Annotated in this window: 54 protein-coding genes; 33 read left to right on the forward strand and 21 right to left on the reverse strand. The window is 63.0% G+C overall.

What is annotated here, in order from left to right; genetic code table 11:
* Positions 1–70 precede the first annotated feature (70 nt).
* A protein-coding gene (locus tag PVZ80_RS15060) for an IS3 family transposase (protein WP_202946906.1) occupies positions 71–1,293 on the forward strand; the annotation gives its coding sequence in 2 pieces (ribosomal slippage) (positions 71–416 and positions 416–1,293; 1,224 coding nt in all).
* A 49-nt stretch (positions 1,294–1,342) separates the two neighbouring features.
* A complete protein-coding gene (locus tag PVZ80_RS15065) occupies positions 1,343–2,380 on the forward strand; it encodes a YagK/YfjJ domain-containing protein (protein WP_273864132.1) in 1,038 nt (345 codons plus the stop codon).
* A 1-nt stretch (position 2,381) separates the two neighbouring features.
* On the opposite strand, the gene PVZ80_RS15070 is transcribed toward PVZ80_RS15065, so the two are convergent.
* From PVZ80_RS15070 to PVZ80_RS15080, 3 genes are all read right to left on the reverse strand, one after another.
* Complete coding sequence (locus PVZ80_RS15070) at positions 2,382–3,038, reverse strand: hypothetical protein (RefSeq protein WP_273864133.1); 657 nt, start codon at positions 3,036–3,038, stop codon at positions 2,382–2,384.
* Between the two features lie 39 nt (positions 3,039–3,077).
* A complete protein-coding gene (locus PVZ80_RS15075; RefSeq protein WP_273864134.1) occupies positions 3,078–4,292 on the reverse strand; it encodes a tyrosine-type recombinase/integrase in 1,215 nt (404 codons plus the stop codon).
* A gap of 205 nt (positions 4,293–4,497) precedes the next feature.
* A complete protein-coding gene (locus PVZ80_RS15080) occupies positions 4,498–4,779 on the reverse strand; it encodes a fructose-bisphosphate aldolase (RefSeq protein ID WP_135006448.1) in 282 nt (93 codons plus the stop codon).
* Between the two features lie 574 nt (positions 4,780–5,353).
* Here PVZ80_RS15080 and PVZ80_RS15085 point away from each other — a divergent pair.
* Positions 5,354–6,331, forward strand: a complete 978-nt coding sequence (locus PVZ80_RS15085) for a hypothetical protein (protein ID WP_273864135.1) — start codon at positions 5,354–5,356, stop codon at positions 6,329–6,331.
* On the forward strand, positions 6,331–7,017 hold the full coding sequence (locus PVZ80_RS15090; protein ID WP_273864136.1) for a hypothetical protein: 687 nt from the start codon (positions 6,331–6,333) through the stop codon (positions 7,015–7,017). Before PVZ80_RS15085 ends, PVZ80_RS15090 begins: the two co-directional genes overlap by 1 nt.
* A 109-nt stretch (positions 7,018–7,126) precedes the next feature.
* On the opposite strand, the gene PVZ80_RS15095 is transcribed toward PVZ80_RS15090, so the two are convergent.
* From PVZ80_RS15095 to PVZ80_RS15140, 10 genes are all read right to left on the reverse strand, one after another.
* Entirely contained in the window at positions 7,127–7,597 is a 471-nt protein-coding gene (locus PVZ80_RS15095) for a GNAT family N-acetyltransferase (protein WP_273864137.1), read from the reverse strand.
* A gap of 64 nt (positions 7,598–7,661) precedes the next feature.
* Positions 7,662–8,081, reverse strand: coding sequence for a DUF6691 family protein (locus tag PVZ80_RS15100; RefSeq protein ID WP_273864138.1), 420 nt, complete (start codon positions 8,079–8,081; stop codon positions 7,662–7,664).
* Between the two features lie 2 nt (positions 8,082–8,083).
* Entirely contained in the window at positions 8,084–8,518 is a 435-nt protein-coding gene (locus PVZ80_RS15105) for a YeeE/YedE family protein (RefSeq protein ID WP_009048441.1), read from the reverse strand.
* A gap of 206 nt (positions 8,519–8,724) precedes the next feature.
* Positions 8,725–9,378, reverse strand: coding sequence for a DUF2931 family protein (locus PVZ80_RS15110; protein WP_273864139.1), 654 nt, complete (start codon positions 9,376–9,378; stop codon positions 8,725–8,727).
* Between the two features lie 75 nt (positions 9,379–9,453).
* Complete coding sequence (locus PVZ80_RS15115; protein WP_273864140.1) at positions 9,454–10,107, reverse strand: DUF2931 family protein; 654 nt, start codon at positions 10,105–10,107, stop codon at positions 9,454–9,456.
* Positions 10,108–10,162: 55 nt separating this feature from the next.
* Complete coding sequence (locus PVZ80_RS15120) at positions 10,163–10,816, reverse strand: DUF2931 family protein (protein ID WP_273864141.1); 654 nt, start codon at positions 10,814–10,816, stop codon at positions 10,163–10,165.
* The gene (locus PVZ80_RS15125) at positions 10,816–12,405 is read right to left on the reverse strand and encodes a phospholipase effector Tle1 domain-containing protein (protein WP_273864142.1); all 1,590 of its coding nucleotides are present in this window, start codon (positions 12,403–12,405) and stop codon (positions 10,816–10,818) included. Before PVZ80_RS15125 ends, PVZ80_RS15120 begins: the two co-directional genes overlap by 1 nt.
* 206 nt (positions 12,406–12,611) lie before the next feature.
* A complete protein-coding gene (locus PVZ80_RS15130) occupies positions 12,612–13,436 on the reverse strand; it encodes a sulfite exporter TauE/SafE family protein (protein WP_103331714.1) in 825 nt (274 codons plus the stop codon).
* Positions 13,433–14,710 carry an NAD(P)/FAD-dependent oxidoreductase gene (locus tag PVZ80_RS15135; protein ID WP_124339980.1) on the reverse strand — a complete coding sequence of 426 codons (1,278 nt, stop codon included), beginning with the start codon at positions 14,708–14,710 and terminating at the stop codon, positions 13,433–13,435. The genes PVZ80_RS15130 and PVZ80_RS15135 overlap by 4 nt, the downstream gene beginning before the upstream one ends.
* 34 nt (positions 14,711–14,744) lie before the next feature.
* A complete protein-coding gene (locus PVZ80_RS15140; protein WP_016701766.1) occupies positions 14,745–15,629 on the reverse strand; it encodes an MBL fold metallo-hydrolase in 885 nt (294 codons plus the stop codon).
* 240 nt (positions 15,630–15,869) lie between these two features.
* Between PVZ80_RS15140 and PVZ80_RS15145 the strand changes: the two genes are divergently transcribed.
* Positions 15,870–17,192: a sigma-54 interaction domain-containing protein gene (locus PVZ80_RS15145; RefSeq protein WP_273864143.1), complete on the forward strand. Its 1,323-nt coding sequence runs from the start codon at positions 15,870–15,872 to the stop codon at positions 17,190–17,192.
* A gap of 894 nt (positions 17,193–18,086) precedes the next feature.
* Here PVZ80_RS15145 and PVZ80_RS15150 read toward each other — a convergent pair.
* Positions 18,087–18,620 (reverse strand): GNAT family N-acetyltransferase, encoded by a 534-nt coding sequence (locus tag PVZ80_RS15150; protein WP_101282242.1) that lies wholly within the window; start codon positions 18,618–18,620, stop codon positions 18,087–18,089.
* 189 nt (positions 18,621–18,809) lie between these two features.
* Here PVZ80_RS15150 and PVZ80_RS15155 point away from each other — a divergent pair, with 189 nt between their 5' ends.
* The 3 genes from PVZ80_RS15155 to PVZ80_RS15165 all read left to right on the forward strand — a co-directional run bounded on the left by PVZ80_RS15155 (position 18,810) and on the right by PVZ80_RS15165 (position 20,970).
* On the forward strand, positions 18,810–20,309 hold the full coding sequence (locus PVZ80_RS15155) for a helix-turn-helix transcriptional regulator (protein ID WP_273864144.1): 1,500 nt from the start codon (positions 18,810–18,812) through the stop codon (positions 20,307–20,309).
* Between the two features lie 149 nt (positions 20,310–20,458).
* Positions 20,459–20,710, forward strand: coding sequence for a CsbD family protein (locus PVZ80_RS15160; protein ID WP_273864145.1), 252 nt, complete (start codon positions 20,459–20,461; stop codon positions 20,708–20,710).
* Between the two features lie 11 nt (positions 20,711–20,721).
* Complete coding sequence (locus PVZ80_RS15165; RefSeq protein WP_009048452.1) at positions 20,722–20,970, forward strand: DUF1652 domain-containing protein; 249 nt, start codon at positions 20,722–20,724, stop codon at positions 20,968–20,970.
* 141 nt (positions 20,971–21,111) lie between these two features.
* Here PVZ80_RS15165 and PVZ80_RS15170 read toward each other — a convergent pair whose 3' ends face one another.
* Positions 21,112–22,506 carry a sensor histidine kinase gene (locus PVZ80_RS15170; protein WP_009048453.1) on the reverse strand — a complete coding sequence of 465 codons (1,395 nt, stop codon included), beginning with the start codon at positions 22,504–22,506 and terminating at the stop codon, positions 21,112–21,114.
* Positions 22,484–23,167 carry a response regulator transcription factor gene (locus tag PVZ80_RS15175; protein WP_007930717.1) on the reverse strand — a complete coding sequence of 228 codons (684 nt, stop codon included), beginning with the start codon at positions 23,165–23,167 and terminating at the stop codon, positions 22,484–22,486. Before PVZ80_RS15175 ends, PVZ80_RS15170 begins: the two co-directional genes overlap by 23 nt.
* Before the next feature lie 184 nt (positions 23,168–23,351).
* Between PVZ80_RS15175 and PVZ80_RS15180 the strand changes: the two genes are divergently transcribed.
* The 5 genes from PVZ80_RS15180 to hcnC all read left to right on the forward strand — a co-directional run bounded on the left by PVZ80_RS15180 (position 23,352) and on the right by hcnC (position 27,497).
* Complete coding sequence (locus tag PVZ80_RS15180) at positions 23,352–23,690, forward strand: hypothetical protein (RefSeq protein WP_273864146.1); 339 nt, start codon at positions 23,352–23,354, stop codon at positions 23,688–23,690.
* A gap of 89 nt (positions 23,691–23,779) precedes the next feature.
* Complete coding sequence (locus PVZ80_RS15185; protein ID WP_038631749.1) at positions 23,780–24,319, forward strand: hypothetical protein; 540 nt, start codon at positions 23,780–23,782, stop codon at positions 24,317–24,319.
* Between the two features lie 205 nt (positions 24,320–24,524).
* On the forward strand, positions 24,525–24,842 hold the full coding sequence (hcnA, locus tag PVZ80_RS15190; protein ID WP_041986661.1) for a cyanide-forming glycine dehydrogenase subunit HcnA: 318 nt from the start codon (positions 24,525–24,527) through the stop codon (positions 24,840–24,842).
* The gene (hcnB, locus tag PVZ80_RS15195; protein WP_273864147.1) at positions 24,839–26,248 is read left to right on the forward strand and encodes a cyanide-forming glycine dehydrogenase subunit HcnB; all 1,410 of its coding nucleotides are present in this window, start codon (positions 24,839–24,841) and stop codon (positions 26,246–26,248) included. The genes hcnA and hcnB overlap by 4 nt, the downstream gene beginning before the upstream one ends.
* Positions 26,241–27,497: a cyanide-forming glycine dehydrogenase subunit HcnC gene (gene hcnC, locus PVZ80_RS15200; RefSeq protein WP_038579841.1), complete on the forward strand. Its 1,257-nt coding sequence runs from the start codon at positions 26,241–26,243 to the stop codon at positions 27,495–27,497. Before hcnB ends, hcnC begins: the two co-directional genes overlap by 8 nt.
* A gap of 164 nt (positions 27,498–27,661) precedes the next feature.
* On the opposite strand, the gene PVZ80_RS15205 is transcribed toward hcnC, so the two are convergent.
* Both PVZ80_RS15205 and PVZ80_RS15210 read right to left on the reverse strand, forming a co-directional pair.
* A complete protein-coding gene (locus PVZ80_RS15205) occupies positions 27,662–28,267 on the reverse strand; it encodes a glutathione S-transferase (RefSeq protein WP_103331706.1) in 606 nt (201 codons plus the stop codon).
* Between the two features lie 384 nt (positions 28,268–28,651).
* Positions 28,652–29,119, reverse strand: coding sequence for an NUDIX hydrolase (locus PVZ80_RS15210; protein ID WP_009048460.1), 468 nt, complete (start codon positions 29,117–29,119; stop codon positions 28,652–28,654).
* A 272-nt stretch (positions 29,120–29,391) separates the two neighbouring features.
* Between PVZ80_RS15210 and PVZ80_RS15215 the strand changes: the two genes are divergently transcribed.
* A complete protein-coding gene (locus PVZ80_RS15215; RefSeq protein WP_198918674.1) occupies positions 29,392–30,258 on the forward strand; it encodes a patatin-like phospholipase family protein in 867 nt (288 codons plus the stop codon).
* Between the two features lie 3 nt (positions 30,259–30,261).
* Here the strand turns inward: PVZ80_RS15215 and PVZ80_RS15220 are convergent, their stop codons facing one another.
* Positions 30,262–31,182: a MurR/RpiR family transcriptional regulator gene (locus tag PVZ80_RS15220; protein ID WP_198918675.1), complete on the reverse strand. Its 921-nt coding sequence runs from the start codon at positions 31,180–31,182 to the stop codon at positions 30,262–30,264.
* A gap of 321 nt (positions 31,183–31,503) precedes the next feature.
* On the opposite strand from PVZ80_RS15220, the gene PVZ80_RS15225 reads away from it, so the two are divergent.
* From PVZ80_RS15225 to PVZ80_RS15300, 16 genes are all read left to right on the forward strand, one after another.
* Entirely contained in the window at positions 31,504–33,441 is a 1,938-nt protein-coding gene (locus tag PVZ80_RS15225) for a bifunctional 5-dehydro-2-deoxygluconokinase/5-dehydro-2-deoxyphosphogluconate aldolase (protein ID WP_273864148.1), read from the forward strand.
* Between the two features lie 257 nt (positions 33,442–33,698).
* Complete coding sequence (iolE, locus tag PVZ80_RS15230) at positions 33,699–34,592, forward strand: myo-inosose-2 dehydratase (protein WP_273864149.1); 894 nt, start codon at positions 33,699–33,701, stop codon at positions 34,590–34,592.
* Positions 34,589–35,398 (forward strand): 5-deoxy-glucuronate isomerase, encoded by an 810-nt coding sequence (iolB, locus tag PVZ80_RS15235; RefSeq protein ID WP_273864150.1) that lies wholly within the window; start codon positions 34,589–34,591, stop codon positions 35,396–35,398. Before iolE ends, iolB begins: the two co-directional genes overlap by 4 nt.
* A 30-nt stretch (positions 35,399–35,428) precedes the next feature.
* Positions 35,429–36,928, forward strand: a complete 1,500-nt coding sequence (locus tag PVZ80_RS15240) for a CoA-acylating methylmalonate-semialdehyde dehydrogenase (protein WP_273864151.1) — start codon at positions 35,429–35,431, stop codon at positions 36,926–36,928.
* A 35-nt stretch (positions 36,929–36,963) separates the two neighbouring features.
* Positions 36,964–37,785, forward strand: a complete 822-nt coding sequence (locus tag PVZ80_RS15245) for a TIM barrel protein (protein WP_124354877.1) — start codon at positions 36,964–36,966, stop codon at positions 37,783–37,785.
* A gap of 143 nt (positions 37,786–37,928) precedes the next feature.
* Complete coding sequence (gene iolD, locus PVZ80_RS15250) at positions 37,929–39,863, forward strand: 3D-(3,5/4)-trihydroxycyclohexane-1,2-dione acylhydrolase (decyclizing) (RefSeq protein ID WP_273864152.1); 1,935 nt, start codon at positions 37,929–37,931, stop codon at positions 39,861–39,863.
* Positions 39,864–39,897: 34 nt separating this feature from the next.
* Positions 39,898–40,908, forward strand: coding sequence for a Gfo/Idh/MocA family protein (locus PVZ80_RS15255; protein WP_028682671.1), 1,011 nt, complete (start codon positions 39,898–39,900; stop codon positions 40,906–40,908).
* 274 nt (positions 40,909–41,182) lie between these two features.
* Positions 41,183–42,043 (forward strand): sugar phosphate isomerase/epimerase family protein, encoded by an 861-nt coding sequence (locus PVZ80_RS15260; RefSeq protein WP_016701788.1) that lies wholly within the window; start codon positions 41,183–41,185, stop codon positions 42,041–42,043.
* 274 nt (positions 42,044–42,317) lie between these two features.
* On the forward strand, positions 42,318–43,376 hold the full coding sequence (locus PVZ80_RS15265; protein ID WP_009048471.1) for a Gfo/Idh/MocA family protein: 1,059 nt from the start codon (positions 42,318–42,320) through the stop codon (positions 43,374–43,376).
* A gap of 130 nt (positions 43,377–43,506) precedes the next feature.
* Complete coding sequence (locus PVZ80_RS15270; RefSeq protein WP_273864153.1) at positions 43,507–43,692, forward strand: hypothetical protein; 186 nt, start codon at positions 43,507–43,509, stop codon at positions 43,690–43,692.
* A gap of 54 nt (positions 43,693–43,746) precedes the next feature.
* Positions 43,747–44,673, forward strand: coding sequence for a sugar ABC transporter substrate-binding protein (locus tag PVZ80_RS15275; protein ID WP_009048473.1), 927 nt, complete (start codon positions 43,747–43,749; stop codon positions 44,671–44,673).
* A 98-nt stretch (positions 44,674–44,771) separates the two neighbouring features.
* Positions 44,772–46,337 carry a sugar ABC transporter ATP-binding protein gene (locus PVZ80_RS15280; RefSeq protein ID WP_009048474.1) on the forward strand — a complete coding sequence of 522 codons (1,566 nt, stop codon included), beginning with the start codon at positions 44,772–44,774 and terminating at the stop codon, positions 46,335–46,337.
* A 70-nt stretch (positions 46,338–46,407) separates the two neighbouring features.
* Complete coding sequence (locus tag PVZ80_RS15285) at positions 46,408–47,430, forward strand: ABC transporter permease (RefSeq protein ID WP_007923642.1); 1,023 nt, start codon at positions 46,408–46,410, stop codon at positions 47,428–47,430.
* A 442-nt stretch (positions 47,431–47,872) separates the two neighbouring features.
* Positions 47,873–48,277: a TraR/DksA family transcriptional regulator gene (locus PVZ80_RS15290; RefSeq protein ID WP_007923643.1), complete on the forward strand. Its 405-nt coding sequence runs from the start codon at positions 47,873–47,875 to the stop codon at positions 48,275–48,277.
* A gap of 604 nt (positions 48,278–48,881) precedes the next feature.
* Positions 48,882–50,120, forward strand: a complete 1,239-nt coding sequence (locus tag PVZ80_RS15295; RefSeq protein ID WP_443201012.1) for a methyl-accepting chemotaxis protein — start codon at positions 48,882–48,884, stop codon at positions 50,118–50,120.
* A gap of 130 nt (positions 50,121–50,250) precedes the next feature.
* Positions 50,251–50,469 carry a hypothetical protein gene (locus PVZ80_RS15300; protein WP_009048476.1) on the forward strand — a complete coding sequence of 73 codons (219 nt, stop codon included), beginning with the start codon at positions 50,251–50,253 and terminating at the stop codon, positions 50,467–50,469.
* 20 nt (positions 50,470–50,489) lie between these two features.
* Here PVZ80_RS15300 and PVZ80_RS15305 read toward each other — a convergent pair whose 3' ends face one another.
* The gene (locus PVZ80_RS15305) at positions 50,490–50,882 is read right to left on the reverse strand and encodes a hypothetical protein (protein ID WP_016701792.1); all 393 of its coding nucleotides are present in this window, start codon (positions 50,880–50,882) and stop codon (positions 50,490–50,492) included.
* A gap of 66 nt (positions 50,883–50,948) precedes the next feature.
* Positions 50,949–51,179 (reverse strand): hypothetical protein, encoded by a 231-nt coding sequence (locus PVZ80_RS15310; RefSeq protein WP_016701793.1) that lies wholly within the window; start codon positions 51,177–51,179, stop codon positions 50,949–50,951.
* Positions 51,180–51,724: 545 nt separating this feature from the next.
* Here PVZ80_RS15310 and PVZ80_RS15315 point away from each other — a divergent pair.
* The 3 genes from PVZ80_RS15315 (at position 51,725) to PVZ80_RS15325 (ending at position 53,503) form a co-directional block, all read left to right on the forward strand.
* Positions 51,725–52,174: a hypothetical protein gene (locus tag PVZ80_RS15315; protein WP_031286381.1), complete on the forward strand. Its 450-nt coding sequence runs from the start codon at positions 51,725–51,727 to the stop codon at positions 52,172–52,174.
* Positions 52,171–52,368 carry a hypothetical protein gene (locus PVZ80_RS15320; protein ID WP_009048479.1) on the forward strand — a complete coding sequence of 66 codons (198 nt, stop codon included), beginning with the start codon at positions 52,171–52,173 and terminating at the stop codon, positions 52,366–52,368. Before PVZ80_RS15315 ends, PVZ80_RS15320 begins: the two co-directional genes overlap by 4 nt.
* A 118-nt stretch (positions 52,369–52,486) precedes the next feature.
* Positions 52,487–53,503 (forward strand): ABC transporter substrate-binding protein, encoded by a 1,017-nt coding sequence (locus tag PVZ80_RS15325; RefSeq protein WP_063429943.1) that lies wholly within the window; start codon positions 52,487–52,489, stop codon positions 53,501–53,503.
* Positions 53,504–53,543 lie beyond the last annotated feature (40 nt).

Below are 53,543 nucleotides of genomic sequence, written 5' to 3' on the forward strand. Positions count from 1 at the left end.
TGAACGAGCCCCTTGAAACACAGGACACCGTTTCCCCCTTACCATAAGGGATAGGCAAACGACTGTGTTTATGACTACCAGCAAAGACAAAAGCATCGAAGTGCTCGGCCAGGAGCGGCGTCGCCGTTGGAGCGTCGAGGAGAAATTAACCATGGTGCGCGAGAGCCTGGAGCCTGGGCAAAGCGTCTCGGTGGTGGCCCGGCGCAACGGCATCAATCCCAACCAACTGTTCCACTGGCGCAAGCTCTACCAGGACGGCAGCCTTTCGGCAGTCAGTGCCGGTGAAGCGGTGGTGCCTGCTTCCGAGCTGGCCGATGCCCTCAAGCAGATCCGCGAACTGCAACGGATGCTGGGCAAGAAGACCATGGAGGCTGAAATCCTCAAGGAAGCGGTGGAGATCGCCCGCTCGCGAAAATGGATTGCGCACTCACCCTTGTTGCCGGGGGACGACCAGTGAAAGCGGTCAGTGAGAGTCTCGGTGTGGCGCGCTCGCAATTGACGGCTCGGCTCAAACAGCCCACTCCGGGGGCGCAGCCGCGTCGTCGCCGGACGCTCAACGATGCGGCCCTGGTCGAGCGGATCAAGCAGGCCGTCGGCGCATTGCCCAGCTATGGCTATCGCCGGGTCTGGGGCCTTTTGCGTCGACAGCATGAGCAGCAGGCCCAGCCACCGATCAACGTGAAGCGGGTATACCGCGTCATGCGAGACCACGACCTGTTGCTGGAGCGCCGGCGCAAGCAGCCGGGGGTGGCGCGGCGTCATGAAGGTCGCGTCGCGGTGGACACGAGCAACACCCGCTGGTGTTCGGATGGCTTCGAGTTTCGCTGCGAGGACGGCGAAAAACTGCGTGTAACCTTCGCTCTGGATTGCTGCGACCGTGAGGCCATCAGTTGGGTGGCCAGCCCAAATGGCTACAGTGGCGACGATGTTCGAGATGTGATGCTGGAAGCTATCGAGCAACGCTTTGGTGACCAGCTACCGACATCGCCGGTGCAATGGCTGAGCGATAACGGCTCGGCCTATACCGCTGAACAGACCCGGGGCTTTGCCCGGCAGATCGGCCTGCTGCCCCTGACAACTCCGGTGTGCAGCCCGCAGAGCAACGGCATGGCGGAGAGCTTCGTGAAGACTATGAAGCGTGACTACATCCGTCACATGCCCAAGCCCGATCGAGCGACGGCCCTGCGTAACCTGGCCATCGCCTTCGAGCATTACAACGAGGAACATCCGCACAGCGCACTGAACTACCGCTCACCTCGGGAGTTCAGGCGCCTGGCTGAGGCATCAACTTAACGGGGTGCCGGTGTCCGGTTTGATAGGGGCAAGTCCACATGAGTCGTACATGCACGCTGACATCAACGGCGAGACGGTTGAGCAGTATACCGATCAAGCGTTGTTGGCGAGTGATATTCGTTCAATTGTCGGTGTGATGGCGCGCCTGAAGGTCTTTGAGAAAGGGTTGTTTCTTCCTCGTACAACCGCAATGTCTAAACAGAAGAAGGTCAGAATGCTGGAGCAGGACTGTCTAGGCTTGCTAAATGTGGACTTTGGGATGATCAAGGAGGTTTATCCCTGTCATGAGTTTAATCCGCTGCTGAAAGTCTTTATGAAGCACTTTGTCGGGGTAGAGCTAAGGACGGATGTGTATAAGGTCGAGTTGCTTCAATCTGATGAGTTGTCCCTGCTCCATGACTTGACCGAAAAGGTTAAGCAGGAAATCCGTGGGGTGGAGTTTCAAAAGGTTTTGAAAGGTTTTAGCCGGCCTGCTAATAAGAATTATAAAAGTCTGGTTGAGTATAACGAAGCGTTGTTCGTGCGTTATGCCAGGATGCTAGTGATTCGTGTCGATTTCACCTATAGGAGCCAGTACTGTGTTCCTCGCGGAGATGTGGCCATAACCCATGCCGAAGCCAAAAGACATCGTAAAGCCTTACTGAAATATCTCAGGAGTTCTAAGTCGCCGGGTGTCGTAGGGTATGCGTGGAAACTGGAATATGGCCTTGATAAATCCTACCACTATCACTTTTTGTTGTTTTTGAATGGAGTCGATCATCGGGAAGATATCGTCATCGCCAAGATTCTGGGGGAATACTGGGTGGACACAGTGACTGAAGGGAAAGGGATTTATTACAACTGCAACAAAAACAAGGCGGCGTTTGAAAAGAAAGGGATCTTAGGGGTTGGCATGATCAGTCATCATCAAACCAGTCTGAGGGCGGGGTTAAGCCTTGTTGCGGCATATCTGACTAAACCGGATTACTTTATCCGAATGATCGCACCTGACGGAGGCAGGTGCTTCGGGAAAGGAGGAAAGGCATCTCCCAAGGAAACAAAGCGAGGTAGGCCCAGAAAGCAGCCTGAGGCACTACCAAGTGATTAGCTTAATCATTGCCTAGGAATGCAGCCCTGCATGCAGAGCCGTCTTTCTTCATCCAATCTGTCATGAGGTTGGCAAGGTGTGAAGGGGTAAGATGCATGCTCGCACTTTTATTTAATTTTATGGCTTCATCGTAAAGGTAGTTCGCAGCGTCTCGCTCTTTCTTCCAACCCCCTTCCGGTCGATGCGAACTGATTAAAGCCGCCATTTTGTTCTGATTCTCTTGGCTGTTCTTTGATCGCCCGCGAGCTCCTTCATTAATTCGGGGCTGGACCAGTCCACTTGCATATCCCTCGAAGTAGCTGGCGTGACAGATAAGCTTGAAAGCGCTAGCCATTAAATTTTGACGGTATTCGGCTTCGGACAGCAGGAGATAGGTGAGAGCGATTAAGGTGTTCTTTCGTTCATGGGTGATTTGCGAAGATGAGTTACTTATCACCCATTGAGATGTCTTCTGGTCTTTGTGTTTGTCTCCAGTTTGTATTTCAGTTGTTATGGTGCTTTTAATGTGGTCGTAGTCGTCGTGAAGGGCGTAAGTCACCAAGTATTTCAAAGAATCTTCTATTCGAAGTCTTTCGTTCTTCCAGTTTGTGCGTAGTGCCTCTGTTAGACACTCTAATTCATGCAGGGCTTCAGCTTGAGGTTGCGGCAAGTTGGTCATTTCGATTCCTTCGGCATGCAGGCTTGATAACCTAAACACTCAGACTTCGAGATTGTTATTGAGCGTTGGTTTGAGAAAAGTCGCCCAGTCCTTCATGAGCAGTCGGCGTTTATCGAGAAAGTCCGAACGCGAATAAGCCCCTTCAGTCTGGTCGCGTTCATCATGCGCCAGAGCCATCTCGCAAACCTCACGAGGGTAGTGGGTACATTCCCCAGCCCAGTCTCTAAATGATGAACGAAAGCCGTGTCGTGTGATGTGTTCGTATTTCATGCCGTGTAGGAGCGTTCGTATGGCGTTTGCGTGCATGACCCCTGACTTGCCCTGGCCTGGAAATAGAAACGGGCTATCACTTCGCTCAAAGCTCTTCACCAGCGTCACGACTTCTTCAGCAAGTGGAATTACGAATGCTACCCGCATCTTCATCCGCTCGTCTGGCAGCGACCAAGTACCAGCTTCCAAATCAAACTCGTCCCAACGAGCGAACCTCACCATGTGAGCGCGGGCGCTGGTCATGATCAGCAATTGAGCTGCAAGGGAGGCCGGTGCCGTGTTTGTACTGAGCTTTGTCATCAGAGCTGGCACGTCCTGCCACCGCAAGGCTTCGAAGTGCTCGCGTTTGCGAGCCTTCTTCTTTTCAGCACGACTTAGCAGATTCTCTAAGTGACCACGCCACCGTGCAGGGTTCTCACCTTCTCGCAGGTTGTGTGACTTGGCTGCATCCAGAACTTGTTCAATCTGGCCACGTACCTCGTCAGCGGTTCTGGTTTTGGTGGCCCAAATGGGTTGCAGCACCTTGAGCACCTGAGGCGTACCTATCTCATCGGCAGACAACTTGCCGATATGGTCAAACGCATACAGCTCCAGCTTGCGCAGCCAGCCTTTGCGCCATTTCTCTGACCAGGTGCCCCCGTGGGCATCACAGTATTCTTTCGCGAGCGTCTCGAACTTCAGCTGTTTAGCCTCGCTGGATCGCTGTGCTTCGCGTTGGGCTGCGCGTTCGATGTCGCGAACGGCTAACGGATCTACACCGTCGCTCACTTGAGTGCGTTTGGCGCTGGCGGCGAGCCTGGCCTTTTTCAGAGTCACTTCAGGGAATGAGCCCAAGCCCATCTCTCTACGGCGACCTGCCAGTTGGAAGCGAAGTGTCCAGGATTTACTCCCGCTAGGTTTGATTTCCAACCGTAGCCCATCCCCATCTTCATAGGTGCCGGGTTCGGTCAGGTTTTCGACTTGTTTCGGATTCAGCTTACCCATTGGATTTCCCCTGTCGTCCCTTTTGTCCCCCCACCTGTCCCCCCACTTCATCGTCGGATGAAGTCAAATGGCGTTGAACGCCATCGGACAGAGGAATGCCTGAAACCCCTGGAATAGCTAAGCTATCAGGTGGATTCTCGGATGGGGTAGGATTATTTTGGACAATTAAAAAGCCGGCTTGTGGCCGGCTTTCTTTGACTGTGGATCACGCACTAAAGGCGCGCGTTTCAATCACCGCCAACACATCCCGCACATCCTGCAGCAACAACCGGGCGGTATTGGTCACGGTGCCAATGTCCTTTTCGCTGGAGTCTCGCAACGTAGTGCAGGCCATCAAATTCAGGTAATCGAGAGTGGTGAGCAAACGCTCGCTGGCGCATGCATGTAGATCTGCTAAAGGCGCGTGGCTATCGATAAACAGCACCGGCCCATCGCTAGCAATTGGGGTCAGAGGAATAAAGCGTTCAGATGCATCTTGAGTTTTCATGGTGTCGTCCTTTTCAAGAATGAAAAAGTTGCCACCTGATTGCTGCGAATCAATTGGGTGGCAGCTGTACGCGGGTTCGCAGACCGAGGAAAAGAAGAAACCCGGCAGACCCGAAGGTCTCCCACGCACAGCCGCCATGAAGCGAAACGCAGGCGAAGTTTGCCTGAGTTGTCATTGGCGGTGTAGTTCGACTTTTCTGTAGGGCTGCGAAACCCTGTCGCTGACCGGAATCAGCAGACGTGAAAACTATAGGTGTGAGGCGGATTCGGGACAACGGCAGGGCTGTAGGAAAGGTCTCGATTGTGGGTAGGGCGAGGCTGAGTCGTTGATCCTTGTCGCAAGCGAGGTGGTCACTACTGGATCAGTTACCGCAGGTCTAGACCTTGGGGGAGCGTCCGTCATTCAGCCACTGAGGCATATCTGAAGAATCGTGGTGTGCCGGTTTGGGGCCGCTGCGCGCCCCATCGCAGCCTCGCGGGCTCGGCAGCGGCTACAGGGCCGCAGCAATACTCTCTAATCCCCCAATCAACTTTGCTATCCTGCGCGCCTTTTACCCATTGCAAGGAGCGCAGGCATGACCCAGTCCGTTGGTGGCGGGAGGCGAGTAGGGGCAGGGACGCGGGGTGGTGTGTCTCGCCTGGGGCATTTTCTATTCCGGTTGGCGCCGGCGCTGTTTGTGGGTATGGCGCTGAGTGTGCCCACGGCCAACGCCAACCCCATCACCACCTACTGCGGCACGCTCGGCGATACGCCGGTGGAGCTGGCGCTTACCTATGACTCGCAATATGGCGGCGGGATGTCCGGCTATTGGTTTAGCGGGGCCGAGCGGTTGCCGATGCCTTTGGAGCTCACGCCGTTTCGTCAGGGCGGGGGGCTGTTGATCAATATCATGGATAACCCGACCTTGCCGGCGGCGGCTGTGTCGTTGCAGCCCTTTGCCGAGGGGGCCGAGGCGTTGCAGGGGGCCTTTGTCGATTTGCGCACGGGCGTGCAGCAGCCGTTGCAGTTGCAGCGGGTGATGCGTTTTGGCGGAAGTCAGCGCGAGGCCTTTGACGGTGAGTTGTTGCAGCCGGCGGCCGACAAGCAGTTCTATTTCAGTGTGCATGCCGTGCGCAATGCCGGGGAGGACACGGGGCGGGTGGACAACATCCGGGTGCTGAGCCGGGCCACCGGCGAGGTGGTGCAGGAGGTGGGCGGGCAGTGGTGCCTGGCTCCGACCGGGACCCGTACCTTGACCTTCGAGCATTTCGATGCCGATTCAAGCATCGATTTCCAGGTGCAGAGCTACAGCTTGAACGGCCCGTACGGCGGTGTGCTGTGCGCGCCGACCCAGTATTACCTGTACCACCCACAGACCCAGGCGTATCTGCGCCATCCGCAGCTGGAGCAGTTCGCCGCGGAAGGCACTGTGCGCTTTGCCGCGGGCGGGCAGATGGAGTTCAGCCAGCAGGACTTTATCAACTTCAGTGCGGGCACCCGGCGTTGGGATTATTACCGTGTGATCAGCCCTGACCGGCTGGAATTCATTCAGTCTGGCGAGGAGCGTTTCTGATGCGGGTGGTTGATTTTTTTCGCGGGCTGGCGGCGTTGTGGCTGGTGTCGTGGCTAGTGCCGGCGCAAGCGGCCCATGGGGTGTACCAGGGCACCTTGGGCAAGCAGGCCATTGTGCTGACACTGGGCAGCCAGAATGCGTTGTACCAGGGGACCTATGCCTACCAGCGCTATCGCACGCCGATCCGCCTCAAGCCGACCTTCAGCTTCAGCAACAAGGTGCTGGCCATGGACGAGCTGGACGAGCAGGGCCTGCCGGTGGCGCGCTTGCAGTTCAACGACCTGATGGTCAGCCGCCAGAGCGAGCAGGTGCGCGGCAGCTGGACCAGCTATCGCACCGGCAAGACCTTGCCCATCGCCCTGAAGCTGGTGGCCCTGGTGAACTCGGACTACTCGTGGCCGCAGCCGAACACCACGCTGTTGCAGAGTGCGTCCACCAAGCGTTGGTATTTCCAGGTGCCGATGCAGGGCAATGACCAGCGGATAACGGCGATCGAGGTGGTGGACAAGGCCAGCGGCAAACCGCTGCAGACCCTGACGCTGATGGCGCCGGGTTGTCTGTATCAAGGGGTGGATATGTTGCAGGTGCAGGCGGAGGGGGAGAGCCTGCGGATCAGTTTGAGCGACTGCAAGGTGCCGGGGTTTCAGTGGGATGAGGGGAGTGGGCGGTTTGAGGCTTTGCCCTGAGTCGGGTTTGGTTTTGTAGGTTGGTCTTGGTGGTTATTCAGACAGGCCGTGTTTGCAGGTTTGGCGACTGCTGCGCAGTCGGGCGCAGCCTCGCGTTGCTCGGCAGCGGCTACAGGTTGTGCGTTGTCTGATCTAGCTCGCGTTGCATGATCAGGGTGCGTTCCTCGCCATGGTATTGCTCGCGCAGGGTACGAAAGCCCAGGTTGGCGTAGAAGCCTTCGGCGGTGATCGAGGAGGGCACGGTCAGCTGAGTGATGCCGGCGCTCAGGGCCTGGTGTTCGAGTTTGGCCATCAGTTGGCGGCCGACGCCCTGGCCTTGCCTTTCCGGGGCGACGAAGACCGAGCGCACCACCTGGCCGTCGAGGCTGGCGGTGCCGACGATTTCGCCGGCCGCCTGGGCCACCCAGACCTGGCGTTTGCTCAATAACTGGCGCACGGCGGGCGGGCTGAAGTTTTGCCGCACCTGGGCGATCACGGCGGCTGGGTAGTCCTGGGCGTTGCTGGTCTGCAGGGCGGCGATGATCAGGCGGCTGATGGCGTCGGCGTCCTGCTCGTTGGCGGGGCGGATTTCACAGTCCATGTGGGGGCATCCTTCGATCGGTAGACCCGGACACTAACCTTGGCGGGTCTGGTTCGCCAAGGGCTCAGTGCGTGCGGCGCGCTTCCAGCCACTGAAACAGCAGCATGCCCGCCAGCATGGCCAGGACAAATACCCAAGCCTGCCAATGGAGCGTGAACAGCAGGGTCAGCCCCGGCCCCGGGCAGATGCCGGCGATGCCCCAGCCGATGCCGAACAGCAGGCTGCCACCGATCAGGCGGCGGTCGATATCGCGATGGGTGGGCAATTGCATGGTCGCGCCGAGCAGGGCATTGGGCTGTTTGATGGCCCAGTGGAACGGCCACCAGGCAGCGCCGATGGCGCCGAACATCACCAGCGCCAGGGACGGGTCCCACTGGCCCGCCAGGTCCAGAAAGTTCAGGACCTTGGTCGGGTTGGTCATGCCCGACAGCAGCAGGCCGAGGCCAAACAACAGACCGGCGATAAAGGCTGTGACTTTGCGCATGTTCATAGCCCCATCCCGTGGCGCAACAGCCAGACGGTGATAAAGCCGGTCAGCATAAAACTCAGGGTGGCGACCAATGAGCGCGGCGACCATCGGGAGATGCCACAGACCCCATGGCCACTGGTGCAGCCCGCGCTGTAGCGCGTACCCAGGCCCACCAACAGCCCGGCGCCGATCAGGCCGGCGATGCCGCTTTGGAACTCGATTGTCGGCAACACCTGGAACAGCCCCCAGAACAACGGCGCCAGCAGCAGGCCCGAGAGGAACAGGGCCTTTTCGCTCCAGCCTTCGCTGCCTGGTTGCAACAGACTGCCCAGCAAGCCACTGATCCCGGCGATGCGCCCGTTGGCCATCACAAATATGCCGGCGGCCAGGCCAATCAGCGCGCCACCGGCGAGGGCGCTCCAGGGGGTGAAGTGCAGCCAGTCGATGTTCATGGGGAAGGGGACCTTGTGCAGGGGAAGGGTGAGTGGAGTTTAGTCTTTGGGGGGGTGGTGTGATATGTGCGAGGTGGCTAGAGGGGAGTGGTGCTGTCAGGTGGGGAGTTGTCTGCGAGAGCAGCGGTATGTTGCAGAGCATCAGCGTACCCAGTAGGGCGATGAGTACTCTCATTACCAAGGCGTCCCTCTACCAGAAGGGGAGCCTACCAACTGCCATAGGGAATGCCATATTTCTCTATGTACCGCTTGGAGTTCTCGGACTGGGGGTAATAGTGCCCATTTGATTTACCCAGGTGCGGTCCCAGCGGTTCAATCTCCGCCTGGGCGCGGGCGACTTTGATCGGATGACGGCATTCATCCCTTACCCACACTTGAACAATGCCGCCCGGCGCCAGCCCCAGATTGACCGAGGCCATGTAGCTGGCGGTTTGCTGTGGCGTTTCCGGGCAACGACGGGCTGTGGTCTTGCGCATGATCTGTCGGGCCTCTTCCGGGATATCGATCCATACCCGATAGGCTTGTGGTTCAACCACTGATTGCCAGCGCACATAAATACGCTTAGGCAGATCGGCCCCCACCACTGACCAGCCATCGCCTCCAACACCATCCCAGCCCCTGGCCCATTCCTTCTTTAAACCGGGGTCACCACCTGCAGCGGAGCCGCGCCCGGTATGTTTGAAGAGTTGGCTATTGATATCTTCAACGGCAGTGTCCTCGACCCAGACCTTCATGTAGTACGGCTGGGTGAAGCCGAGCTGCCACCAAGGTGCCTTTGGATCATCTTTTCCTGAAAGTGGGTCGGTGGCTTGGCAGCCACTTAACAGTAATGTTCCCAACAGGGCGACGAATAGTCTCATTACCAAAGCGTCCAGTCAGGTAGGTGAGGGGACGTGATTATTAAGCAGCGCGCTTCGATACCAGAAGGGTTCTGCCTACCAACTGCCATAGGGGATGCCGTATTTCTCTATGTACCGCTTGGAGTTCTCGGACAAGGGGTAATAGTGCCCATTTGATTTACCCAGGTGTGGTCCCAGTGGTTCAATTTCAGCTTGGACGCGGGTGACTTTGATTGGGTGATGACATTCATCTCTTACCCAGACCTGGACAATGCCTCCCGGCGCCAGCCCTAGATTGACTGAGGCCATATAGCTGGCGGTTTGCTGTGGCGTTTCCGGGCACCGACGGGCCGTGGTCTTGCGCATGATCTGTCGGGCCTCTTCCGGGATATCGATCCATACCCGATAGGTTTGCGGTTCAACCACCGATTGCCAGCGAACGAAAATGCGTTTGGGCAGGTCGGCACCGATCACCGATTTGCCATCACCACCAACTTCGCTCCAGCCTCTGGCCCATTCCTTTTGGTAACCGAGGTTGCCGCCTGATGCAGTTCCACCACCGGTGCGTCGAAATAGCATTCCGTTGATATCTTCTACTGCGCTGTCTTCGACCCAGACTTTCATGTAGTAGGGTTCGGTAAAGCCAAGCTCCCACCAGGGGTTTTTGGGGTCGTTTTTCCCAGAAAGTGGATCGCTGGCCAGGCAGCCAGTTAGCAGTAGTGCGCCCAGCAAGACGGTGAATGCTCTCATTACCAAAGCGTTCAGTCGGGTAGGTATAGGGGGGCACGTAATAAAGGAGCTCTGCCTACCAACTGCCATAGGGAATGCCGTACTTCTCGATATAGCGCTTGGAGTTCTCGGACAGGGGGTAATAGTGCCCGTTTGATTTACCCTGGTGTGGTCCCAGCGGTTCAATCTCAGCTTGGACGCGGGCGACTTTGATCGGATGACGGCATTCGTCTCTTACCCAAACCTGAACAATTCCACCTGGCGCAAGCCCCAGATTGACCGAGGCCATGTAGCTGGCGGTTTGTTTTGGAGTTTTTGGGCAACGACGGTCGGTCGCTCTGCGCATGATCTGTCGAGCCTCTTCCGGGATGTCGATCCATACCCGATAGGCTTGCGGTTCAACCACCGATTGCCAGCGCACGAAAATGCGTTTGGGCAGGTCGGCACCGATTACGGATTTGCCACCAACACCGACTCCTGTCCATCCCCTTGCAGACTCCCGGTTGTCCTCAGGTTGTCCGCCTGCTGCAGTTCCGCCGCCGGTGCGGCGAAACAGTTTTCCGTTGATATCTTCTACCGCGCTGTCTTCAACCCAGACTTTCATGTAGTTGGGCTCGGTGAAACCAAGATCCCACCAGGGATTTTTGGGGTCGTTTTTTCCGGATAGCGGATCAGTGGCCTGACAGCCAGTCAGCAGCAGTGCGCCCAGCAGGGCGATGAACATTCTCATTACCAAAGCGTCCAGTCAGGTACGTGAGGGTGTTGCGCACGCACGGCATCCACCGTGGGGGCGTTGATATAGACGACTTTAAGGCTGCCACCATCCTGTTTGCCAAGCGGGTGGTTCCAGTGGGCCGAAAGATGGATATAACGCAGCTTGAGCATGGTCTCCTCAGCTGGAGTCGTACTGTAGTCACCGGCGACAAATCTGTCACAAAGGGCTTGCAGCTCTTGCGGTATGGCGTAGTCCGGGTCTTGTTCGTCGATGGTGTTGAAGCGTACGCCGTTCTCCTTGGCCAACTCATACATCACACGCAGATACACCCTCGATAGTCTGTTGCTCATCGGGCGCTTGATCTGCACGCCCACATACACTCGTTTTTGTCGTAAGCCGAGACGGTCCTGCGGATCTTGCGGTAGAACCATCGGCACCGGTGTGACGATTTCCAGCCATTGTGCGGGCCAGCCCTTGGCCAGCCAGCGCGATTTTGCCTGTACCGCGTCTCGGTAAATCGAGGTCTGGGTTACATCAGTATCGAGTGGCACCTCCAGCGCCTGCATTGGGCTGATCAGTACACACTCCTGTACCTCATCCAGATAACCGCCGCCGATATCCGAGTGCGCGCCGGGTAGGGTGATCTCCGTGTGGTCGGGTTTGACCCGGCTCAGGGCAAAGTTGACCCGGTACTCGTCGCGTGCGACCAGTTGGACGACTGAGCGAAAGTAGCGGCGGTCGAGGTGCAGCTTGATGCCTGGGGCAATGGCGCTGCGCACGTTGCCCAGATTACTCACGCCGGCAACCGACGGTACTGTGTCGAACAGGCCGATAAAGCCCATGTCGACATCGCGGCCATACTGCCGGTTGAAGCGGGGGCTGAGTGCATTGGAGTGGTCGTGCAGAATCAGTTCAAGCGGACCCAGCCAGCGTACGACTTCATTGGCAAAATGCCGGGCCGCTGCGGCTCCCCGGCTAAAGCCGAAAGCATCGAAGGTCAACGAGGATATTTCACTGTCGGGATATTGCTCGAAGAAAAATGCAATACGTTCCTTGATCTCACGGAATGCCTTCTGCACACATCCTGCGACTCCTGTGTCGCCACGCCCCGTACCTGAGGTTATCAGGCTGTCTTTTTTGCCCGTCTGCGTACCGATACCCTCGAGATAAATTGCAAAGGAGGCTCGCTTTTGCAGATCCATGCCTTCGGGTTCTTGGGCGGAAAAGTACAAATCACTCAACCGCTTAACATTACTCACATCATTCCCATAACTACTCTCCGGATCCCTCATATACGGCTTGCAACTACCATCGATATCTCTGGCTTCAATGGCATGCTGCGCCCCGCAAATCTGGCCCATGGCCGAGTTGCTGGCGTTGTTGCCGGTGCCGTCGAAGAACACACCGATGCGCAGCGCCACCTGGACCTTTTCAGGCGGTGGCGCAGGTTCCTTGGCGTATTTCTCATATTGGGCCCAGAGCTGTTCGCCGTAGCTGGGCTGTTCGGTCTCGGCGGCGCGTTCAGCGGGGCGCTGGTTGGGACGCTGGTTGGGATTGGCGGGCCGTAGAAGGCTGGGCATTGGCCCGGGTCCGTTGCTGGCCATGAGTGGTCCTGGTTCAGGCGAAAGGGGCGCTGGAAACCGTACCGGGAATGGCGGGGCAAGGATTTAGGAGGAATCTGCAAGAGGCTGGGCAGGTGCTGATTTGGTTGTAGGGGCGATTGATTGCCGGGATGTTTTTGTTGCCTGGGCGGGCGCTATCGCGAGCAAGCTTCGCTCCTACAGAAGAGCGTTTGCTCGCGATTGCGGGTTCAACGCCAGGCGCCGAGTGCTCCGAGGCTGAGCATCACCGCCGCCAGCATCCCCACCAAGGCAAACAACTGCTGCAGCCGCGGCCCTGCCAGGTAACGGGCGACCTGCCGACCGGCAATCAGCCCCAGCACCGCGCCGCCGGCGAAGGGCGCGCCCACCGCCCAGTGCATCACGCCGCTGAGGCTGGCGGTGATCACGCTGCCGGTGGACACCAGGGCGATCACCGCCAGGGAGGTGGCGACGATGCTTTTGCTGTCGAGGTTGGTGTAGCGGGTCAGCGCCGGGATGATCACGAAGCCGCCGCCGACCCCGAGCAGGCCGGAGAGCAGCCCGGAGAGCATGCCGGTGAAGGTCAGGGCGCGAGCGCAGGGCAGGGTCCAGCGTAGCCGGCCTTGCAGCGGGTTGAGCACGCAGGGGCGGAACTCGGCGCGGGGCGCGGGTTGGCCGTGGCGCAGTTCGCGGGTGGCCTTGAGCAGGATGCGTCCGCAGGCGTACAGCAGCACCGCGGAAAACAGCAGGGCCAGCGGCAGGTTCGGCAGGCGGTGGGCCAGCCACAAACCCAGGGGCGCCATAAGGATGCCGATGGCGGCGACGAAGCCGGCGGCGCGGTAACGCACGATGCCTTCGCGTAGCCCCAGCACCGCGCCCACGGCGGCCGCCAGGCCCACCGCGAGCAGGCCGATGGGCGCGGCCTCGACCATGCTCAGGCCGAGGCCGAACACCAGCAGTGGCACCGCGAGAATCCCACCGCCGGCCCCGGTCAATGCCAGGATCGCCCCGATCAGCGCGCCGAGCCCGGCGCCCAACAAGCTGTACTCACTCATGATTCCGGCAGGTCCGTCACCAGGCTGGGCCGCGCCAGCCACTCATGGCCCTTGAGCATGCCGCGCCAGTACAGCGGCGGCAGGATGCGCTCCTTCAACCACCAGGCGCGGCGGGTCGGCTGACGCCCGTCCAGCAGCCAGGCCGGAAAGCTCGGCGCGACCTTGCCGCCGTAGGTGAATTCGGCGAGGACGATCTTGCCGCGCTCCACGGTCAGCGGGCAGGAGCCGTAACCGTCGTACTGCGCCCGGGTCGGCAGGCGCTTGAGGTTCACCAGCACGTTGGTGGCCACCACCGGCGCCTGCTTGCGCGCCGCCGCGGCGGTTTTCGCGTTGCTGGTATTGGTCCCGTCGCCGAGGCCATGGATGTTGCTGTAGCGCTTGTGTTGCAGGCTGTGCGGGTCGACGTCGATCCAGCCGGCGGCATCCGCCAGCGGGCTGTTACGGATAAAGTCCGGGGCGGTCTGCGGCGGCACCACGTGCAGCATGTCGAAGGGCAGCTCGATGCGTTCCTGCTGGCCATCGGCGTTGTTGCGCACGAAGGTCGCCCGTTTGCCGGGGCCGTCCACCGCCACCAGGTTGTGGCCGAAATCCAGGGCGATGTTGTACTTCTTCACGTACTCCATCAGCGCCGGTACGTAGTCCGGCACGCCGAACAGCACGCCGCCGGCATTCAAAAAGCGTGTGTTGATCTGCCCCAACCGGCCGCTGCGCAGCCAGTGATCGCAGGACAGGTACATGGCTTTCTGTGGCGCGCCGGCGCATTTGATCGGCATCGGCGGCTGGCTGAACAGCGCCTGGCCCTGCTTGAGGTTCTGCGCCAGTTGCCAGGTGTAGGGCGCGAGGTCGTAGCGGTAGTTGGAGGTCACGCCATTCTTGCCCAGGGTTTCGCTCAGGCCGTCGATGGCGTTCCAGTCGAGCTTGAGGCCCGGGCAGACCACCAACTGGTCATAACCCAGCACGCGACCGTCGTTGAGTACCAGGGCATTGTGCTCCGGCTCGAAGCTGCTCACCGCGGCCTGAATCCAGGTCACTCCCTTGGGGATCAGCGAGGCCATGCTGCGGGCGGTGTCTTCGGCGCGGAACACCCCGGCGCCGACCAGGGTCCAGCCGGGCTGGTAATAGTGGGTGTCGGCCGGGTCGATAATGGCGACGTCCAGGTGCGGTTCGCGGCTGATCAGGCTGGACGCGGTGGCAATGCCAGCCGCGCCGCCGCCGACGATCAGCACCTGGTGGCTGCCGTTGACGGCTCGTTGGATGGGGGAAATCGGGCGCATGGCAGCGTCTCCTGGTGGAGTGGCGTTATAGGTTTTAAAGGGCGTTCAGCGGGATCTTCAGGTAGCTCACGCCGTTGTCGTCGGGCTCCGGGAACTGGCCGCTGCGCATGTTGACCTGCACCGAGGGCAGGATCAGCACCGGCATTTCCAGGGTGGCGTCGCGGGCTTCGCGCATGCGCACAAAGGCGTCTTCATCGATCCCTTCATGGATATGGATATTGTTGGCGCGCTGTTCGGCGACCGTGGTCATGTATTGCAGCTCGCGGCCGTTGGGCAGGTAGTCGTGGCACATGAACAGCCGGGTCTGCGGTGGCAGGGCGAGGATCTTGCCGATGGAGCGGTACAGGGTGCGCGCGTCGGCGCCGGGGAAGTCGCAGCGGGCGGTGCCGTAGTCGGGCATGAACAGGGTGTCGCCGACAAAGGCCACGGTCTCCTCACCGACTTGCACCAGATAGGTCATGCACGCCGGGGTATGGCCGGGGGTGTGCAGGGCGCGGGCCTGGAGGTTGCCGATGGCGAAGCGGCTGTCGTCTTCGAGCAACACGTCGAACTGGCTGCCGTCGCGGGCAAAACCCTGGCCTTCATTGAACAACTTGCCGAACACCTGTTGCACCACGGTGATCTGGTTGCCGATCGCCACCCGCGCGCCGAGCTGCGCCTTGAGGTAGGCCGCGGCGGACAGGTGATCGGCGTGCACGTGGGTCTCGAGGATCCAGTCGACCTGGGCATCGAGTTCACGCACCCGGGCAATCAGCTTGTCGGCGGACTCGGTGCGGGTGCGGCCGGACTTGGGGTCGTAGTCCAGCACGCTGTCGATCAACGCGCAGCGCCGGGTGTCGAGGTCCATCACCAGGTAGCTGATGGTCCATGTCTGGTGGTCGAAAAAGGCTTCTACGCACAGCGATGCGCCGATGATCATTGGGCTCTCCGAACAATAGGGTGACGCCGGCCGGGGCGGGCAGTCATCCCTTGGACTGTCAATAAACGTGCCAACCGGCGTGCACTGCTTTTACCGCCCATTCATTGAATTCAAAGGCCTGGGGCGGGCGTTCTGGCTGTCACTGTCAATTGTAGGTGGCAGTCGATTGGCAGTTTCTGGCAGAAAATGGCAGAAGCCGGGCCCTTGGTTTAAGCTGCTGCGCAACGCCCAGGAGTTGCCATGCCCCAGTCCACCCATGCCCTTGCCAATGCTGAAATGTTAGCCCTGATGTCCTATCTGGAACATGACGCGCAGCCGACGATCCTGTTAGACACCGACTACAACATCCTCGCGGCCAACACCGCCTACCAGCGCCAGTTCGGCGTCGAGGGCAAACCCCATGTCGGCGCCAAGTGCTACCGGGTGTCCCATCAGTTCGCGGTGCCCTGCGACCAGGCCGGCGAACATTGCCCGATGCGCAAAGCCTTCGAGACCCGCCTGCCGGAACGCCTGCTGCATATCCATCACACTCCGCGCGGGCCGGAGCATGTGGACGTCGAGCTGCGGCCGATCCTCGGTGACACGGGGCAGGTGGTGGCCTATGTCGAGCGCCTGAGTTCGGTGGCGGTGGCCTCGGTGCAGCCGCAGCAGAAGGGTTTGGTGGGCCGTTCGCCGGCCTTCAACGAGGCCTTGAGCGCCTTGCAGCGGGCGGCGCCGTCGCAGATCCCGGTGCTGCTGCAAGGGGAGTCCGGTACCGGCAAGGAGCTGTTCGCCCGCGCCCTGCACGACGGCAGTCCGCGTGCCAGTGGGCCGCTGGTGGTGGTCGATTGCACCGGCTTGACCGAGACCTTGCTGGAGAGCGAACTGTTCGGCTACGAGAAGGGCGCCTTCACCGGTGCCCTGCAACGCAAGATCGGCCTGGCCGAGGCGGCCCATGGCGGCACCCTGTTTCTCGACGAGATCGGCGAAGTGCCGCTGGCGATGCAGGTCAAGCTGCTGCGGCTGATCGAGTCCGGCAGCTTTCGTCCGGTGGGCAGCCTGCGCACTGTGCATTCGGACTTCCGCCTGGTCTCGGCGACCCACAAGCCGCTCAAGGAAATGGTCGCCGCCGGCACCTTCCGCCAGGACCTGTACTACCGCATCAGCGCCTTCCCGATCCGCCTGCCGGCCCTGCGCGAGCGCAGCGACGACCTGCCGCTGCTGATCGACAGCCTGCTGCAACGCCTGGCGCCGGGCGCGGTGCCACGGGTCGCGCCGCAGGCCCTGGAGCGCCTGGGCCTGTATGCCTACCCGGGCAATATCCGCGAGCTGCGCAATATCCTCGAACGGGCGCGCTTATTCAGCGACGACGGGGTGATCCGGGTCGAGGACCTGCCCGAGGAATTACGCGCCGGCAGCGCCGCCGCCACCACCCAGCCGAGCCGGCGCCGCGCGGGCAAGGACCTGGAGCAACTGGCCCACGCCCTGGAAGTGTTCGAAGGCTCGCGCAGCGAACTGGCCAAGGCCCTGGGCCTGAGCGAACGCACCCTGTACCGACGCCTGAAGGCCCTGGGCATTTCCTGAACCTGTTCACCCCTTGATATCCCGTCCCCGCTCAATGCGTGTAGCCGCTGCCGCAGGCTGCGATCGAGCGGCACGCTCGCGGCGATCTCGCTGGCGCCAGAGCCCCTTCGGGTCTATCGCAGGCTTCGCCAGCGGCTACAGGGATGTGGCGACTTCCTCGATATTCCGGCCCTGCTCAATGCGTGTAGCCGCTGCCGCAGGCTGCGATCGAGCGGCACGCTCGCGGCGATCTCACCGGCGCTGGAGCCCCTTCGGGTCTATCGCAGCCTCGCGGGGCTCGGCAGCGGCTACAGGGAACGGAGACACCCTCGATATTCCGGCCCAGCTCAATGCGTGTAGCCGCTGCCGCAGGCTGCGATCGAGCGGCACGCTCGCGGCGATCTCATCGGCGCCGGAGACCCTTCGGGTCTATCGCAGGCTGCGCCAGCGGCTACAGGGATGCGGCGACATCCTCGATATTCCGGCCCCGCTCAATGCGTGTAGCCGCTGCCGCAGGCTGCGATCGAGCGGAACGCTCGCGGCGATCTTGCCGGCGCCGGAGACCCTGCGGGTCTATCGCAGGCTGCGCCAGCGGCTACAGAGGTGCTGCGATCCTCTCGGTATTCCGGCTCCGCTCAAGGCGCGTGTAGCCGCTGCCGCAGGCTGCGATCGAGCGGCACGCTCGCGGCGATCTTGCCGACGCCGGAGACCCTTCGGGTCTATCGCAGCCTCGCGGGGCTCGGGAGCGGCTACAGGGAACGGGGACACCCTCGATATTCCGCTCCTGCTCAATGCTTGTGTAGCCGCTGCCGCAGGCTGCGATCGAGCGGCACGCTCGCGGCGATCTTGCCGGCGCTGGAGACCCTTCGGGTCTATTGCAGGCTGCGCCAGCGGCTGCAGGGGCGAGCGGGGCGGCTATCGGTCGCCGCGGCCGGGCAGGTCGCAGGCCATTACCCACATCCCTATTTGCTCCAGGTCGGTATTGAAGGGGACCTCGCCTATCTGGCGCAGGCCGGCGCTGGCATAAAAGCGCTGGGCGCCAATGTTGCTCTTGAGCACGTCCAGCCACAGGCAGGGTTCACCCGCATCGGTGGCGCGCTGCAGCACATGCTCAAGCAAGCGGCGACCGTGCCCCTTGCCGGCCTGGGATTTGAGCAGATAGATCTTCTGCAACTCGGCACCGGGAATGCCGCTGCCCGGGGTGGGCCGTGCCCAGTTGAGTTTGGCGAAACCTATGGCCTGCTGTTGCTCGTCCAGGGCCAGCAGCCACAGATGCTCGCTCTTGGCGGCAAGAGAGTCTTGCAGGCTGCGGAGAGAGAAGTCCTGGGCGAGAAACTGCTGTATGCCTTCAGCGCTCCAGATCGAGGAGAAATGCTCGCGGTAGGTGGCGCATCCGATGGCTTGGAGGGCATCGATATCGCGGCTGTCAGCTTCACGGATGGTGATCATGCTTCGCTCCTTGATGGCATTGGCGGATCGGGCCGGGTGCGCAGCTTAGCCTTTGCGCAGGTGAGGCTCCAGTACTCCGCTGTCATTGGCGCGTCAGCTCCAGGGCACGATGACGATGCGCCGTGGTCGTAGCTTCTGCCCCCTTTATCCGCCGCCTTGCCAGGAGTGCCGGGCCTTTCAGGAGCTGACATGAGCCAGGATCTACTCGCCACCGAAACCAATCGCCGCCAGTTGCAGCAGATCATTTCCGGACTGTCCGACGGGGTCATCCTGCTCGAGGCGGACCGGCGTATCGTCTGGGCCAACGAGGCGGCGCTGGCCATGCACGGGGTCGAAGACATCAGTGAGCTGGGCGCCGACGATCGCCAGTACGCCGAGCGTTTCGCCCTGCGTTATCGCAACAATCACCCCCTGGCCCTGGACAGCTACCCGATCAATCGGGTCGCCGCTGGGGAGACTTTCAGCGATGTGGTGGTGGAGGTGCGCAGCGGCGAGGGCGAGGAGGCGCGTACCTGGGTGCATCGGGTGCGCAGCATGATCCTCACCGACCGCGCCGGCGAGGTGGAGTCCCTGGTGCTGATCCTCAGCGACGCCACCGAGTGGGCCAGCGCCGAACAGCGTTTCGAGAAGACCTTCAATTCCAACCCGGCGCCGGCGGTGATCTGCCGCCTCAGCGACCTGCGCTACATCAAGGTCAACCAGGGCTTCCTGGAAATGACCGGCTATGCCCGCGACCAGGTGATCGGCCGCTCGGTGTACGAGGTGGATGTGCTGGAGGGCGCCGAGCGCAAGGACCTGGCCATCGAGCGCCTGAACCAGGGCGCGACCATCCCGCAGATGCAGGCCGAGCTGCGTTTGCCCGAAGGCGGCAGCAAGCTGGTGATAGTCGCCGGCCAGCCGCTGGATATCAACGAAGAAGACTGCATGCTGTTTTCCTTCATGGACCTGGAGCCGCGGCGCAAGGCGGAGGTTGCCCTGCGCCAGAGCGAGGAGCGTTTTGCCAAGGCGTTCCGCCTGACGCCGGTGCCGACCCTGGTGTGCGGCGCCGACAGCCAGCAGATCGTCGACGTCAACGAGGCCTTTCTCGACAGCACCGGTTATGCCGCCGAAGAGCTGCTGGGCAAGACCGTGGAAGAAGTCGGTTTTATCGCCAGCCCGCAGGCCTGCGCCAGCCTGTTCGGCGCCCTGGAGAAAAGCGCCGATGTGCGCAACCTCGACCTCAGGGTGCTGAAGAAGGGCGGCGAACTGCTCGACTGCGTGGTCTCGGCCGACACCGTGAACATCCAGGACAAACCCAGCTACCTGCTGGTGCTGATGGACATCACCGAGCGCAAGCGCTCCGAGCTGGAGCTGGTGTCGGCGATCGAGGAGGTGATGCGCGATGCCTCGTGGTTCAGCCAGACCCTGATCGAAAAGCTGGCCAATGTGCGTAGCGCCAACCAGGCCGAGCAGCCCAGCGCGTCCTTTACCGACCTGACGGCCCGCGAGCGCGATGTGCTGGGGCTGATCTGCGAGGGCCTGGCCGACAAGGAGATCGCCGCGCGCCTGCAGCTGGCGCCCAGCACGGTGCGCAATCACGTGGCCACGGTGTATTCCAAGCTGGCGCTGCACAGCCGCGCCGAGGCCATTGTCTGGGCTCGCGAGCGCGGGCTGTTCAGCGGCGACCGTCGCGGCAAGACGCAGCGCTGAAAGGTGCAGCGCCGACCGGTGCAAATGCACCAGTGCCATCAGTACAAATGGTGCTTCTGCGGCTTCACGGGGTTTCTTAGGCTGGGTGATATGCGGTGCCGTGGCGGACACGGGCCACTCACGAAAATCATCAGCTGAAGGAATGCACGATGCGTAGCGAACAGATCAAAGGTGCGATGGGCACGGCGGCCGGCAAGGCCCAGGGTGCAGTAGGCGAGCTGCTGGACGACCAGCAGATGCGCCTGGAGGGCGCCGCTCGCCAGGCGGCCGGGCAGTTGCAGGAAACCTATGGCGAGGCGCTGGACAGCGTCTCCCGCTTTGTCCGTGACAAACCCCTGGCCAGCGTCGCCATCTTCGCCGGGATCGGCCTGCTGGCCGGCCTGTTGTGGCGTCGCCGCTGAAGGAGGCCTGGGTGATTTCCCAGGCGCAGTTGCGCCGCTACATCGAACAGGGCTTCGCGCCCCTGGCCTGTGCCTTCAGCACCGGCTCCGATTCCACACTGACCCTGCGGGTCTTCGAGCCTGAAAGCGGACGGGTCGACCTGGTGGTCACCGGCATCGACCCGCGCACGCTCGCGACAGAGGCGGACGTGCTGGCGATGATCGAGGAGCTGCTGTACGAGCTGCGCAGCAACTCCATCAGCCTGGTGCACCTGTCCTGACCGGGGAGCCGCCTCTGTAGGAGCGAGGCTTGCCCGCGATGGTGGTGAACGATAACGCGGGTTGTCTGAAACACCGCGTTGTCATGAGGATTTTTCGCGGGCAAGCCTCGCTCCTACAGAAGAAGAACGTGTTTCTCTGTATCAGTCCTTGGCGATCAAGCTCGGCCGGCAATCGAGGCTCAGGCGGGCGCCGCCGCTGTCGCTGCTGCCGACGTCGAGCTTGAAGCCGTGCAGGCTGACGATGGCGGCGACGATGGACAGGCCCAGGCCAAAGCCGCCGTGGGAGTTGCTGTCGTCGACCCGGTAGAAGCGCTGGAACACTGCCTTGCGTTCGGCCTCGGGAATGCCGGGGCCGGAGTCGAGGACTTCCAGGCGCGTGCAGCCGCCATCCTCCATACCACGCAGAATCACCTCGCCGCCCGGCGGGGTGAACTTGATCGAGTTGCTCAACAGATTGGCCAGGGCCTCGAACAGCAGGGCGCGGTCGCCGGTCAGGCTTGGCAGCCTGTCCGGCACATCCAGGGTCAGGGTCAGCTGGCCTTCCTCGGCCAGCGGCAGGTAAAAGTCATACAGCTCGCGCAGCAACGGCAGCGGGTCGAGCTCGACAAACCCCGAGCGGCGCTGGTGGTCCTCGATTTCGGAAATCCGCAGCAGGCCGCGAAAACGCGCCATCAGCCGGTCGGCCTCGGCCAGCACCTGGTCCAGCTGCAAGGCTTCCGGCGTGCCCTCGACCGCCTGTTGCTGCATGCGATACAGCTGCGCGCGCAGGCGGGTCAGCGGGGTGCGCAGGTCGTGGGCGATGTTGTCGCACACGCCCTTGACCTCGTTCATCAGCCGCTCGATGCGGTCGAGCATGGCGTTGACGATGGCCGCCAGCATGTCCAGTTCGTCACGGCGGTTGGACAGCGGCAGGCGGTGGGTCATGTCGCCGGCGACGATCGCCTCGGCGCTGGCCTGGATGCCGCGAATGCGCCGCAGCGGCCGGCGCCTGAGCAGGTGCCAGCCGGCGGCGCCGGGGATGATGGTCAGCGACACGCCCCACAGCAGCGCGTGGAGGATGATCCGCGTCACCGCGAACAGCGAGCCGTTGTCGCGCACCAGGATCAGCCAGCGGCCGTCGCGGGTGTAGGTGGCCACCGCATCGCAACTGTCGCGGGGCAGGCTGGGGTCGTCGGAGTCGATGCAGCTCTTGAGCTCGTGGATCTGCCCGTCCAGCGGCAGGTCGTCGGGGATCTCGCGGATCGGCCCGCTGAGGTAGTGACGCCGCTCGTCGAACAGGCCGTAGGCGTCGATGGCGCGCATGTCGAAGGTCATGCTGGTGGTCAGGGCTTCTTCCAGCTGCTCGCCCTGGAAGCGCGCGAACAGGTGCTGGCGCTGCATCAGCGAGTGCTTGGCGAGGCTTTCCAGGTAGCCGGACACCTCGTAGTACATGACGCCCATGAGGATGCAGCTCCAGGCCACGAACAGTGAACTGTAGAGCGCCAGCAGGCGGCTGCTGGAGGAGCGCCAGCCCTTAGAGGGGTTCAGCAATGACATAACCCGAGCCTCGCACGGTGCGGATCAGCGGGGTCATGCCTGGCGGATCGATTTTTTTACGCAGACGGCCGATATGCACGTCGATCAGGTTGGTGCCCGGGTCGAAGTGATAGCCCCAGACCTCCTCGAAAATCATCATCCGCGAGAGGATCTGGCCGGTGTTGCGCATCAAAAATTCCAGCAGCTTGTATTCGGTGGGCAACAGGCTCAGCAACTGGTCGGCGCGGGTCGCTTCGCGGCTGATCAGGTTCAGCTCCAGGTCGGCCACCCGCAGGCTGGTTTCGAACTCCTGCACCGTGCTCTTGCGTCGCAGCAGCACCTCGACCCGGGCCGCCATTTCGTCGGAGGCGAAGGGTTTGGTCAGGTAGTCGTCGCCGCCGGCGCGCAGGCCGCGCACGCGCTCGTCGACGTCGGACAGGGCGCTGATCATCAGGATCGGCGTCGACACGCCGATGGTGCGCAGGGTGGTGACGATCGCCAGGCCGTCCAGCTCGGGCAGCATGCGGTCGAGGGTGATCAGGTCGTAGTCGCCGCTGACGGCGCGCACCAGGCCTTCGCGACCGTTGTCGACCCAATCCACGTCCAGCCCGTGGCTGCTCAGTTCCGCCACGATTTCGCGGGCGGTTACGGCATCGTCTTCGATGGTCAGAATGCGGGTCATAAGGGCTTACCTGATTGGGGATTTCATGACGCAGGCCTGCATTTTGCCAAGAAATCGCCGCGGGCTTTCTAAAAAATCTTTCATCTTCGCGCCAGTGCCCTGGCGAACGCAGGGTAGCAGGCGGGCCGGGTGCGGCAATCGTTGATATCATCCAGCTATTACCGGCTGGCATGGATGCTGCGCAATGTACCTACCTCATTACCTCGACTTCAAAGCCCTGGGCGTCGGCTTGTTGCTGCTGGCGGCGGCCCCGGCGTTCGCCGCCAATCAACCCTGCTCGGGCAAGAAGGGCGGGATCGCCGGTTGCGACGGCGAGTTGTTTTTATGCAACGACGGCTCCATCAGCGGTTCCAGGCAGAACTGCGCCGCGCGCTACGGCGACTCGGGGCAGGCGGCGCGCCCACAAAGCCTGTTGCGCAGCAGCGACGGCTGCCCCTGTGGCAGTGGCAGTTTCTGCACCGGGCCACGGGGCGGGGTCTATTGCCTGACCCCGAGCGGCAACAAGAGCTACAAGCGTAAATAACGCCGTAGACGCCGATTGGACAGGCCCGGGCGCCTCTACTAGCGTTGCCGGCACGGCGCCGCCGGGGGCCACTATCGGGGGCAACACGGATGGACAAACAGCAAGCCAAACGCCAGGTCATCGCCAGCCTCGAGGCCGGGCGCTCCAGGGGCGAAACCTTTGCCGCGTTTGCCGGCAGCGGGATCAAGGAGCGGCTGCTGGCGTTCTGGATCGCCGGCTATTCCGACCCCAAGCTCTATGCCCGGCACCGGCGCAAGATCCAGATCCTGCTGGCGGTGATGCTGTTGCAGGCGGTGGTCGGCGCGGTGGCCGGGTTCTTCCTCGGCTCGGTCATAGGTCCGAAGGCTGCATGGGTATTCGGACTGTTGGGCGGGGTGGTACCGCTGCTGTTCGCCTGGGGCTTCCATAAACCTTCGGTGAACGCCTACAGCCTCTATGCCCTTCTGACCCTGTCACAATTCCCCCGATTGTTCGAAGGTTATGCCGAGGACCCGTTGGGTACCCTGATCGGCGCGGCCATGACCTTGGGGGTGGTGTTTTTCGCGATGTACGTGCGCAGCCTGATCTTTCCGGATTTCGCTTTTATCGGGCCGCGCAAGGTCAAGGGTCGCTACGTGTTTTCCAGTTAGGGCAGGGCGGCGCGAGGGCTGTTCCAGAGCCTTCCGCTTTGCTTGGCCCAGATCAATGTTCTTGTTCGACAAACCTACTAGATTGGCCTGGTGTTCAGCTCCGAGGAGCTGGCGTCGCGCAACCCTGAACCGGGTCGAAGTCCAGGTTCAGGGTGATGCACAGCAGGACGCTGGCATTCCTCTTCACTCAAGGATGAATTTACTGATGCGCCATACCGAACGAACTTTCGATATCCAGCCGCTGCAACAGGCGGATATGACCATCAGCCTCAATGGCCAGCCGGTGACGGCGGCGATTGGTGAAACCGTACTCAGCGTCATCCAGTCCCTCGGGCTGCGTCAGGTGGCGCGCAACGACCACGGCCAGCTGGCCGGCGCCTATTGCGGCATGGGCGTGTGCCATTGCTGCCTGGTGCAGATCGACGGCCGACACAAGCGCCGGGCCTGCCAGACCCAGGTGCGGCCGGGCATGCAGGTGCAGACCGAGGTCAACCGCATCATTGCCGCGGAGGAGGTGCTATGAGCCTCAATCCACTGATCGTCGGCGGCGGCCCGGCGGGTATGGCCGCGGCCATCGAACTGGCCGAGCACGGGGTGCGCAGTACCCTGATCGACGAGGCCACGCGCCTGGGTGGTGTGGTCTACCGCGGGCCGCTGCGCGACGGCGTGCAGCTGGACTACCTGGGGCCGCGTTATTGCGAAGCCCTGGCGAAACTGCACGGGGCCTTTTCCGACTGTGAACAGATGATCGACGTGCGCCTCAACCACCGGGTGGTGGGGGCCGAAGGCAAGGGCAGCCTGGTCCTGCTGGATGCCGACGAGCAGTTGCAGGAGGTGGCCTATCCGCAGTTGCTGCTGGCCGCCGGTTGCCATGAGCGCAGCGTGCCGTTTCCCGGCTGGACCTTGCCCGGGGTGATGCTGCTGGGCGGCTTGCAGCTGCAGATCAAGAGCGGCGTGGTCAAGCCGCGCGGGCCGGTGGTGATCGCCGGCACCGGGCCGCTGCTGCCGCTGGTGGCCTGCCAGCTGCACGCCAGTGGCGCGAACGTGGCGGCGGTCTACGAGGCCTGCACCTTTGGCCGGATCGCCAAGGAAAGCCTGGCGCTGCTGAACAAGCCGCAGCTGTTCCTCGATGGCCTGAGCATGCTGGCCTACCTCAAGCTGCACCGCATTCCTGTGCATTACGGCTGGGGCGTGGTCGAGGCCCAGGGCGCGGACGGGCTGGAAAGCGTCAGCGTGGCGCCGTACTCGGCGAGCTGGGAACCGGACCTGAGCCGCCAGCAACAGATCGCCGCCCAGACCCTGGCGGTGGGCTACGGCTTTATCCCGCGCACCCAGCTCAGCCAGCAGATGGGCCTCAACCACGGCTTCAGCCATGACGGCTACCTGCGGGCCACGGCCAATGTCTGGCAGCAAAGCAGCGAGCCGCACATTCACCTGGCCGGCGACATGGGCGGGATTCGCGGCGGCGAGGCGGCGATGCTCACCGGGCGCATCGCCGCGCTGTCGATCCTGATGCAGCGCGATGTGCTGAGCAACGAGGCAGCCCTGGAGCGGCGCCAGAAGTACCAGAGCAAACTGGCTTCCATCACCCGTTTCCGTGCGGCGGTGGACCGCTACACCGAGCGCGGCACCGGGCAGATCGAACTGCCGGCCGCCGACACCCTGATCTGCCGCTGCGAACACGCCACCCGTGGCGATATCGACCGCGCCCTCGAGCAGGGCGTGCAGGACATGGCCAGCCTGAAGATGCGCACCCGGGTGAGCATGGGCGACTGCCAGGGCCGCATGTGCGTGGGCTATTGCAGCGACCGTTTGCGCCAGGCCACCGGGCGCCAGGATGTGGGCTGGCTGCGCCCGCGTTTCCCCCTGGACCCGATTCCCTTTTCTGCTTTCCCTCAACCGAGCAAGGACGCTTTGAATCATGAGTAAGTTCTACGACGTGGTCATCGCCGGCGGCGGTGTGATCGGCGCTTCCTGCGCGTACCAGTTGTCCAAGCGCAAGAACCTGCGGGTGGCGTTGATCGACGCCAAGCGCCCGGGCAATGCCACCCGTGCCTCGGCCGGCGGCCTGTGGGCCATCGGCGAGTCGGTGGGGCTGGGCTGCGGGGTGATCTTCTTTCGCATGATGTCGGCCCGTAACAAGCGCCAGGCCCAGGGTTCGGCGGTGCTGGTGGACTCCAGCACGCCGCATATCCTGCCGCAGTCGTTCTTCGACTTCGCCCTGCAATCCAACGGCCTGTACCCGCAGCTGCACCAGGAGCTGCGCGAGCGCCATGGCATGGACTTCAAGTTCGAGCGTACCGGGCTGAAGTTCGTGATCTACGACGACGAGGACCGGCTCTACGCCGAGCACATCGTGGCCTGCATCCCGCACCTGGCCCATCAGGTGCGCTGGCTCGACCAGGCGGCGCTGCGCGAGGCGGAGCCGAACGTCAGCCATGACGCCCAGGGGGCCCTGGAATTTCTCTGCGACCACCAGGTCAACCCGTTCCGCCTGGCCGACGCCTACACCGAAGGCGCGCGGCAGAACGGCGTGGACATGTACTTCAACACCAACGTCACCGGCGTGCTGCACCAGGGCAGCCGGATCAGCGGGGTGCAGACGGCGGAGGCGGGGCTGTTCCATTGCGACACCCTGATCAACGCCGCCGGCGCCTGGGCCGCCGAGCTGAGCCTGCAAGCCACTGGCGCGAGCATTCCGGTGAAGCCGGTCAAGGGCCAGATCCTGCTCACCGAGCGCATGCCGCAACTGCTCAACGGTTGCCTGACCACCAGCGATTGCTACATGGCGCAGAAGGACAACGGCGAGATCCTGATCGGCAGCACCACCGAGGACAAGGGCTTCGACATCAGCACCACCTACCGGGAAATCCAGGGCCTGGTGCAGGGCGCGGTGCGCTGCGTGCCGCAACTCGAACAGGTCAACCTCAAGCGCTGCTGGGCCGGCTTGCGCCCGGGCTCGCCGGATGAACTGCCGATCCTCGGGCCGATGTGCGGGGTGGAGGGTTACCTCAATGCCTGCGGGCACTTCCGCACGGGCATCCTGACCTCGGCGATCACCGGGGTGCTGCTGGATCGGTTGGTGAATGAGGAGGCGTTGCCGCTGGATATCACGCCGTTCCTCGCCGAGCGTTTCGGTCTGCAGGCGGTGGCGCCGTTGCAGGTGGCGCTGGCTTGAGGTAGCGCGTCGCCCTGAAGTTTTTTCGCGAGCAAGCTCGCTCCTACAAGGACTGCGTCGTTCTCGATCTTATGAACAACGCGACCTTCTGTAGGAGCGAGCTTGCTCGCGATGAACGTGAACGATGACGCGGTGCTGCGGTAACACCGCGTCGTCCCGTGGCCTCAAACCATCGGTGTACTGACAAACAACTCCAACCCTTGCGCATACTCCGCAAACGCCTTGACCCTTGGGAACCGCGCAGCATCCAGGTGCTCGGCCACCACCAGCTGGGTAAAACTCCAGGCCACGGCCAGGCTGATGCCGGCCTGATCGATGTTGCCGTCGGTGGCCAGCGGGCGTTTCTCCAATTCTCTCTCCAGCTCGCCATAGGCCGCCGCCAGCTGCCCGCGAACCCGCTCCAGCCACGGTTCGTGCTGTTTTTCCGCGGGGCGCAGCTGGTACTCGTAGTAGATCTGCACCGACTTCTCGCATGCCGCCAGCGCCAGGCCGATCAACCGCAGGTCATGGGCCCGCGCCTGGGGCGCCGCCGGCAACAGGCTGCGGCCGGCCAGGGCTTCCAGGTAGTCGATGATCAGGCACGAATCCATCAGCACCGTACCGTCGTCGCAGATCAGGGTCGGCGCCTTGACCACCGGGTTGATGCGCTGGAACTGCTCGAAGGTGCGAAACACCGACAACGCCTCATGCTCGAACGGGATATCCAGGCGCTTGAGGGTAATGGCGACACGGCGAACATAGGGTGAATCGAGCATACCGATCAGTTTCATTGAGCATTTCCTTGTGCGGAACAACGAGACAGGGGGAGGGCAGCGGCTAATTTAGCGGCAAATGTCCGGGGCTGGCTATCGGGGGCTGGTGATTGCTGTCAATCACCGATGACGGCTATTCCAGGTGCAATAAGACGAGGGTGAACGTTCTCGGGTGGCTGTCGGCGCAACGTTCGCGAGCGATCTGAAAATATGAGGCGGGCTATAAGCGTCGGAGTTGTACAAGTCCCGCCAAGTACTCCTGTCTATATACCGTTGATAACGGTTGAAAACCCGCAGCCTGATATTGCACTGCGGGTTCAAGTGCCCGAAACAGTAGCGAGCCCGTTCGACTGTTTCGGTTTGGCCGGTTCAATAAACCGCCGTGCATTTCAAACCGCTTGTTTATTGTTCACTCCAGGCGATTGCCCGATTGAAGGCCTCATAGGTTTCGGACTCGGTAAACTCTGCAGTCGGAACAATCTTGAGTGATTTCAGCAGGTCCTCAACATCGTCCTGCAGCCCGACTTGCACGAAGAACTGCTGGATACTGCTCATCTCGCTGTTGGTCAGGCTGCCCAGGAAATTCTTGCCCTGGTAGTTCTCGGCTACATAAAAGCTGTAGTTATTGTTGCCAACCCTGGACTTGTAGATTGACGTCAACCCACCGCTGCCCAAGGTGATTTTACCGTCGCTTTCCTCTTTCATCTCTCGGGCGATAGTGTCGTGATCGGTCTCTCCCGCATTCTTGGTTCCGCCGAAAAACTGCGGCATGCCGCCATACACGAGATTGGCGCGTTTAATGGGGAAGTAGAGGTAGCCATTATCCTCGTCTTCGGAATGAAGAAGAATTGCGTATGCTTTATCGACCATGATGCGCTCCTTGCGTGAGTTTGAACGTTTAACCTCAAACTTCCCTGGCACTACGAGGGACGTGTCCTGATGCCCATGACCAGCACTTGATTGAGCAGCGCAAGCACGAGTGTGCTGTGGAGCATCCGTTACCCAGCGTAGGTGAGCGATGTAGCCGGTGCCGGTCTTTCAGATGAAAAGCATGCGATGGCACGGGAGCCGCCAGACGGCCTCGTAGCGGAGTGTGGCAGCGCTATTGTGTAGGAAGGCTGAGTGTTGGCAGGAGAAGCGCTATGCATCCCACCCGAACCGCCCTTGTCCTTGCTGGTGGCGGCAGCCTCGGGGCTGTCCAGGTGGGGATGCTGCGGGCGCTGCTCGAAAAGCACGTGGTGTTCGACCTGGTGGTCGGGGCGTCGGTCGGGGCCCTCAACGGCGCCTACTTTGCCGCCAGGCCCAATGCCCGCGGCGTCGCCGAACTGGCCGATTTCTGGCGTGGCTTGCGCAAGGCCGACGTGTTTCCGTTTTCCGTGATTGACGCGCTGTCATCCGTGCTCAAGCGTCGCGGCTGCCTGTTGCCCTCGTCGGCGCTGGCGAGCCTGGTGCGCCGGGTGCTGCCGGTCACCCGCATCGAAGACACCGAACTGCCCCTGCATATCGTCACCACCAACCTGCTCACCGGGGCCGAGGAGCTGTTATCCAGTGGCAGCGTCGAGCAGGCCCTGCTGGCCAGTGCCGCGATTCCGCTGGTGTTTCCGTGGGTGCAGATCGGCGACAAGCTGCTGGTCGACGGCGGCGTCGCCAGTAACACCCCGATCGCCGCGGCGGTGTCGCTGGGCGCGACCCGGGTCATCGTGGTGCCGACCGGATTCGGTTGCGCCTGCCCGCGACCGCCGAGCGGCTTGATCGCCTTGGCCTTGCACACCCTGAACCTGATGAGCATGCGCCAGCTGGTGCGGGACATTGAGCTCTATTCGCCACAGGCGGCGATCCATGTGGTCGCGCCGTTGTGTCCGCTGGGCATTTCGGTGTTCGACTTCAGCCAGACCGAGCAGCTTCTGCAACGGGCCCACCGGCAGACCCTGGCCTGGGTCGAGGAGGGCGGCCTGCTGCGCACCGGCGTGCCGGGGGCGTTGCAGGCGCATACGCACTCGGCGGGGTGAGGCTCAGTCCTCGAACCCCGCCTGTTCGTGAATCTCGTCGACCTTCAGTTCCAGGCGGTAGGCCACGGCGATGAACAGCGCCTGGCACAGGCACAGGGTGGCGCTCAGGGAGCGGAAGGCGAAGGAACTGCCTTCGTTGACCAGCAGCACGCTGTTGGCGCGCTTGGCCAGGGGCGACAGGTTGCTGTCGGTGATGATCAGGGTCTTGGCCTGGTGGTGCTGGGCGATGCGCAGGCAGTGCTGGGTTTCCTTGGCATACGGGGTGAAGCTGATGGCGATCACCAGGTCGTTGGGACGGATGCTGCGCATCTGCTCGCGGTAGCTGCCGCCCAGGCCCGACACCAGGTGGATGCGCTTGTTGGTGTGCTGCAGGTTGTACACCAGGTAGTCGGCCACGGCGAAGGAGCGGCGCACCCCGACCACGTAGATGTTGTCGGCGTTGACCACCAGGTCCACGGCCTTGTCGAAGGCTGTGTCATCCAGTTCCAGGCCCAGGCGCTCGATGCCCGACAGGGTGGCGTTGATGCACTCGCGCGCCAGGTCGCCGCCGCTGGCCTTCTGCGACTTGTTGGCGATCATGCTGCGGATGCGCTGCTGGTAGTTCTGGACCGGGGTGGTCTTGTGGGTGTAGGCCTCGCGAAACAGCGCCTGCATCTCGCTGAAGCCGCTGAAGCCGAAGCGCTGGGAGAAGCGCACGATGGCCGAAGGGTGCACCTCGCATTCGCGGGCGATGTCGCTGATGCGGTCGACCATGATCCGGTCGCTCTGCTGGCTCATGTAGCTGGCGATGCGCTTGAGCTGGCGCGGCAGGCTTTCGTATTCCTGGGTGATCAGCTGCAACAGGCGTTCGGCATTGATCGGGGGGCTGGCGAGGTCGCTGTCTTGCGGGCTCTCGGTCGTGGCCGGCTGATCGGTGCGGGACATAGGCAATCCTTCTGTGCTTACTGGCTTGTACTTGATGGGAACGGGCTGGTGATCCATTCCCTGACAATAGGTGGGCTGTGCGCAGTCTACAGGGTCGGCGCAGGGAAAATCTTGAGGCGCGGGCCCACAGGCCGTCTGCTGAAACGATGCACGCTGCCTGGACCGGCCTTGAAAAAGTTTATTGGAAAAAATATTCCACGTAAAAATTTTATAGAAAAAATATTGATTGGTGCCGGTGAACGTTTTAGTCTGCATCCACCACGAGCGTTCGGCGCCTTCCTCGGTGCCACGCGCAGGCTGATAAAAATAACAGGAGCCAGCATGGGCCAGACTCGTTTTGCCAATGGGCGTCAATTGGATCTGATTTGCCTCGGACGCCTGGGCGTCGACCTTTATGCGCAGCAGGTCGGGGCCCGGCTGGAAGATGTCTCAAGCTTCGCCAAATACCTCGGCGGCTCGTCCGCCAACATCGCCTTCGGCACCGCGCGCCTGGGCTTGCGCTCGGCGATGCTGAGCCGGGTCGGCGACGATCACATGGGGCGTTTTCTGGTGGAGTCCCTGGCCCGCGAAGGCTGCGATGTCAGCGCGATCAAGGTCGATCCGCAGCGCCTGACCGCCCTGGTCCTGCTCGGTCTCAAGGACCGCGAAACCTTCCCCCTGGTGTTCTACCGCGAGAACTGCGCCGACATGGCCCTGCGCGCCGAAGACATCAGCGAAGCCTTTATCGCCTCCAGCAAGGCCTTGCTGATCACCGGCACCCATTTCTCCACCGACGGCGTGTACCAGGCCAGCCTCCAGGCCCTGGAGTACGCCGAACGGCACAACGTCAAACGCGTGCTCGACATCGACTACCGCCCGGTGCTCTGGGGCCTGGCGGGCAAGGCTGATGGCGAGACCCGGTTTGTCGCCGACCAGAACGTCAGCGCCCATGTGCAGAAGATCCTGCCGCGCTTCGACCTGATCGTCGGCACCGAAGAAGAATTCCTTATCGCCGGCGGCAGCGACGACTTGCTCAGCGCCTTGCGCGCCGTGCGTTCGCTGACCGCCGCGACCCTGGTGGTCAAGCTCGGTCCCCAGGGCTGCACGGTGATCCACGGCGCGATCCCGGCGCGCCTGGAAGACGGCGCCATTTACCCCGGGGTGCGGGTCGAAGTGCTCAACGTGCTGGGGGCGGGCGATGCCTTTATGTCCGGCTTCCTCAGCGGCTGGCTGGAGGACGCCAGCGACGAGCGCTGCTGCCAGCTGGCCAATGCCTGCGGCGGTTTAGTCGTGTCGCGCCATGCCTGCGCGCCGGCGATGCCGACCCGCGCCGAGCTGGATTACCTGTTCAGCAGCCCGGTACCCATCACCCGGCCGGACCAGGACAGCACCCTGCAGCGCCTGCATCAGGTCAGCGTGCCGCGCAAGGCCTGGAAGCAGCTGTTCATCTTTGCCTTCGATCATCGTGGGCAGTTGGTGGAACTGGCGCAGAAGGGCGGGCGCGAGCTCAAGTCCATCAGTCAGCTCAAGCAGCTGTTTATCCAGGCCGTGGAGCGGGTCGAGGCCGACTTGCGCGCGCAGGGCGTCGAGGCCGATGTCGGCCTGCTGGCCGACCAGCGTTTCGGCCAGGATTCGCTGAACGCCGCCACCGGCCGTGGCTGGTGGGTGGCGCGGCCGGTGGAAGTCCAGGGCTCGCGGCCGCTGGCCTTCGAACACGGGCGTTCGATCGGCAGCAACCTGATTGCCTGGCCCCAGGAGCAGATCATCAAGTGCCTGGTGCAGTACCACCCGGACGACGAGCCGCTGCTGCGCCTGGAGCAGGAAGCGCAGATCAAGGGCCTGTACCAGGCGTCCCAGGTCAGCGGCCATGAGCTGCTGCTGGAAATCATTCCGCCCAAGGACCACCCCTCGACTCACCCGGACGTGCTCTACCGCGCCCTCAAGCGCCTGTACAACCTGGGCATCTTTCCGGCCTGGTGGAAGATCGAGGCGCAAAGCGCCGAAGACTGGACCCGGCTCGACGAGTTGATCGAGGAGCGCGACCCCTATTGCCGTGGCGTGGTGCTGCTGGGTCTCAACGCCCCGGCGGCGGCCCTGGCCGAGGGCTTCCGCCAGGCCGGCAATAGCCGCACCTGCCGCGGGTTCGCCGTGGGCCGCACGATTTTCCACGAGCCGAGCCGGGCCTGGCTGGCCAGCGAGATCGACGACGAAACCCTGATCCGCCGGGTGCAGGCGACCTTCGTCGAGCTGATCGACGCCTGGCGCGCCGCCCGCGCCTGAACATAGAGCCTGACCGCAAGAGCCCTGACGCAACACCTGTAGCCGCTGCCGAGCGTAGCGAGGCTGCGATAAGGTCCGCAGGACCTTCCAGCGATTTCAAGAGCGCGTCTGCTGCGTCGGAGTGCCGCCCAAGCCGATCGCAGCCTCGCTAAAGCTCGGCAGCGGCTACAGGGCTACAGCGGCTACAGCGGCTGCAGCAGTGGGTACGAGGCCGGGAATTTTTCAGAACGCTTTAGAAAACAATAAAAGGTGCAGCCATGCCCGCAATCCGAATTGGCATCAACCCGATTTCCTGGAGCAACGACGACCTGCCGTCCCTCGGCGGCGAAACGCCTTTGAGCACGGCGCTGAGCGAGGGCAAGGCAATCGGCTACGAAGGTTTCGAGCTCAACGGCAAGTTCCCCAAGGATGCCAAGGGCGTCGGCGATGTGCTGCGCCCGTATGACCTGGCGCTGGTTTCGGGCTGGTATTCCAGCCGCCTGGCCCGGCGCTCGGTGGCCGAGGAGATCGACGCCATCGCCAGCCATGTCCAGCTGCTGGCGCAGAACGGCGCCAGGGTGCTGGTCTACGGCGAGGTCGCCGACTCGATCCAGGGCCAGCGCATTGCCCTGGTGGAGCGGCCGCGTTTTCACAGCGAACAGGCCTGGCAGGAATACGCCGACAAGCTCACCGAGCTGGCGCGTTTCACCCTGTCCCAGGGCGTGCGCCTGGCGTACCACCACCATATGGGCGCCTACGTCGAATCGCCGGCGGACATCGATAAGTTGATGAGCCTGACCGGCAGCGAAGTCGGCCTGCTGTTCGATTCGGGCCACTGCTACATGGGCGGCGGCGAACCGCTGGAGGTGCTGCGCAAGCACATCGGGCGCATCTGCCACGTGCACTTCAAGGATGTGCGCAAGCCGGTGGTGCAGCTGGCGCGCAACAACCTGTGGAGTTTCCCCGACTGCATCATCAACGGCACCTTCACCGTGCCGGGGGATGGCGACATCGATTTCGCCGCGCTGCTGGATGAGTTGCTGACCGCCGATTACCAGGGCTGGCTGGTGGTGGAGGCCGAGCAGGACCCGGCGGTGGCGCCCAGTTATGTCTATGCGAAGAAGGGCTACGACACCCTGCGCGCGTTGCTCGATGAGAGGACTGCCCCATGAGCCTGCTGGTAAAAAGCGCGGCCAAGGGCCGGACCATGGTGCAGTTGACTGAGGGCCGATTGCAGTACGTCGGTTTTGCCGCCTACCGCCTGAGCCTCGGTGAAAGCCTGCCCCTCAGTGCCGGTGATAAAGAACTGTGCCTGGTACTGCTCAGCGGACGCATCGGCATCCAGGGCGAGGCGCCGGGGCAGGGCGCCTTCGGCTGGGACAACCTCGGCGACCGGCAATCGGTGTTCGAGGACAAATCGCCCTTCGCCGTCTACCTGCCACCCGGCAGCCAGGCCCAGGTCACAGCCCTGAGCGATGTGCAGATTGCCGTCTGCGCCGCTCCCGGCGCTACCAGCAACAGTCTCGGCCCCCGGCTGATCCGTCCCGAAAGCATGAAGCGCAGCGTGCGCGGCAAGGGCGCCAACACCCGCTATGTCTGCGACATCCTGCCGGACAGCGAGCCGGCCCATTCGCTGCTGGTGGTGGAAGTGCGCACGCCGTCCGGGCATTCCTCCAGCTACCCGCCGCACAAGCACGACACCGACGACCTGCCGCACCAGAGCTTTCTCGAGGAGACCTATTACCACCAGGTCAACCCGCCCCAGGGCTTCGTGTTCCAGCGGGTCTACACCGACGACCGCAGCCTCGACGAGGCCATGGCCGTGGAGCACGGCGACCTGGTGGTGGTGCCCAAGGGTTACCACCCGGTCAGCGTGCCCTATGGCTACGAGTCCTATTACCTGAACGTCATGGCCGGTCCCAAGCGGGTCTGGCAGTTCCACAACGATCCGCAGCACAGCTGGCTGCTGGATCTGTGATTTCCAACCTTCGAATGGAGAACAAGAACAATGAGTGACGCCCCGGTAATCGGCCATTACATCGACGGTCAGGTGCAAGGCAGCGGCGAGCGCTTCGCCAACGTATTCAACCCGGCCACCGGCCGCGTGCAGGCCCGGGTCGCCCTGGCCAGCCAGAAGACGGTGGACGACGCCGTTGCTTCGGCGATGAAGGCCTTCCCGGCCTGGTCCGAGCAGTCGGCGCTGCGCCGTTCGCGGGTGATGTTCAAGTTCAAGGAACTGCTGGACCAACACCACAACGAACTGGCAGAGATCATCACCCGCGAGCACGGCAAGGTGCTGTCCGACGCCCGCGGCGAAGTGACCCGCGGCATCGAGATCGTCGAGTTCGCCTGTGGCGCGCCGAGCCTGCTGAAAACCGACTTCAGCGACAACATCGGCGGCGGCATCGACAACTGGAACCTGCGCCAGCCCCTGGGCGTGTGCGCCGGGGTCACCCCGTTCAATTTCCCGGTGATGGTGCCGCTGTGGATGATCCCGCTGGCCCTGGTCAGCGGTAACTGCTTCATCCTCAAGCCGTCCGAGCGCGACCCGTCCGCCAGCCTGCTGATGGCCCGCCTGCTGACGCAAGCCGGGCTGCCCGATGGCGTGTTCAATGTGGTCCAGGGCGACAAGGCGGCGGTGGACGGGCTGTTGCAGCACCCGGACATCGAAGCGATTTCCTTTGTTGGTTCGACACCGATCGCCGAGTACATCCACCGGCAGGCCACGTCTCGCGGCAAGCGCGTGCAAGCCCTGGGCGGGGCGAAGAACCATATGATCGTGATGCCCGATGCCGACCTCGACCAGGCCGCCGACGCGCTGATCGGCGCGGCCTACGGTTCGGCCGGCGAGCGCTGCATGGCGATCTCCATCGCCGTGGCGGTGGGCGATGTCGGCGACCGGCTGATCGAGAAACTGCGGCCGCGCATCGACCAGTTGAAGATCGGCAACGGCATGCAGGGCGACAGTGACATGGGGCCGCTGGTGACCGCCGAGCACAAGGCCAAGGTCGAAGGTTTCATCGACCAGGGCGTGGCCCAGGGCGCGCAACTGCTGGTGGACGGCCGCGGCTTCAAGGTGCCGGGCGCGGAGCAGGGCTTTTTTGTCGGCGCCACCCTGTTCGATGGCGTGACCACGGAGATGAGCATCTACCAGGAAGAAATCTTCGGCCCGGTGCTGGGCATCGTCCGGGTGGCGGATTTCGCCAGTGCGGTGGCGTTGATCAACGCCCATGAATTCGGCAACGGCGTGTCCTGCTTCACCAGTGACGGCGGCGTGGCCCGGGCCTTCGCCCGCAACATCAAGGTCGGCATGGTCGGCATCAACGTGCCGATTCCGGTGCCCATGGCCTGGCATTCCTTCGGCGGCTGGAAGCGCTCGCTGTTCGGTGATCACCACGCCTACGGCGAGGAAGGCCTGCGTTTCTACAGCCGCTACAAGAGTGTGATGCAGCGCTGGCCGGACAGCATCGCCAAGGGCCCCGAGTTCAGCATGCCGACCGCCAAGTAAAACCCTTCAACCCGTTGCTCTGGAGAACAAGAATAATGAGCCAGCCCCTGCGTTTCGCCCTGAATCGTATGGTTGCCCCACGTTTGAGCCTGCCGGCGTTCATCGAGCTGGCGGTGACCCTGAAAGCCGATGCCATCGAGATCCGCAATGACCTTGCGGGCGTGGAGATCGAAGACGGCACGCCGCCGCAACAGGTGCGCCAGTTGTGCGCGGCCCACGGCATCCAGGTGCTGTCGATCAACGCGCTGTACCCCTTCGATGTCTGGAACGACGAGCGTCGCGCCCAGGCCCTGAAGCTCGCCGCCTATGCCCGCGACTGCGGCGCCCGCGGTCTGGTGATGTGCCCGCTGAACGACCGCGCCGACACCCGCAACGAGGCCGAGCGCAGCGCCGGTTTGCGCACTGCCTTGACTGAGCTGGCGCCGATCCTGCGCGAGCACGGGATTCTCGGTTTTATCGAACCCCTGGGCTTCGAGGAATGCTCCCTGCGCCGTAAGCGCACGGCGGTGGAGGCGATCCGCGCCATCGGCGGGCTGGATGTGTTCCGCCTGGTGCACGACACCTTTCACCATCATCTGGCCGGGGAGCAGGAGTTCTTCCCCGAGCTGACCGGGCTGGTGCATATCTCCGGGGTCGAGGATCGCGAGGCGCCGCTGGCGAGCATCCGCGACGGGCACCGGGTGCTGGTGGGCGAGGGCGACATCCTCGGCAACGCGGCGCAGATCGAGGCTCTGCTTGCCAGTGGCTACAGCGGCCACCTGTCGTTCGAGCCGTTTGCCGACAGCGTGCATGGGCTGGCGGATATCCAGCGGGCGATCGGCGCGAGCATCGACCACCTCAAGCACGCCCTGGCCTGATGCATTCCCCCACTGTAGGAGCGAGCTTGCTCGCGATGGACGCTAACGATGACGCGATATGCCTGTAGAAACGCGGTGCGTCTGAATCCATCGCGAGCAAGCTCGCTCCTACAGGGTTCAGCGTATCTATTGAAGGTGCAGACATGACTACGACACGACTGACCATGGCCCAGGCCCTGGTGAAATTCCTCGACAACCAGTACGTCGAGATCGATGGGGTGCAGAGCAAGTTCGTCGCCGGGATCTTCACCATCTTCGGCCACGGCAACGTGCTCGGCCTGGGCCAGGCCCTGGAGCAGGACAGCGGCGAACTGGTGGTGCATCAGGGCCGCAACGAGCAGGGCATGGCTCATGCGGCCATCGGCTTCGCCAAGCAGCACCTGCGGCGCAAGATCTACGCCTGCACCTCGTCGGTGGGCCCGGGCGCGGCGAACATGCTGACCGCCGCGGCGACCGCCACCGCCAACCGCATTCCTTTGTTGCTGCTGCCCGGCGATGTCTACGCCAGCCGTCAGCCCGACCCGGTGCTGCAACAGATCGAGCAGTTCCACGATCTGAGCATCAGCACCAACGATGCCTTCAAGGCCGTGAGCAAATACTGGGACCGCATCAACCGTCCCGAGCAACTGATGACCGCGGCGATCCACGCCATGCGCGTGCTCACCGACCCGGCGGAAACCGGCGCGGTGACCCTGGCCTTGCCCCAGGATGTGCAGGCCGAGGCCTACGATTACCCGGATTACTTCCTGCAAAAACGCGTGCACCGCATCGAACGCCGGCCAGCCACCGCGGCCATGCTCGAGGATGCTGTGGCGGCCTTTGCCGGCAAGCGCAAGCCGCTGATCATCTGCGGCGGCGGGGTCAAATACTCCGGGGCCAACGAAGCGCTGCAAGCCTTTGCCGAGCGCTTCGGCATTCCCTTCGCCGAGACCCAGGCCGGCAAGAGCGCGGTGGTTTCCAGCCATCCGCTGAACCTCGGCGGCATCGGCGAGACCGGTTGCCTGGCGGCCAACCTGCTGGCTAAAGAGGCGGACCTGATCATTGGCATCGGTACCCGCTACAGCGATTTCACCACCGCGTCGAAGTCGCTGTTCCGCGCCGATGCGCAGTTTCTCAACCTCAATATCAGCCCCTGCGATGCCCTGAAACTCGACGGCGTGCAACTGCTGGCGGATGCCCGGGAAGGCCTGGACGGGTTGGCCGCGGCCCTGGCGCGCAGCGACTACCAGGCTGCCTGGGGCGACCAGATCGGCCAGGCGCGGGCGCAGCTGGACGCGGAGGTGGACCGGGTCTACCAGGTCGAATACCACGCCGAAGGTTTTGTCCCGGAGATCAACGACCACATGGACCCGGCGGTGCTGCGCGAATTCATCGAACTGACCGGCTCCTGCCTGACCCAGAGCCGGGTGCTGGGGGTGCTCAACCAGACCCTGGCCGACGACGCGGTGATCGTCGCCGCCGCCGGCAGCCTGCCCGGCGACCTGCAACGCAGCTGGCGCAGCAAGGGGGTCAACACCTACCACGTCGAGTACGGCTATTCCTGCATGGGCTACGAGGTCAACGCGGCCCTGGGGGTCAAGCTCGCCGAGCCCCAGCGCGAGGTCTACGCCCTGGTGGGCGACGGCTCCTACCTGATGCTGCATTCGGAGCTGGCCACCTCGATCCAGGAGCGGCGCAAGATCAACGTGGTGCTGCTGGACAACATGACCTTCGGCTGCATCAACAACCTGCAGATGGAACACGGCATGGACAGCTTCGGCACCGAGTTCCGCTTCCGCAACCCGGAAACCGGCAAGCTCGACGGTGCCTTCGTGCCGGTGGATTTCGCCATGAGCGCGGCGGCCTATGGCTGCAAGACCTACAAGGTGAGGACGGTCGAGGAGCTGCAGGCGGCCCTGGCCGATGCGCGGACCCAGAGCGTGTCGACCCTGATCGATATCAAGGTCCTGCCCAAGACCATGATCCACAAGTACCTGTCCTGGTGGCGGGTCGGGGTGGCGCAGGTGTCCACCAGCGCCCGTACCGATGCGGTGGCCAGACAACTCAACGAACGCCTGGCCAAGGCCCGGCAGTACTGATTGCTCTCGAACGAACAACAACAGGAGTAGCACCATGTCTTTGAAACTGGGCGTCATCGGTACCGGGGCCATCGGCCAGGACCATATCCGTCGTTGCAGCCAGACCCTGCTGGGCAGCCAGGTGGTGGCGGTCACCGATATCAACCTGGAGCAGGCGGCGAAGGTGGTGGCCGAGCTGAAGATCGCCGCCGAGGTGTATCCCGATGGCCACGCGCTGATCAAGGCGCCGGAGGTCGAGGCGGTGCTGGTCACCTCCTGGGGGCCGAGCCATGAAGAGTTCGTGCTGGCGGCCATCGCCGCCGGCAAGCCGGTGTTCTGCGAGAAGCCGCTGGCAGTGACCGCCGCCGGCTGCCGCAAGATCGTCGAGGCCGAAATGGCCCACGGCAAGCGCCTGGTCCAGGTGGGCTTCATGCGCCCCTACGATACCGGCTACCGCGCGCTGAAGGCGGTGATCGACAGCGGCCAGATCGGCGAGCCGCTGATGCTGCACTGCGCCCACCGCAACCCGCGGGTCGGCGAGAACTACAAGACCGACATGGCGATCACCGACACCCTGATCCATGAGCTGGACGTGCTGCGCTGGCTGCTGGCCGACGACTACGTGTCGGTGCAGGTGGTGTTCCCGCGCAAGTCGAGCAAGGCGTTGGCGCACCTGCGCGACCCGCAGGTGGTGCTGCTGGAAACCGCCAAGGGCACGCGCATCGACGTCGAGGTCTTCGTCAACTGCCAGTACGGCTATGACATCCAGTGCGAAGTGGTGGGCGAGACCGGCATCGCCAAATTGCCGGAGCCGTCCCAGGTGCAGTTGCGCAGCGAGGCCAAGCTGTCCAACGCGATCCTGATGGACTGGAAGGACCGCTTTATCGCCGCCTATGACGTCGAGCTGCAGGCCTTTATCGACGGCGTGCGGGCCGGGCAGGTGGGCGGTCCTTCAGCCTGGGACGGCTATGCCGCGGCGGTGGCCGCCGATGCCTGCATCGAGGCGCAGAACAGCGGGCAGATCGTCAAGGTCGCGCAACCGCCGCGCCCGGCGTTCTACGGCTGAATGCTGATTTTGTAGGAGCAGCCGGTCGACGCTCGATTGCCCGCGATGAACCTGAGAGCGCCGCGTTTATCCAGAAAATACGCGTCATCGTTAACGTCCATCGCGAGCAAGCTTCGCTCCTACAGGGTAGGCAGCAACTTTGTAGCCGCTGCCGAAGGCTGCGATCGCGACCGAAGGGCGCGCAAGGCCTCAAGATCGCTGAAGGCCTTCGGCCTTATCGCAGCCTGCGGCAGCGGCTACAGGTCACTACTTCAGATTTGGGGAGAACACTAAAATGCGCATTGCACTGGACCCCTACATGTACCGCCACCTGCCGCTGGGCCAGATGACCGACAAGGCTGCCGAGCTGGGGTATCAATACATCGAGCTGTCGCCCCGCGAGGATTTCCTGCCGTTCTACAAGGCGCCCCGGGTCGACCGGGCGCGGATCAAGGCGTTTCGCAAGGCCCTGAGCGACAGCGGCGTGCAACTCTCGTCCTTGTTGCCGATGTACCACTGGGCCGCCGCCGACGAAGGCTTGCGCGTGGCGGCGGTGCGCAACTGGAAGCGGGCGATCCAGATCGCCGTGGAAATGGACTGCGAGCTGGTCAACACCGAGTTCACCGGCCAGTCGGACAACCCGCTGGTGTGCGAGAACCAGTTCATGCGCTCCATGGACGAATTGATCCCGGAGTTCGAGCGCGAGGGCATCAAGCTGGATATCCAGGCCCATCCCTATGATTTCTGCGAGCGCAACAACGAGTCGGTGGACATCATCCGCGGCTTGGACCGGGACTGGATCAACTACCTGTACGCGGCGCCGCACACCTTCTTCTACGACGACGGCAAGGGCGATATCGCCTCGATGCTCAAGTACGCGGGCAGCAAGCTCAGCCACCTGATCATCGCCGACACCTACAACCACAAGGCGTCGTCGAGCCTGCGCTATATCGTCAACCCGCCGGGCGTCACCGCCACCGTGCACCAGCACCTGGACATCGGCCAGGGCGAAGTGGACTGGACGGCGTTCTTCGATACCTTGCGCGAGATCCAGTTCGATGGCATCGCCACGGTCTCGGTGTTCGCCTGGGAAGACCGCCCGGACGAATCCAACCGGATGATGCTGGAGCGGGTCAGCAGCGAACTGTGCCGCTGAAGCGACCCCTGTGGTCGGATCATGCGGATCGAATGGGGAGCGGCCGGCATTTCTACGTACCGCCGTTTGTAGGAGCAGCCGGTCGACGCTCGATTGCTCGCGATGAACCTGAAGATGCTGCGTTTCGTCAGGAAATACGCGTCATCGTTGACCTCCATCGCGAGCAAGCTTCGCTCCTACAAGGGCGAGTTGATTACCGTTACCGCGTGGTCGATCGCAGGCTGCGCCAGCGGCTACAGCAGTACAACGGGTTCTATATAAGGAGGGCTTTGCGATGCGCATTGGATTGGTGGGTTACGGCCATGGCGGCCGACATTTTCACGCACCGCTGATTGCCAGCCTGCCCGGCGCGACTTTTGTCGGGGTGGTCACCCGCTCGGCCGAGCGCCGGCAACTGCTGGCGGCGGAGCATCCCGGGGTGCGGGCCTTCGACAGCATCGAGCAACTGGTCGCGGCCGGGGTCGACGGGCTGGTGATTTCCACCCCGCTGGAGGGCCGCGCGGCGTTGGTGCTGGAAGCCATCGAGCGCGGTGTCCCGGTGGTCAGCGACAAGCCCTTCGCCAGCGACGTGGAACAGGCGCGGGCGCTGATCGACGCCGCTGCAACCCGCCGGGTGCCGCTGAGCCTGTACATGAACCGGCGCTGGGACTCGGACTTCCTCACCCTGCGCAAGCTGATCGACAGCGGCACCCTGGGCAGCGTCAGCCGCTTCGAGTCGCGGGTCGAGCGCTATGTGCCGCAGGCCGTGGGCAATGCCAGCGGCGGCGGGTTCCTGCGCGATCTTGGCAGCCATCTGGTGGACCAGGCCTTGCAGCTGTTCGGCCCGGTGACCCGGGTCTACGCCGAGTTGCAGTACGCCGCCCAGGCGCCGACCTGCGACTACGGTTTTTTCCTCGCCCTGAGCCATGCCAATGGCGTGGTTTCACATTTGTCCGGTAGTTGTCTGCAGAACTGCCAGGGGCCGCGCTTCCGGGTCAGCGGTTCGGCCGGCAGTTATACGGTCGAGGGCCTGGATGGCCAGGAGCAGGCGCTGGTCGCCGGCCTGTCGCCACAAACCGAGGGCGAGCGCTGGGGCGTCGAGGAACACCGGCGCTGGGGCTGGTTCGAGCAGGGCGAGATTCGCGAGCGGATAGCCTCCGAGCGGGGCGACTGGTTGCAGTTCTATAAACGCTGGCAGGCGGCGCTGCAAGGGCAGGGGCCGCTGCCGGTGACGCCGGCCGAGGCCCTGGCCACCACCCGCGTACTGGACGCCGCGCGCCTGAGCTGGCGCCAGCGCCAGGTGGTGGAAATGGCCGATTTCCGGCTGCAGAATGAATTTGGAATAAAATTCTAAAATGAGTTGATATAGAAATTATTTTCCAATAAAGTCGTTTCCAGGTTGCCGACTAGCAGGGTTCTCGCACCGACCTCAAGCCCGCCTTGAGCCGAGTGGAACCCGCCAACAAAAACAACAGGTACCGTCGATGAAAACCTTCAGTTCCGCTTTGCACCTGCTTCGTCGCGCATTAGTGCGCCGCCGTCCGCTGTCTCGTCAAACACCCCGGCCTGCCTCCGTCTTCCAGCCCCTGGTCCGCCTGCTTTGCGTCGAACGCAAGGGCGCGCTGGTGTGCTGCATGCCCGGCGCGCCGATCGTGCGTCTGCCTCACTGAGTGGTTTCTGCGCCTTATCCATAAAACCTACAAGAATGTGGAGAAAGACCTTTCATGAAGACCAAGACCCGTTTTGCCACGCTCGCCCTGTCCCTGTTGCTGGGTAGCGGCTCGGCGTTCGCCGACCTGAAGATCGGCGTGAGCATGTCGCAGTTCGACGACACCTGGCTGACCTACCTGCGCGAATCCATGGACCAGAAAGCCAAGTCCCTGCCGGACGGCGTCACCCTGCAGTTCGAGGACGCCCGTGCCGACGTGGTCAAGCAACTGAGCCAGGTGGAAAGTTTTATCAGCCAGAAGGTCGACGCCATCGTGGTCAACCCGGTGGACACCGCGGCGACCCGCAAGATCACCGAGGCGGCGGTCAAGGCCGGGATTCCTCTGGTCTACGTCAACCGCCGTCCGGACGACCTGAACCTGCCCAAGGGCGTGGTCACCGTGGCCTCCAACGACCTGGAGGCCGGGCAGATGCAGATGCAGTACCTGGCCGACAAAATGGGCGGCAAGGGTGAGGTGGTGATCCTGCTGGGCGACCTGGCGAACAACTCCACCACCAACCGCACCAAGGGCGTCAAGGAAGTGCTGGCCAAGTACCCGGGGATCAAGGTCGAGCAGGAACAGACCGGGATCTGGCTGCGGGACAAGGCCATGACCCTGGTCAACGACTGGCTGACCCAGGGCCGCAAGTTCGACGCGGTGGTGGCCAACAACGATGAGATGGCCATCGGCGCCGCCATGGCGCTGAAACAGGCCGGGGTGGAGAAGGGCAGTGTGCTGATCGCCGGGGTCGACGGCACGCCCGATGGCCTGCGCGCGGTGCAGAAGGGCGACCTGGCGGTCTCGGTGTTCCAGGACGCCAAGGGCCAGGCCGACGGCTCGATCGACACCGCGGTGAAGATGGCCAGGCACGAGCCGGTGGAACAGGCGGTGTGGGTGCCTTATCGCCTGATCACCCCGGAAAACGTCGCCCAGTTCAAATAGGCCCGCTTTAAAAAACGGGTTCAAAAAAGCTCGCCCGTTCCATCACAACAATAAGCCGGCGGGGTGGCCCAGCTGCCCCGCGGATGGAGTACCTGATCATGTTCGCTTCAGCGACTGCTTCGAGCATCCCGGCGGCGGCCGTGCCGCCCGCCGCCCAGTCCGGGCAAGAGCCCTACCTGCTGGAAGTCATCAACGTCAGCAAGGGCTTTCCCGGGGTTGTCGCCCTGTCCGATGTGCAGCTGCGGGTGCGCCCCGGCACGGTGCTGGCGCTGATGGGGGAGAACGGCGCGGGCAAGTCGACCCTGATGAAAATCATCGCCGGGATCTACCAGCCGGACGCCGGCGAGCTGCGGCTCAAGGGCCAGCGGGTGAATTTCGAGACGCCGCTGGCGGCCTTGCAGGCGGGGATCGCGATGATCCACCAGGAACTCAACCTGATGCCGCACATGAGCATTGCCGAGAACATCTGGATCGGCCGCGAGCAGCTCAACGGCCTGCATATGATCGATCACCGCGAGATGCACCGCTGCACCGCGCTGTTGCTGGAACGCCTGCGCATCAACCTCGACCCCGAGGAACAGGTGGGCAACCTGAGCATCGCCGAGCGGCAGATGGTCGAGATCGCCAAGGCGGTGTCCTACGACTCCGACATCCTGATCATGGACGAACCGACTTCGGCCATTACCGAGAAAGAGGTGGCGCACCTGTTCTCGATCATCGCCGACCTCAAAGCCCAGGGTAAGGGCATCATCTATATCACCCACAAGATGAACGAAGTGTTCGCCATCGCCGATGAAGTGGCGGTGTTCCGCGACGGCGCCTACATCGGCCTGCAACGGGCCGACAGCATGGACGGCGACAGCCTGATCTCGATGATGGTCGGCCGCGAACTCAGCCAGTTGTTCCCGGTGCGCGAGAAGCCCATCGGCGAGCTGCTGATGTCGGTGCGCGACCTGCGCCTGGACGGGGTGTTCGAGGGCGTGTCCTTCGACCTGCACGCCGGGGAGATTCTCGGCATCGCCGGGCTGATGGGCTCGGGCCGCACCAACGTGGCCGAGACGATTTTCGGCATCACCCCCAGCGACGGCGGCGAGATCCGCCTCGACGGCCAGCCGGTGCGCATCAGCGACCCGCACATGGCCATCGAAAAGGGTTTTGCCCTGCTGACCGAGGACCGCAAGCTCAGCGGCCTGTTCCCCTGCCTGTCGGTCCTGGAAAACATGGAGATGGCGGTGCTGCCGCACTACGCCGGCAACGGCTTCATCCAGCAGAAGGCCCTGCGCGCCCTGTGCGAGGACATGTGCAAGAAGCTGCGGGTCAAGACCCCGTCCCTGGAGCAGTGCATCGACACCCTGTCCGGCGGCAACCAGCAGAAGGCCTTACTCGCCCGCTGGCTGATGACCAACCCGCGGGTGCTGATCCTCGACGAACCGACCCGCGGCATCGACGTCGGCGCCAAGGCCGAGATCTACCGGCTGATCGCCTACCTCGCCGGTGAGGGCATGGCGGTGATCATGATTTCTTCGGAGCTGCCGGAAGTGCTGGGCATGAGCGATCGGGTGATGGTCATGCACGAGGGCGAGCTGATGGGCACCCTCGACCGCGGCGAAGCGACCCAGGAGAAGGTCATGCAACTGGCTTCCGGGATGTCCCTGGTCCACTAGCCGGCAAACGTATCAAGGCCATCGGCGAGCTGTGTTCGCCGCCGGCCATACAAGAAGAAGGTGAAGGCTTATGAACGCGATACTGGAAAACAAACCCGCGGCGGCGCCAGCCAGAACGCGCCGGCGCCTGCCCACCGAACTGAGCATCTTCCTGGTGCTGATCGGCATCGGCCTGGTGTTCGAACTGTTCGGCTGGATCGTGCGCGACCAGAGCTTCCTGATGAACTCCCAGCGCCTGGTGCTGATGATCCTGCAGGTGTCGATCATCGGCCTGCTGGCCATCGGCGTGACCCAGGTGATCATCACCACCGGCATCGACCTGTCGTCCGGCTCGGTGCTGGCGCTGTCGGCAATGATTGCCGCCAGCCTGGCGCAGACCTCGGACTTCACCCGCGCGGTGTTCCCGTCGCTGACCGACCTGCCGGTGTGGATCCCGGTGGTGGCCGGGCTGGGGGTAGGGCTGCTGGCGGGGGCGATCAACGGCAGCATCATCGCCATCACCGGGATCCCGCCCTTTATCGCCACCCTCGGCATGATGGTCTCGGCGCGCGGCCTGGCGCGTTACTACACTGAGGGCCAGCCGATCAGCATGCTCTCGGATTCCTACACGGCCATCGGCCACGGTGCGATGCCGGTGATCATCTTCCTGGTGGTGGCGGTGATCTTCCATATCGCCCTGCGCTACACCAAGTACGGCAAGTACACCTACGCCATCGGCGGCAACATGCAGGCGGCGCGGACCTCGGGGATCAACGTCAAGCGCCACCTGGTGATCGTCTACAGCATCGCCGGGCTGCTGGCGGGGCTGGCCGGGGTGGTGGCCTCGGCGCGGGCGGCGACCGGGCAGGCGGGCATGGGCATGTCCTACGAGCTGGACGCCATCGCCGCCGCGGTGATCGGCGGCACCAGCCTGGCCGGCGGCGTGGGGCGCATCACCGGCACCGTGATCGGCGCGCTGATCCTCGGGGTGATGGCCAGCGGTTTCACCTTCGTCGGTGTCGATGCCTACATCCAGGATATCATCAAGGGCCTGATCATCGTGGTGGCGGTGGTCATCGACCAGTACCGCAACAAGCGCAAGCTCAAGCGCTGAGCCCTGTGCTTCTGTAGGAGCGAAGCTTGCTCGCGATGGACTTCAACGATAACGCTTAGCATCTGATGCACCGCGGCGTATTGACGATTATCGCGGGCAAGCCTCGCTCCTACAGAAGCCTTGCACCACGGCAGCGGCAGGCCTTTTTCGGGCCTGCCGTTGCCGTTTGTCTTCTAAAAGACCCCGGCCGATGGAATTTCTTGTTATAAACGCACTCCGATAACCGCCGCCAAAGCCAGCCCTGGCGGGCTTTCAGGGCTTGTCGGACAAATTCGATGTCATTTCAGTTGCTGAGGCCTCAAACGGGCCTTAGACTGCCGCCCCTCGTAAATTGAGTGCCGGGTGGCGCTTGGAATGTATGGCGCCTTTCCGATGCCCCGAAAGGGGGCACGGAAAACAGCTTTAATTCGCCTTAATGCACGTATTTTTTATAGAGAAATCAATGACAAAGGAAAAGTTGCTGGCCATGCCGGCGGATGACTACATGAACGCCGAGCAGCTGGCTTTTTTCACTGAGCTGTTGCAGGCCATGAAGGTCGAAACCCACGAGCGCATCGAACAGAACCGAATCGCCATTGAGAGCCTGGACACCCCGGCCGACCCTGCCGACGCGGCTTCCGTAGAGGAAGAGCGGACCTGGCTGGTCAACGCTATCGACCGCGACCAGCGCATGCTGCCGCAGCTGGAGCAGGCCCTGGGCCGTATCGGCGACGACAGCTTCGGCTGGTGCGACGACAGCGGCGAGCCGATCGGCCTGAAACGCCTGCTGATCAGCCCGACCACCAAGTACTGCATCGAAGCTCAGGAACGTCACGAGCAGATCGACAAGCACCAGCGTCAGGCCTGATCGCCAAGACTTCTCCCCTCGCGGGCAAGCCCCACCCCAAGGTCGCCACTGCACCTGGGCTGGCAGGCTTGCCCGCGAGTCGTTTGTGGGCGCCCTGAAAGCCCCTCGCGCATTTCTATTGATCTGCTGCAAACCTGCGACTAATGGACCATGGATAATGGCTTTTTAGTGGCGTTCAATGCAGAGCAAATAATTAGAAAAACGTGGGGTAATCCAGATGACGCAAGACGGATCTTTGTCGGCTGCCACTGCGCAACCGCTGCCAACAGCCCAAGCCACCCGGCGCTGGTGGGGTCCAGCCCTGCAAAGCGGCGCCTTGCTGCTGGTGTTGTATGCCCTGTCCCAAGGGCTGCTTTCCTTCTACCTTGCCGTGCCGCTGATGCTGCTGATCGTCTGGCTGCCGCGCCTGGCCAGGCCCAAGGCCGCAGCGCCGGCGAGCAGCGTCGACAACGGCGAGATCGCCGCGCTGACTCGCGACCTGTCCTACAGCACCAGCCATAACGCACTGTCGGCCGCCGGCGTGGCCTATTCGGTCCGGCAACTGGCCGGGCGGGTGCAGTCGCAACTGGACTCGGCGGCGCGCATCGTCAGCAGCGCCGAGGCGATGATCCACACCGAGCAACTGGCCGCGCAGCTCAGCCAGCAGGCCCTGAGCGCCGCCAGCGAAGCCCATCGCAGCAGCGCCGAAGGCAGCGTGGTGCTGGGCGAGTCGATCACCCGCATGCACCGCCTCAGCCAAAGCGCCAACGACAGCCGTGAACTGATCGAGGCCTTGAGCCAGCGCAGCGAAGACATCCAGCGGGTGGCGCTGGTGATCCAGTCGATCGCCAGCCAGACCAACCTGCTGGCGCTGAATGCCGCCATCGAGGCGGCGCGGGCCGGGGAGCACGGGCGCGGGTTCGCCGTGGTGGCCGATGAGGTGCGTGGCCTGGCCGGGCGCACGGCCACCGCCACCGACGAGGTCGGGGTGATGGTCGGCGATATCCAGCAGCGCACCGCCCAGGTGGTGGAGCAGATCCGCCAGCTGTCCAGCGACCTGAACACCGGGGTGGAGCAGGTCGAGTCCACCGGCCAGCATTTGCAGAACATCGCCCGGCTGTCGGCGGGGGTGGAAAGCCAGGTCGGCGAGATCGCCCGCGGCGCCGAGACCAATCGCCAGCAACTGGACAGCCTGTTCCATGCCGTGGAGCAGGTGCGCGGCGACCTGGCGGTGAGCGACCAGCAGACCCGGAGCCTGGCCGAGGCGGCGGTGCAGATGGAAGGGCAGGCGGAGATCATCAGCGAGCGCCTGGCGGCAGTCGGCCTGGACGACTATCACCAGCGCATCTACGACCTGGCCCAGGAAGGCGCCCGACGCATCGCCGAGCAGTTCGAGGCGGACCTGGACGCCAGCCGCATCAGCCTCGACGACCTGTTCGACCGCAGCTACCAGCCGATCGCCAATACCCAGCCGGTGAAATACCAGACCCGCTTCGACCGCTACGCCGATCAGGTGCTGCCGGCGATCCAGGAGCCGTTGCTGGCGCGTCACGAAGGCCTGGTGTTCGCCATCGCCTGCACGCCCCAGGGCTACGTGCCGACCCACAACCAGGTGTTCTCGCAGCCGCTGACCGGCGACCCGCAGCTGGATACCCTGCACAACCGCACCAAGCGCAAGTTCGAGGACCGCACCGGCATCCGCTGCGGCAGCCACCAGCAGCCGCTGTTGCTGCAAACCTACACCCGCGATACCGGCGAACTGATGCACGACCTGTCGGTGCCGATCAGGGTCAAGGGCCGGCATTGGGGCGGCCTGCGCCTGGGCTACAAACCGGAGCAGGCTGTCGAGGCCGTGCGCGGCTGAGCCCGAGCGGGCCGGTCATTGTTACCGGCCCTGCAACGAAGCTGTGCAAGAGATGGCTTTTTCCCAGTATGGGAACTCATTAGTATGGCGACATTGTTAGCTAGCTAACTAGTTGTCAGGAGAAGTCCTCATGCAAAGCAAAGTCGATGTCGCAGTGATGATTGGTAGCGGTGTACCGGCCACCTTTCGCGCGGTCGGGCTGAATGTGTGCTGGGTCGTGCTGGTCAATGGCGAGCGCCGCGGCGCGCCGTTCGCCAGCCGGGAGGAAGCCGTGGAATGCCAGGCGTCCTGGCTGGCTCAGCTGGCGCGGGACAAGGCCGGACACCCGCTGTTCAGTCGTTCGGCCTGAGGGCGCAGGCATCCGCGCCTTCAGACCTCGCTGCCGATCACCGCGCTTTCGGCCTGGAACAGTGCCACCTGGGCCATCGACAAGGCGCTGCTGGCGGCCTGCGCCTGGGCCCGGGCGGCGGACAAGGCCTGCATGTGCGCGTCGGTGGCGCGATGCCGGGCGGCGCTTTGCACCATCGCCAGGCGCTCGTTGGCCTTGCGCAGCCGTTGCTGCAATTGCTCGATCTGTTTGCGCAGCAGCCTGATGCGTTTCTTTTTCGCTTCGAGCACGCCGTCGGGAGCAGCGTTGGTCGCCCGGGTGATCGCGGTGCGCAGGTCAAACGGATCGCTCGCCGGGCTTTCGCTGCCCGCCGCGCCTGGCAGGGCGAACTCGGCCAGGGACGGGAGGCGGGCAGGTGGGTTGAGGTCGATCATCATGGCGCTCTTTACAGGAAGGCTCGCCAATATGTCGGTCGGGCGCGGCAATCCTTTACCCTGGGCTCAGAGGTTCAGGGCGCCCTGGTCGACGGCCTGCTTGAGGGCGCGGGCGGCGTCCTTGGCGGCAGCTTCGGCCAGTTCCGCAGTCTTGAACCAACGGTCCTTTTCCACCTGGTGGTAGCGCACGGTGCGCAGCGGTGGCTTGGCGCGCATCACGATCACGGCCTGGAACTCGCCCTCGACGTCCCGGGCTTCGCCATGAATGAAAAACTCGCCTATATCGAATTCCGTCACGTCCGACTTTCCCCTGGAAAATATGCTGGTGAAGCCTGGCCGGTGGCTGGCTTCAAGGTCGCGGCAGTATGGCAGTTGTTGCCCGTCGATGGCTGAGTTAAGTCACGCAAGTGGCTGACCGGCAGGATAAAAGAGGTTTTTTCAGCGATTTGCTCACGCATGGGTTGCTCTGAATACATAAAGTTGCTCTAGAATTGCCCCGGCAGTCAGAGATTGATGTTTACCTGCAGCACTCCCGTCCCATTAAGGGTGACGAAAGGATCGTGAGGTTTTCCGATCGACAGTGAGTGCGCAGCTTTCTCGGCGGGTCGGAACCACTTCTTCTGCGCTTGATGCGGGCCAAACGGTCCGGTAGTCCTTCCGGTTGTCCTGGGGAGGGGCGCACCGGTGTTTGCGCCTACGCGTTGGCGAGTGGTGCTTTTTCGGATTGTTTTCATGTGGAGTCACGGCGCCGGTTCGGCCGCCTTTTTCTGCTGTCCGTCGTTTACGCGGGCAGAGTCATTTTCAGTTTCGGGGATCTTTCCTTGGCAGTCAGTAATCTTGATATGCACGCGTTGTTCGTCCTGGGCGATTTGCGCGCAAAGTTGGTCAAACAGTTCCAGTCACGTTTCGTCTACATCACCGAACAGACGCCGGAAGGCATTTACGTCGCCGAAATCGACACCGAGACAGCGCTGGTCGTGGATGACAAGCCGCGCCTGGAACTCAAGGTCGGCGATCATTTCCGCGCGGCGGTCCTGCCCAGCCGTGAAGGCGGCAAGTTCGAAATCCGTTTTCGCGAGATCAAGCTGACCGTCTACGGCCTGGGCGAATACGCCTTTGTCAGCACCGCCGACGGCCACGCCATCTTGTTCAAGGAAGGCCACAGCGTAGTGACGGTGTTCGCCGCCAACCAGCAGTTGCAGGAAGGCCTGACCAAGACCCTGAAAGCCGTGACCGGTAAGGCCGCCAAGTGGCGCAAGGGTGAACTGGTGAGCTTCAAGGCCAGCGAGTGAGCCGCGCCGAATTCCATCAGCAGCATCTTGCGCGCGCCCGCGCCGAGGCCCAGCGCCTGTTCGAACAGAAAGCCGTGTTGCAAGGCGCCTGGCTGGCCTGGGTGGCTTCGCAGCTGTATGTCCTGAAGCCTGCGGCATACGCCAGCATGGTGCGCCGTGAGTTGCAGCGCCTGCAGGAGCAGGGCGCAGACTGAAGTCCCCCTCGAAAGCAGGAACCTCTACTACAGTCAGATGACTCAATTAGTCAGAGGCTTGCGGTGCCAAACCGCGAGACCATCCTGCAACGCTGTGAACGGCACAAGGGGCACAGGCATGAAAGGACTGCGGACACTGCTGGGCGGCGCGCTGCTCGGCCTGGGTATTTTGCTGGCGCCCGCCGGCGCTTGGGCGGCACCGGCGCCGATTCACTTCGCCGACCTGAACTGGGAAAGCGGCAGCCTGATCACCGATATCCTGCGCACCATCGTCGAGAAGGGTTACGACCTGCCGACCGACACCTTGCCGGGCACCACCATCACCCTGGAAACCGCGCTGGCCAACAACGATATCCAGGTCATCGGCGAAGAGTGGGCCGGACGCAGCCCGGTGTGGGTCAAAGCCGAGGCCGAGGGCAAGGTAGCGGCCCTGGGCGACACGGTTAAGGGCGCGACCGAAGGCTGGTGGGTGCCGGAATATGTGGTCAAGGGCGACCCGGCCAAGGGCATCAAGCCACTGGCGCCGGGCCTGCGCAGCGTCACGGACCTTGCGCGCTACAAGGATGTGTTCAAGGACCCGGAAAGCCCGGGCAAGGGGCGTTTTCTCAACAGCCCCATCGGCTGGACCTCGGAAGTGGTGAACAAGCAGAAGCTCAAGGCCTATGGCCTGACCGACAGCTATGTGAATTTCCGCAGCGGTTCCGGCGCGGCGCTGGACGCCGAGATCACTTCATCGATCCGTCGCGGCCAGCCGGTCCTGTTCTACTACTGGTCGCCGACCCCGTTGCTCGGCCGCTTCAAGCTGATCCAGCTGGAAGAGCCGCCGTTCGATGCCGAGGCCTGGAAAACCCTGACCGATCCCGAGCACCCCAACCCACGCCCCACGCGTTCGCTGGCTTCGAAGCTGTCGATTGGCGTGTCCACGCCGTTCCAGAAGCAGTACCCGCAGATCGCCGAGTTCTTCAGCAAGGTCGATTTGCCGATCGAGGCGCTGAACAAGGCCCTGGCGGAGATGAGCGAAAAGCACACGCCACCCCGGGAGGCGGCGCGGGCGTTTCTCAAGGCGCATCCGCAGGTATGGCGGGCGTGGTTGCCCGGGGATGTGGCGGATAAGGTCAGTGCCAGTCTCGATTGAGAGATTGCGGTGAGAGTGAGATCGCTATCGCGGGCAAGCC

The sequence above is a fragment of the Pseudomonas sp. B3G-3 genome, from assembly GCF_028640915.1.
Classification (GTDB): domain Bacteria; phylum Pseudomonadota; class Gammaproteobacteria; order Pseudomonadales; family Pseudomonadaceae; genus Aquipseudomonas; species Aquipseudomonas chlororaphis_I.

Excerpts from the sequence above, each read along its gene's own strand:
- PVZ80_RS15080 (WP_135006448.1), bottom strand. The coding sequence starts at position 4,779 with ATGAAAACTCAAGATGCATCTGAACGCTTTATTCCTCTGACCCCAATT.
- iolE (WP_273864149.1), top strand. The coding sequence starts at position 33,699 with ATGCCCGCAATCCGAATTGGCATCAACCCGATTTCCTGGAGCAACGAC.
- PVZ80_RS15255 (WP_028682671.1), top strand. The coding sequence starts at position 39,898 with ATGTCTTTGAAACTGGGCGTCATCGGTACCGGGGCCATCGGCCAGGAC.
- PVZ80_RS15140 (WP_016701766.1), bottom strand. The coding sequence starts at position 15,629 with ATGATCATCGGCGCATCGCTGTGCGTAGAAGCCTTTTTCGACCACCAG.
- PVZ80_RS15100 (WP_273864138.1), bottom strand. The coding sequence starts at position 8,081 with ATGCGCAAAGTCACAGCCTTTATCGCCGGTCTGTTGTTTGGCCTCGGC.
- PVZ80_RS15090 (WP_273864136.1), top strand. The coding sequence starts at position 6,331 with ATGCGGGTGGTTGATTTTTTTCGCGGGCTGGCGGCGTTGTGGCTGGTG.
- PVZ80_RS15155 (WP_273864144.1), top strand. The coding sequence starts at position 18,810 with ATGAGCCAGGATCTACTCGCCACCGAAACCAATCGCCGCCAGTTGCAG.
- PVZ80_RS15120 (WP_273864141.1), bottom strand. The coding sequence starts at position 10,816 with ATGAGAATGTTCATCGCCCTGCTGGGCGCACTGCTGCTGACTGGCTGT.
- PVZ80_RS15075 (WP_273864134.1), bottom strand. The coding sequence starts at position 4,292 with ATGGGTAAGCTGAATCCGAAACAAGTCGAAAACCTGACCGAACCCGGC.
- PVZ80_RS15240 (WP_273864151.1), top strand. The coding sequence starts at position 35,429 with ATGAGTGACGCCCCGGTAATCGGCCATTACATCGACGGTCAGGTGCAA.
- PVZ80_RS15095 (WP_273864137.1), bottom strand. The coding sequence starts at position 7,597 with ATGGACTGTGAAATCCGCCCCGCCAACGAGCAGGACGCCGACGCCATC.
- PVZ80_RS15275 (WP_009048473.1), top strand. The coding sequence starts at position 43,747 with ATGAAGACCAAGACCCGTTTTGCCACGCTCGCCCTGTCCCTGTTGCTG.
- PVZ80_RS15205 (WP_103331706.1), bottom strand. The coding sequence starts at position 28,267 with ATGAAACTGATCGGTATGCTCGATTCACCCTATGTTCGCCGTGTCGCC.
- iolB (WP_273864150.1), top strand. The coding sequence starts at position 34,589 with ATGAGCCTGCTGGTAAAAAGCGCGGCCAAGGGCCGGACCATGGTGCAG.
- PVZ80_RS15300 (WP_009048476.1), top strand. The coding sequence starts at position 50,251 with ATGCAAAGCAAAGTCGATGTCGCAGTGATGATTGGTAGCGGTGTACCG.
- PVZ80_RS15180 (WP_273864146.1), top strand. The coding sequence starts at position 23,352 with ATGTACCTACCTCATTACCTCGACTTCAAAGCCCTGGGCGTCGGCTTG.
- PVZ80_RS15170 (WP_009048453.1), bottom strand. The coding sequence starts at position 22,506 with ATGTCATTGCTGAACCCCTCTAAGGGCTGGCGCTCCTCCAGCAGCCGC.
- PVZ80_RS15130 (WP_103331714.1), bottom strand. The coding sequence starts at position 13,436 with ATGAGTGAGTACAGCTTGTTGGGCGCCGGGCTCGGCGCGCTGATCGGG.
- PVZ80_RS15215 (WP_198918674.1), top strand. The coding sequence starts at position 29,392 with ATGCATCCCACCCGAACCGCCCTTGTCCTTGCTGGTGGCGGCAGCCTC.
- PVZ80_RS15105 (WP_009048441.1), bottom strand. The coding sequence starts at position 8,518 with ATGAACATCGACTGGCTGCACTTCACCCCCTGGAGCGCCCTCGCCGGT.
- PVZ80_RS15305 (WP_016701792.1), bottom strand. The coding sequence starts at position 50,882 with ATGATCGACCTCAACCCACCTGCCCGCCTCCCGTCCCTGGCCGAGTTC.
- PVZ80_RS15185 (WP_038631749.1), top strand. The coding sequence starts at position 23,780 with ATGGACAAACAGCAAGCCAAACGCCAGGTCATCGCCAGCCTCGAGGCC.
- PVZ80_RS15070 (WP_273864133.1), bottom strand. The coding sequence starts at position 3,038 with ATGACCAACTTGCCGCAACCTCAAGCTGAAGCCCTGCATGAATTAGAG.
- hcnB (WP_273864147.1), top strand. The coding sequence starts at position 24,839 with ATGAGCCTCAATCCACTGATCGTCGGCGGCGGCCCGGCGGGTATGGCC.
- PVZ80_RS15210 (WP_009048460.1), bottom strand. The coding sequence starts at position 29,119 with ATGGTCGATAAAGCATACGCAATTCTTCTTCATTCCGAAGACGAGGAT.
- PVZ80_RS15260 (WP_016701788.1), top strand. The coding sequence starts at position 41,183 with ATGCGCATTGCACTGGACCCCTACATGTACCGCCACCTGCCGCTGGGC.
- PVZ80_RS15265 (WP_009048471.1), top strand. The coding sequence starts at position 42,318 with ATGCGCATTGGATTGGTGGGTTACGGCCATGGCGGCCGACATTTTCAC.
- PVZ80_RS15315 (WP_031286381.1), top strand. The coding sequence starts at position 51,725 with ATGCACGCGTTGTTCGTCCTGGGCGATTTGCGCGCAAAGTTGGTCAAA.
- PVZ80_RS15220 (WP_198918675.1), bottom strand. The coding sequence starts at position 31,182 with ATGTCCCGCACCGATCAGCCGGCCACGACCGAGAGCCCGCAAGACAGC.
- PVZ80_RS15245 (WP_124354877.1), top strand. The coding sequence starts at position 36,964 with ATGAGCCAGCCCCTGCGTTTCGCCCTGAATCGTATGGTTGCCCCACGT.
- PVZ80_RS15285 (WP_007923642.1), top strand. The coding sequence starts at position 46,408 with ATGAACGCGATACTGGAAAACAAACCCGCGGCGGCGCCAGCCAGAACG.
- hcnC (WP_038579841.1), top strand. The coding sequence starts at position 26,241 with ATGAGTAAGTTCTACGACGTGGTCATCGCCGGCGGCGGTGTGATCGGC.
- PVZ80_RS15325 (WP_063429943.1), top strand. The coding sequence starts at position 52,487 with ATGAAAGGACTGCGGACACTGCTGGGCGGCGCGCTGCTCGGCCTGGGT.
- PVZ80_RS15225 (WP_273864148.1), top strand. The coding sequence starts at position 31,504 with ATGGGCCAGACTCGTTTTGCCAATGGGCGTCAATTGGATCTGATTTGC.
- PVZ80_RS15135 (WP_124339980.1), bottom strand. The coding sequence starts at position 14,710 with ATGCGCCCGATTTCCCCCATCCAACGAGCCGTCAACGGCAGCCACCAG.
- PVZ80_RS15295 (WP_443201012.1), top strand. The coding sequence starts at position 48,882 with ATGATCCACACCGAGCAACTGGCCGCGCAGCTCAGCCAGCAGGCCCTG.
- PVZ80_RS15085 (WP_273864135.1), top strand. The coding sequence starts at position 5,354 with ATGACCCAGTCCGTTGGTGGCGGGAGGCGAGTAGGGGCAGGGACGCGG.
- PVZ80_RS15065 (WP_273864132.1), top strand. The coding sequence starts at position 1,343 with ATGCACGCTGACATCAACGGCGAGACGGTTGAGCAGTATACCGATCAA.
- PVZ80_RS15110 (WP_273864139.1), bottom strand. The coding sequence starts at position 9,378 with ATGAGACTATTCGTCGCCCTGTTGGGAACATTACTGTTAAGTGGCTGC.
- PVZ80_RS15115 (WP_273864140.1), bottom strand. The coding sequence starts at position 10,107 with ATGAGAGCATTCACCGTCTTGCTGGGCGCACTACTGCTAACTGGCTGC.
- PVZ80_RS15175 (WP_007930717.1), bottom strand. The coding sequence starts at position 23,167 with ATGACCCGCATTCTGACCATCGAAGACGATGCCGTAACCGCCCGCGAA.
- hcnA (WP_041986661.1), top strand. The coding sequence starts at position 24,525 with ATGCGCCATACCGAACGAACTTTCGATATCCAGCCGCTGCAACAGGCG.
- PVZ80_RS15270 (WP_273864153.1), top strand. The coding sequence starts at position 43,507 with ATGAAAACCTTCAGTTCCGCTTTGCACCTGCTTCGTCGCGCATTAGTG.
- iolD (WP_273864152.1), top strand. The coding sequence starts at position 37,929 with ATGACTACGACACGACTGACCATGGCCCAGGCCCTGGTGAAATTCCTC.
- PVZ80_RS15160 (WP_273864145.1), top strand. The coding sequence starts at position 20,459 with ATGCGTAGCGAACAGATCAAAGGTGCGATGGGCACGGCGGCCGGCAAG.
- PVZ80_RS15145 (WP_273864143.1), top strand. The coding sequence starts at position 15,870 with ATGCCCCAGTCCACCCATGCCCTTGCCAATGCTGAAATGTTAGCCCTG.
- PVZ80_RS15125 (WP_273864142.1), bottom strand. The coding sequence starts at position 12,405 with ATGGCCAGCAACGGACCCGGGCCAATGCCCAGCCTTCTACGGCCCGCC.
- PVZ80_RS15150 (WP_101282242.1), bottom strand. The coding sequence starts at position 18,620 with ATGATCACCATCCGTGAAGCTGACAGCCGCGATATCGATGCCCTCCAA.
- PVZ80_RS15280 (WP_009048474.1), top strand. The coding sequence starts at position 44,772 with ATGTTCGCTTCAGCGACTGCTTCGAGCATCCCGGCGGCGGCCGTGCCG.
- PVZ80_RS15290 (WP_007923643.1), top strand. The coding sequence starts at position 47,873 with ATGACAAAGGAAAAGTTGCTGGCCATGCCGGCGGATGACTACATGAAC.